This window comes from Nocardia sp. NPDC050630, from assembly GCF_044457245.1.
Classification (GTDB): Bacteria; Actinomycetota; Actinomycetes; order Mycobacteriales; family Mycobacteriaceae; genus Nocardia.
This window is the reverse complement of sequence record NZ_JBITGN010000035.1, coordinates 1-42,607: the sequence shown is the minus strand read 5'-3', so window position 1 is coordinate 42,607 and position 42,607 is coordinate 1. Positions and strand designations below refer to the sequence as shown.

At 64.8% G+C, this 42,607-nt stretch carries 43 protein-coding genes and 4 tRNA genes; 33 read left to right on the top strand and 14 right to left on the bottom strand.

Going from position 1 to position 42,607, the window contains the following annotated elements:
* Nucleotides 1-572 precede the first annotated feature (572 nt).
* Nucleotides 573-2,216 (top strand): 2-succinyl-5-enolpyruvyl-6-hydroxy-3-cyclohexene-1-carboxylic-acid synthase, encoded by a 1,644-nt coding sequence (gene menD, locus ACIBG0_RS39955; RefSeq protein WP_397040451.1) that lies wholly within the window; start codon nt 573-575, stop codon nt 2,214-2,216.
* 82 nt (nt 2,217-2,298) lie between these two features.
* On the opposite strand, the gene ACIBG0_RS39950 is transcribed toward menD, so the two are convergent.
* Together ACIBG0_RS39950 and ACIBG0_RS39945 are read right to left on the bottom strand one after the other, a co-directional pair.
* Entirely contained in the window at nt 2,299-2,532 is a 234-nt protein-coding gene (locus ACIBG0_RS39950; RefSeq protein ID WP_397040449.1) for a hypothetical protein, read from the bottom strand.
* A 148-nt stretch (nt 2,533-2,680) separates the two neighbouring features.
* Nucleotides 2,681-2,917, bottom strand: coding sequence for a hypothetical protein (locus ACIBG0_RS39945; protein WP_062983773.1), 237 nt, complete (start codon nt 2,915-2,917; stop codon nt 2,681-2,683).
* Nucleotides 2,918-3,503: 586 nt separating this feature from the next.
* Here ACIBG0_RS39945 and ACIBG0_RS39940 point away from each other — a divergent pair.
* Nucleotides 3,504-4,082, top strand: a complete 579-nt coding sequence (locus ACIBG0_RS39940; protein ID WP_397040447.1) for a TIGR03086 family metal-binding protein — start codon at nt 3,504-3,506, stop codon at nt 4,080-4,082.
* On the opposite strand, the gene ACIBG0_RS39935 is transcribed toward ACIBG0_RS39940, so the two are convergent.
* Entirely contained in the window at nt 4,083-4,580 is a 498-nt protein-coding gene (locus ACIBG0_RS39935; RefSeq protein ID WP_397040445.1) for an SgcJ/EcaC family oxidoreductase, read from the bottom strand.
* Between the two features lie 64 nt (nt 4,581-4,644).
* Here ACIBG0_RS39935 and ACIBG0_RS39930 point away from each other — a divergent pair, with 64 nt between their 5' ends.
* On the top strand, nt 4,645-5,088 hold the full coding sequence (locus ACIBG0_RS39930) for a MarR family winged helix-turn-helix transcriptional regulator (protein ID WP_397040443.1): 444 nt from the start codon (nt 4,645-4,647) through the stop codon (nt 5,086-5,088).
* 111 nt (nt 5,089-5,199) lie between these two features.
* Here ACIBG0_RS39930 and ACIBG0_RS39925 read toward each other — a convergent pair whose 3' ends face one another.
* Complete coding sequence (locus tag ACIBG0_RS39925) at nt 5,200-5,832, bottom strand: TetR/AcrR family transcriptional regulator C-terminal ligand-binding domain-containing protein (RefSeq protein WP_397040442.1); 633 nt, start codon at nt 5,830-5,832, stop codon at nt 5,200-5,202.
* Between the two features lie 82 nt (nt 5,833-5,914).
* Here ACIBG0_RS39925 and ACIBG0_RS39920 point away from each other — a divergent pair, with 82 nt between their 5' ends.
* The gene (locus ACIBG0_RS39920) at nt 5,915-6,949 is read left to right on the top strand and encodes an aldo/keto reductase (RefSeq protein WP_397040440.1); all 1,035 of its coding nucleotides are present in this window, start codon (nt 5,915-5,917) and stop codon (nt 6,947-6,949) included.
* Nucleotides 6,950-6,997: 48 nt separating this feature from the next.
* Here ACIBG0_RS39920 and ACIBG0_RS39915 read toward each other — a convergent pair whose 3' ends face one another.
* The 4 genes from ACIBG0_RS39915 to ACIBG0_RS39900 all read right to left on the bottom strand — a co-directional run bounded on the left by ACIBG0_RS39915 (nt 6,998) and on the right by ACIBG0_RS39900 (nt 13,897).
* Nucleotides 6,998-11,188, bottom strand: coding sequence for a molybdopterin-dependent oxidoreductase (locus tag ACIBG0_RS39915; protein WP_397040438.1), 4,191 nt, complete (start codon nt 11,186-11,188; stop codon nt 6,998-7,000).
* A 138-nt stretch (nt 11,189-11,326) separates the two neighbouring features.
* Nucleotides 11,327-12,040: a demethylmenaquinone methyltransferase gene (locus tag ACIBG0_RS39910; protein WP_397040436.1), complete on the bottom strand. Its 714-nt coding sequence runs from the start codon at nt 12,038-12,040 to the stop codon at nt 11,327-11,329.
* A 142-nt stretch (nt 12,041-12,182) separates the two neighbouring features.
* Complete coding sequence (locus tag ACIBG0_RS39905; protein WP_397040435.1) at nt 12,183-13,325, bottom strand: glycosyltransferase family 4 protein; 1,143 nt, start codon at nt 13,323-13,325, stop codon at nt 12,183-12,185.
* An 89-nt stretch (nt 13,326-13,414) separates the two neighbouring features.
* Complete coding sequence (locus ACIBG0_RS39900; RefSeq protein ID WP_397040434.1) at nt 13,415-13,897, bottom strand: DUF3592 domain-containing protein; 483 nt, start codon at nt 13,895-13,897, stop codon at nt 13,415-13,417.
* Between the two features lie 40 nt (nt 13,898-13,937).
* Here ACIBG0_RS39900 and ACIBG0_RS39895 point away from each other — a divergent pair, with 40 nt between their 5' ends.
* Nucleotides 13,938-14,444 carry a DUF2505 domain-containing protein gene (locus tag ACIBG0_RS39895; protein WP_397040433.1) on the top strand — a complete coding sequence of 169 codons (507 nt, stop codon included), beginning with the start codon at nt 13,938-13,940 and terminating at the stop codon, nt 14,442-14,444.
* Between the two features lie 48 nt (nt 14,445-14,492).
* Here ACIBG0_RS39895 and ACIBG0_RS39890 read toward each other — a convergent pair whose 3' ends face one another.
* From ACIBG0_RS39890 to ACIBG0_RS39880, 3 genes are all read right to left on the bottom strand, one after another.
* Nucleotides 14,493-14,930: a VOC family protein gene (locus tag ACIBG0_RS39890; RefSeq protein WP_397040431.1), complete on the bottom strand. Its 438-nt coding sequence runs from the start codon at nt 14,928-14,930 to the stop codon at nt 14,493-14,495.
* Between the two features lie 65 nt (nt 14,931-14,995).
* Entirely contained in the window at nt 14,996-15,409 is a 414-nt protein-coding gene (locus tag ACIBG0_RS39885) for a helix-turn-helix transcriptional regulator (RefSeq protein ID WP_397040430.1), read from the bottom strand.
* Complete coding sequence (locus ACIBG0_RS39880; RefSeq protein ID WP_397040428.1) at nt 15,409-16,689, bottom strand: geranylgeranyl reductase family protein; 1,281 nt, start codon at nt 16,687-16,689, stop codon at nt 15,409-15,411. Before ACIBG0_RS39880 ends, ACIBG0_RS39885 begins: the two co-directional genes overlap by 1 nt.
* Before the next feature lie 195 nt (nt 16,690-16,884).
* Here ACIBG0_RS39880 and ACIBG0_RS39875 point away from each other — a divergent pair, with 195 nt between their 5' ends.
* On the top strand, nt 16,885-17,907 hold the full coding sequence (locus ACIBG0_RS39875) for a polyprenyl synthetase family protein (protein ID WP_397040426.1): 1,023 nt from the start codon (nt 16,885-16,887) through the stop codon (nt 17,905-17,907).
* Nucleotides 17,908-18,006: 99 nt separating this feature from the next.
* Nucleotides 18,007-18,882, top strand: a complete 876-nt coding sequence (gene htpX / locus ACIBG0_RS39870; protein ID WP_397040424.1) for a zinc metalloprotease HtpX — start codon at nt 18,007-18,009, stop codon at nt 18,880-18,882.
* 24 nt (nt 18,883-18,906) lie between these two features.
* Here htpX and ACIBG0_RS39865 read toward each other — a convergent pair whose 3' ends face one another.
* Nucleotides 18,907-19,371, bottom strand: coding sequence for a MarR family transcriptional regulator (locus tag ACIBG0_RS39865; protein WP_397040422.1), 465 nt, complete (start codon nt 19,369-19,371; stop codon nt 18,907-18,909).
* A gap of 125 nt (nt 19,372-19,496) precedes the next feature.
* On the opposite strand from ACIBG0_RS39865, the gene ACIBG0_RS39860 reads away from it, so the two are divergent.
* The gene (locus ACIBG0_RS39860) at nt 19,497-20,495 is read left to right on the top strand and encodes a nitroreductase/quinone reductase family protein (protein ID WP_397040420.1); all 999 of its coding nucleotides are present in this window, start codon (nt 19,497-19,499) and stop codon (nt 20,493-20,495) included.
* 55 nt (nt 20,496-20,550) lie between these two features.
* On the opposite strand, the gene ACIBG0_RS39855 is transcribed toward ACIBG0_RS39860, so the two are convergent.
* Nucleotides 20,551-20,633 (bottom strand) — tRNA-Tyr (locus ACIBG0_RS39855).
* Between the two features lie 202 nt (nt 20,634-20,835).
* Here ACIBG0_RS39855 and ACIBG0_RS39850 point away from each other — a divergent pair.
* The 11 genes from ACIBG0_RS39850 (at nt 20,836) to ACIBG0_RS39800 (ending at nt 26,848) form a co-directional block, all read left to right on the top strand.
* Nucleotides 20,836-21,327: a YajQ family cyclic di-GMP-binding protein gene (locus ACIBG0_RS39850; RefSeq protein ID WP_062983802.1), complete on the top strand. Its 492-nt coding sequence runs from the start codon at nt 20,836-20,838 to the stop codon at nt 21,325-21,327.
* A gap of 142 nt (nt 21,328-21,469) precedes the next feature.
* Nucleotides 21,470-21,542, top strand: a tRNA-Thr gene (locus tag ACIBG0_RS39845).
* An 89-nt stretch (nt 21,543-21,631) separates the two neighbouring features.
* Nucleotides 21,632-21,707 (top strand) — tRNA-Met (locus ACIBG0_RS39840).
* Between the two features lie 43 nt (nt 21,708-21,750).
* Nucleotides 21,751-21,921, top strand: coding sequence for a 50S ribosomal protein L33 (gene rpmG / locus ACIBG0_RS39835; protein ID WP_011211653.1), 171 nt, complete (start codon nt 21,751-21,753; stop codon nt 21,919-21,921).
* 183 nt (nt 21,922-22,104) lie between these two features.
* The gene (locus ACIBG0_RS39830; RefSeq protein WP_397040461.1) at nt 22,105-23,163 is read left to right on the top strand and encodes a fused (3R)-hydroxyacyl-ACP dehydratase subunits HadA/HadB; all 1,059 of its coding nucleotides are present in this window, start codon (nt 22,105-22,107) and stop codon (nt 23,161-23,163) included.
* 231 nt (nt 23,164-23,394) lie between these two features.
* A tRNA-Trp gene (locus ACIBG0_RS39825) sits at nt 23,395-23,467 on the top strand.
* Between the two features lie 29 nt (nt 23,468-23,496).
* On the top strand, nt 23,497-23,880 hold the full coding sequence (secE, locus tag ACIBG0_RS39820) for a preprotein translocase subunit SecE (protein WP_397040417.1): 384 nt from the start codon (nt 23,497-23,499) through the stop codon (nt 23,878-23,880).
* A gap of 104 nt (nt 23,881-23,984) precedes the next feature.
* Nucleotides 23,985-24,764: a transcription termination/antitermination protein NusG gene (gene nusG / locus ACIBG0_RS39815; RefSeq protein WP_397040460.1), complete on the top strand. Its 780-nt coding sequence runs from the start codon at nt 23,985-23,987 to the stop codon at nt 24,762-24,764.
* 108 nt (nt 24,765-24,872) lie between these two features.
* Nucleotides 24,873-25,307 carry a 50S ribosomal protein L11 gene (gene rplK, locus ACIBG0_RS39810; protein WP_062983809.1) on the top strand — a complete coding sequence of 145 codons (435 nt, stop codon included), beginning with the start codon at nt 24,873-24,875 and terminating at the stop codon, nt 25,305-25,307.
* Between the two features lie 78 nt (nt 25,308-25,385).
* On the top strand, nt 25,386-26,099 hold the full coding sequence (gene rplA, locus ACIBG0_RS39805) for a 50S ribosomal protein L1 (RefSeq protein WP_354960268.1): 714 nt from the start codon (nt 25,386-25,388) through the stop codon (nt 26,097-26,099).
* Between the two features lie 215 nt (nt 26,100-26,314).
* Nucleotides 26,315-26,848 (top strand): NADPH-dependent FMN reductase, encoded by a 534-nt coding sequence (locus ACIBG0_RS39800; RefSeq protein WP_397040416.1) that lies wholly within the window; start codon nt 26,315-26,317, stop codon nt 26,846-26,848.
* Between the two features lie 70 nt (nt 26,849-26,918).
* Here ACIBG0_RS39800 and ACIBG0_RS39795 read toward each other — a convergent pair whose 3' ends face one another.
* Nucleotides 26,919-28,532 carry an MFS transporter gene (locus ACIBG0_RS39795; protein ID WP_397040414.1) on the bottom strand — a complete coding sequence of 538 codons (1,614 nt, stop codon included), beginning with the start codon at nt 28,530-28,532 and terminating at the stop codon, nt 26,919-26,921.
* 547 nt (nt 28,533-29,079) lie between these two features.
* On the opposite strand from ACIBG0_RS39795, the gene rplJ reads away from it, so the two are divergent.
* From rplJ to ACIBG0_RS39725, 14 genes are all read left to right on the top strand, one after another.
* A complete protein-coding gene (gene rplJ / locus ACIBG0_RS39790) occupies nt 29,080-29,619 on the top strand; it encodes a 50S ribosomal protein L10 (RefSeq protein WP_040696007.1) in 540 nt (179 codons plus the stop codon).
* A gap of 67 nt (nt 29,620-29,686) precedes the next feature.
* Entirely contained in the window at nt 29,687-30,067 is a 381-nt protein-coding gene (rplL, locus tag ACIBG0_RS39785; protein ID WP_397040412.1) for a 50S ribosomal protein L7/L12, read from the top strand.
* Between the two features lie 241 nt (nt 30,068-30,308).
* A complete protein-coding gene (locus ACIBG0_RS39780; protein WP_174555213.1) occupies nt 30,309-31,385 on the top strand; it encodes an ABC transporter ATP-binding protein in 1,077 nt (358 codons plus the stop codon).
* Nucleotides 31,386-31,483: 98 nt separating this feature from the next.
* Nucleotides 31,484-32,191 (top strand): MlaE family ABC transporter permease, encoded by a 708-nt coding sequence (locus ACIBG0_RS39775; protein WP_397040457.1) that lies wholly within the window; start codon nt 31,484-31,486, stop codon nt 32,189-32,191.
* A 105-nt stretch (nt 32,192-32,296) separates the two neighbouring features.
* Nucleotides 32,297-33,061 (top strand): ABC transporter permease, encoded by a 765-nt coding sequence (locus ACIBG0_RS39770; RefSeq protein WP_397040455.1) that lies wholly within the window; start codon nt 32,297-32,299, stop codon nt 33,059-33,061.
* 43 nt (nt 33,062-33,104) lie between these two features.
* Nucleotides 33,105-34,457 (top strand): MCE family protein, encoded by a 1,353-nt coding sequence (locus ACIBG0_RS39765; protein WP_397040409.1) that lies wholly within the window; start codon nt 33,105-33,107, stop codon nt 34,455-34,457.
* 8 nt (nt 34,458-34,465) lie between these two features.
* On the top strand, nt 34,466-35,533 hold the full coding sequence (locus tag ACIBG0_RS39760) for an MCE family protein (protein ID WP_397040454.1): 1,068 nt from the start codon (nt 34,466-34,468) through the stop codon (nt 35,531-35,533).
* A complete protein-coding gene (locus ACIBG0_RS39755; RefSeq protein ID WP_397040407.1) occupies nt 35,533-36,543 on the top strand; it encodes an MCE family protein in 1,011 nt (336 codons plus the stop codon). The genes ACIBG0_RS39760 and ACIBG0_RS39755 overlap by 1 nt, the downstream gene beginning before the upstream one ends.
* 1 nt (nt 36,544) lies before the next feature.
* On the top strand, nt 36,545-37,819 hold the full coding sequence (locus ACIBG0_RS39750; RefSeq protein ID WP_397040405.1) for an MCE family protein: 1,275 nt from the start codon (nt 36,545-36,547) through the stop codon (nt 37,817-37,819).
* A gap of 98 nt (nt 37,820-37,917) precedes the next feature.
* Nucleotides 37,918-39,132, top strand: coding sequence for an MCE family protein (locus tag ACIBG0_RS39745; protein ID WP_397040452.1), 1,215 nt, complete (start codon nt 37,918-37,920; stop codon nt 39,130-39,132).
* The gene (locus ACIBG0_RS39740) at nt 39,129-40,370 is read left to right on the top strand and encodes an MCE family protein (RefSeq protein WP_397040403.1); all 1,242 of its coding nucleotides are present in this window, start codon (nt 39,129-39,131) and stop codon (nt 40,368-40,370) included. The genes ACIBG0_RS39745 and ACIBG0_RS39740 overlap by 4 nt, the downstream gene beginning before the upstream one ends.
* Nucleotides 40,371-40,420: 50 nt before the next feature.
* Nucleotides 40,421-41,128, top strand: a complete 708-nt coding sequence (locus ACIBG0_RS39735; RefSeq protein ID WP_397040401.1) for a hypothetical protein — start codon at nt 40,421-40,423, stop codon at nt 41,126-41,128.
* Nucleotides 41,129-41,139: 11 nt separating this feature from the next.
* Nucleotides 41,140-41,850: a hypothetical protein gene (locus ACIBG0_RS39730; RefSeq protein WP_397040399.1), complete on the top strand. Its 711-nt coding sequence runs from the start codon at nt 41,140-41,142 to the stop codon at nt 41,848-41,850.
* A 422-nt stretch (nt 41,851-42,272) separates the two neighbouring features.
* Nucleotides 42,273-42,607: hypothetical protein (locus ACIBG0_RS39725; RefSeq protein WP_397040397.1), on the top strand; the 335-nt coding region annotated here is incomplete at its 3' end.

The window sequence follows — 42,607 nt, the reverse complement described above, 5'->3', positions numbered from 1 at the left end:
GGGCCGCGAACGGTCGCTCGTAAGACTCGCTCCGTGGTGGTTGCTGGTGGCGGGGTGTTCGGCATCTGGTGCACGCGTGCTGGATGGTCGAGACTCGCGACTTCGTCGCATGCGCTTCGACGGCTCGGACGCGAGACGGGCCGCGAACGGTCGCTCGTAAGACTCGCTCCGTGGTGGTTGCTGGTGGCGGGGTGTTCGGCATCTGGTGCACGCGTGCTGGATGGTCGAGACTTCGAGTTCGTCGCATGCGTTTCGACGGCTCGAATGCGAGGCGGGCCGCGAAGGTCGCTCGTACGACTCGCTCCGCGGGGAGTGATCGGGCGGTAGCGTTGCACCGCAAATCGATTCGCTGTGCTGATGCGGATCATCGATATGCGGCGCATGCCAGCCGCCCGCGTCCGGTGGTGGACGCGGGCGGCAAAATCCCAATCGAAGACATCTGTCGTGCGGGAGCGCAGCGAGTGAACCACTGGCACAGCGCCCACTGGGCACAATGGTGCCGAGCGCTAGCGAGGTGCCGATGTGAGCAGGGTGACGAAGACGTCGAAGGAACTGTCTGAGAGGCTGGAGGCGTGAATCCGTCTACAGCGCAGGCGCAAGTGGTCGTTGACGAACTCGCGCGTGGGGGTGTGCGGGATGTCGTGCTGTGCCCAGGGTCGAGAAACGCGCCCCTGGCATTCGCACTGCAGGCGGCCGATGCGGCGGGCCGACTCCGCCTGCATATGCGCATCGATGAGCGAACCGCGGGCTTCCTAGCCATCGGTCTCGCCATCGCCAGTCGGCTGCCGGTACCGGTGGTGATGACTTCCGGGACCGCGGTAGCCAATCTGGGCCCGGCGGTGCTGGAGGCGAACTACGCCCGGGTTCCGCTGGTGGTGCTCAGCGCCAACCGGCCCTACGAAATGCTCGGTTCCGGCGCCAATCAGACCGTTGAACAGCTCGGGCTATTCGGTAGCCAGGTCCGTGCCTCGATCAGCCTCGGACTCGCTGAGGAGGAATCCGCTACCGACGGCGGCGTGCCCTACGGCCAGCAGAACAGCCAGTGGCGTTCGGCGGTCTGCCGGGTACTCGCCGCCGCCCGCGGCACCCGTTCCGGCAATGCGGGGCCGGTGCATTTCGACATCCCACTGCGCGAACCGCTGGTGCCGGATCACACGCCGGACGAATGGGCACCCCAGGGCCGCCCCGGCGGCGAGGCATGGACGAGCACCCGGTACGCGACCCTCGATGTGCCGCTCGAACTCGACCTGACGCCCGACACCGTCGTCATCTCCGGCCACGGCGCCGGCTTGCGGCCGGAACTGGCCGAACTGCCGACGGTGGCCGAACCAACCGCCCCGATGCACGGTCCGTCCCTGCATCCGCTGGCCTTGCCGCTGCTGAAGCCGCGCCAGGCGATCATTACCGGGCGGCCGACGCTACATCGTCAAGTCGCCAAGGTGCTGGCCGATCCGGCTGTCACCGTCTACGCGCTCACCACAGGTCCGCGCTGGCCCGATGTCTCCGGCAATGTGGTCGGCACCGGAACCAGAGCGGTGACCACGGGCGCACCGAGTGCGGACTGGCTCGCGCAATGCCGCGAACTCGATGCGAAGGCCGGTCAGGTCGTGCGCGCGGAACTGGCGAACCACCCCAAGCCGACCGGGCTGCATGTGGCCGCGGTGGTGATGGACGCACTGCGCGAGGGAGATCAGCTGCTGCTCGGCGCGTCCAATCCGGTGCGCGACGCCGCCCTGGTCGCACAGCCGCGGCCCGGTGTTCAGGTGCTGTCGAATCGCGGTGTCGCCGGAATCGACGGCACGGTTTCCACGGCCGTCGGTGCGGCACTGCACCACACCGGCCGCACCATCGCGCTGATCGGTGACCTCACCTTCTTGCACGACGCCTCTGGCCTGCTCATCGGCCGCGGTGAACCCCGCCCCGCCGATCTGACCATCGTGGTAGCCAATGACGACGGCGGCGGCATCTTCGAACTCCTGGAGCAGGGCGATCCGCAGTACGCCGGTGTTTTCGAGCGGGTGTTCGGTACGCCGCACGGGATGGATCTGGCCGCACTGTGCGCCGCCTACCGTATTCCGCACAAGCAGGTCGATACCGAGCAGTTGGCGGTCGAGTTGGCCGGGCATGCGCACGGATTGCGGGTGCTAGAGGTCGCGACCGAGCGTTCCAGTCTCCGAGAGTTGCACGCGACGGTGCGGGCCAAGATCGCGCCGTGAGTGAGTACTAGCGAGTGAGCCAGCGTGCGATCGCTTCTGCCGTACTTTTAGGTGCCGGCGAGCCTCTCCAGATCGAGCCCGATCAATACTCCGGCTCGGAATCGCGATCGTCATCCAGCGGCACCGGGATCGACTGTTCGACGACATCGGCCGGATTGGCTTCGAAGGCATCTCGGTCGACCGCCGCCGCGAGATCGCGTTCGGTGCTGTCGTCGGCCGTGTCATCGGCGATCTCGTCGTAGGCGGGGACGTTCTGCTCGACGTAGTCGGCTTCCGGAACCGCGTCGACGGTGCGGGAAGTGCTTGGATCGGTCATCGTTCATTCCTCTCCGCGCGTGCTTTTCGGCTGGGTACCCCGTGCGCTGCCGAACGAACTCTAGGTGCTGCGTGAATCACAGCGCAGGCGGACAGCAGTCCAACACTGTTGAGAATGCACCTAGTCGGCCCGTGCGGCAACCCATCCGCTACTCGCCATCGACCGGACCCGAACCGTTCGCCGGGAATTCGACGAGCGCCAATGTGCGCCCCGCCATGAACCGTGCCGTCCGCACGGCGACGCCCGTTCGCGTGACTTCGCTGACCTCGACCACCCCACGCGCGATGCGCACCTCGACCTTGCGCCCGGCCCGCGTCGCGGCCACTTCATAACTGCGAGACCCGTCGCCGAAATCGACGACGATCTCCACTCGATCGCCCTTCATCTACCAATTCTCCGCTTTTCCAGCACCTTTCGCCGCTACGACTTGGTTGCGATGGGCGGTGACCGGAAGATTGCGCGCAGTGCTGCAGCGATCTGGAAGCGGTCGGTAGTGGCGGGAACGCTCCGTGCGGTGGCGGCGCGACCAGTGGTTGTCGGCGGGAAGGTGTGAGGTGGCGGAGCGGCCAGTGGTCGTCGGGCGGGAAACCACATGAGGTGGCGGGGAGGCCGGGTGTGGTCGGTGGCGGTGGGAAGGCCTCGCGCGGTGTCGGAGTGGCCGGGTGTGGTCGGTGGTGGGAATGCTCCGTGCGGTGGCGGGCGACCAGTGTGGTCGTCGACGGGAAGCTCTGAGGTGGCGGAGCGACCAGTGGTCGTCGGGAGGGAAGCCTCGGCGGTGGTGGCGACCGGATGTGGTCGGTGGGCGCGGGAATGCTCCGTGCGGTGGCGGGGCAGCCAGTGGTCGTCGGGAGGGAAGCCACGTGCGGTGGTGACGACCGGATGTGATCGGCGGTGGACGGGAGCCTGGCACCGATGAATTCCGTTGGCGCGCGCCGTCTCAATCGACGACGTCCGTTGCCGAGGAGGACCCGATGCACCCGAATTTCGATCTCGAACCGGCCGCCACCGCCTTGGAGGCGGTGGTCGGCGCCACTACCGATGATCAGCTCACCGCGCCCACGCCCTGCACCGACACCAGCGTGCGTGACCTGCTCGCCCATGTCATCGGACTGACCGAGGCCTTCCGGCAGGCCGCGACCAAGGAGGCGGTCGGCCGCTCGGTCCCGCCCGCCGTCGGCCCGGACAGCGACCTGCCTGCCGACTGGCGCTCCCGCATTCCGGCTCAGCTGAAGGCACTAGTCGCGGCCTGGCGCGAGCCGTCGGCTTGGGACGGCCAAACCGAAGCGGGCGGTGTGACCGCCCCGGCGGCTGTCATGGCCACGATCGCCTTGGACGAAATCGTGGTCCACACTTGGGATCTCGCCCGCGCAATCGGTCGGCAACCGGCCGTCGACCCCACCCATCTGACTATCCTGCTCGAATTCCTCAGGGACACACCACCCGAGGGCACCGCGGGCATGTTCGGCCCGGTCGTTCGAGTTCCGGACACCGCCCCATTGCTGGACCGCATCGTCGGACTCACCGGCCGCGACCCCTCTTGGGTCAACTGATCACCTGCCGAGGCCGAGCTTGCGCGCGATACGCGCCATCAGCTGAGACATCATGGCGGGGAACGAATCCGGGTTCGGAACCGTGACCGGTCGTACGCGGCCGTTGTGAATCGCGGTGATCCGCCACCCGGCGTGGGTCCGCACCAGCACCACGGTCTGCCGCGACAGGCGGCGTTCGGGCAGCTTCGACCGCCACGGCATCAGCACCGACGCGGTGCCGTGCAGGATCGCGACATCCGGCGTCACATACCGGATCGACTCCAATTCCCCGACCAGGGCCGAACCGGCGAGCACACCGCGAAAGAGTTTGTCGTGGTTGGCCTGGTGTTCTGTGCGGCCGATCGCCCGGGTGCCGTCATAGGACACGTAGTCGGAGTCCTCGGTGAACAGCGCGCCGAATGCCGCGGCATCGTTGTCGGTCCAGGTCTGCATGAGCTGCTGGAAAACCGCGCTGAGTTGTGCGTCGTCGGTGCTGGCGCGATCGAGGGTCTCGTTCATGGTGCTGATCTCTTTCCGTGCTATCATTTCGAGGAACGAAATATACGATAACAGAAAGCTTCGAATGTCGAAAGATGAAATCATCGCCGAGATCGGGATGCAACTGCGCCTGCTCCAGGAGAGCTTCGATGCCTTCGATGAGGCCGTCGCCGCCCGCCTCGGCCTCAACCGCACCGACACCCGCTGCCTCGACATCGTGCTCGGTCGCGGCCCACTCGCCGCTGGCGAGCTGAGTGTCCAGCTGAAGCTGAGCCCTGCCGCGACCACCACCGTCATCGATCGACTCGTCCGCGCCGGATTCGTCACCCGCAACCAGGACCCAGCCAACCGTCGCCGCGTCCTGATCGAAGCCACCGAAACCGCCCAGTCAACCGCAGCCGAAATCTTCACCCCCGTCAGCCAAGCCGGCGCAAAAGCCCTGGCCCGCTACAACCCCACCCAACTGCACACCATCCTCGACTTCCTACGCACCGCCCTCGAAGTCCACCAATCCCACACCAACATGTGATGAAGATCAGGTGGCATCCATGGCGGCGTCGCCCGAAAAGCCACCCCGAACCAGTGCCACCTGATCTTGATCGACGGCCGGGTTAGGCCTCGCGATGCTCTCGGCTGGCCCTCAGGCGCTGTGTGGCGCTTTAGGTCGGGCTGTGAAGATTCCCGCTGAGGCTGCCGTTGCGGCTGCTGCGGCGGCGGTGCGGGCGGCTGTGTCGTCGATGGGGTCGCCGCTAGCCAGGAGGCGGTAGTAGAGGGGGGCGGAGACGGCGGTGAGGACGGCGCGGGCGTCGGTGTTGCTGGGGATTTCGCCGCGGGTGATGGCGGCTTCGATGCAGGGGGTCCATTCGGTGAGGCGGATGTCGTAGAAGCGACGCAGGGCGGCTGCGGCGGTCTCGTCGCAGGTGGCTGCGGCGATGACGGCCTGGAAGAGCTTGCCTTGGCGGGGGTCGGTCAGGGTTTTGGCGACCAGGCGGGCGTTGGCGGTGAGGTCGCCGAGTAGGGAGCCGGTATCGGCGTGTGGCAGCGATTGTTCGGCCATATCGACGAGCAAATCGGTGACGAGTCCGGTGGCATTGCGCCAGCGGCGGTAGGCCGTCGTCTTGCCGACCTCCGCGCGCGCCGCGACCTCGGTCAGGTCCAGGTGTGCGAATCCGCGCTCGGCGAGCAGATCGCCCGCCGCCTGTAGCACCGCCTCGCGGACGCGGGCAGTACGCCCGCCTGGGCGAATCGAGCCAGGAACGGCGTCAGACTCCATAACGGAACTCCAGTTTCATTTACGGTGCGATGGGTGTATGGTTCGAACCATTAACGGAACTATAGACCCTTTAGGAGTCATCATGGAGTACCGTCGGCTCGGTGCATCAGGTCTGACCGTCCCGGCGCTGAGCTTCGGCGCGGGCACCTTCGGTGGGCGTGGGGAACTGTTCAGCGCATGGGGTGATACCGATGCGGAGCAGGCGCGTCGACTGGTCGATATCAGTTTGGATGCGGGCGTCACGATGTTCGATACGGCCGATGTCTATTCCGACGGCGCCTCCGAAGAGGTGCTCGGTGCGGCCATCAAGGGCCGGCGCGACCAACTGCTGCTGTCCACCAAGGCGAGTCTGCCGACCGGTCCAGGTCCGCTCGACGCCGGTTCCGGCCGTTCGCGCTTGATCAACGCGGTCGAGGGTTCACTGCGCAGGCTCGGCACCGACTACATCGACCTGTTCCAACTGCACGCCTTCGACGCGCACACCCCGGTAGAGGAAGTCCTTGCGGCACTGGACGATCTGGTGCACGCGGGCAAGATCCGCTATCTCGGCGCCTCCAACTTCGCGGGCTGGCAGCTGATGAAATCCCTTGCCGCGGCGGACCGGCACGGCCTGACTCGCTACGTCGCGCACCAGGTCTACTACTCACTCGTCGGCCGCGACTACGAATGGGAGCTCATGCCGCTCGGCCAGGATCAGGGCGTCGGTGCGGTGGTCTGGAGTCCGCTCGGTTGGGGCAGGCTGACCGGGAAAATCCGTCGCGGCCAACGGCTTCCGGAGGGCAGCCGCCTGCATCGGACCGCCGAGGCGGGTCCGCCGGTCGATGACGAAAAGCTCTATGACGTGGTCGACACCCTCGACGAACTCGCCGCCGAGACCGGCAGAACCGTTCCGCAGATCGCGCTCAACTGGCTGCTGCGGCGTCCGACGGTATCGACTGTCATCGTCGGCGCACGCAATGCGGACCAACTGCGCCAGAACCTCGGCGCGATCGGCTGGGAACTCGATGCCGAGCAGGTCGCGCGCCTCGACAAGGCCAGCGCGACTACCCCGGCGTATCCCTACTATCCGTATTACCGGCTGCCGGATTTCGCTCGGTTGAGTGCTCCCGCGGTGTGATGCGATCGGCCGCTCGCGCAGGATCGAGACGGGAATTCAGGCCAACCCTCAGTACACGTCGCGAACGTACCGCTTCTCGGCGACCAACTGCTTCCGGAATGCCAGCGCCCCGTCCTCGTCGAGCTTGCCGTGGATCCTGGCAATGGCCAGTAGGGTGTCGTCGACATCCTTGGCCATGCGCGCGGCATCACCGCACACATAGAAGTGCGCGCCGTCGCGCAGCCAGGACCACAGCTCGGCCCCGTGCTCGATCATCCGGTGCTGCACGTAGATCCGCTCGCGCTGGTCGCGGGAGAAGGCCAGATCGAGGCGGGTGAGGAAGCCCGAGCGGAACATATCCTCCAATTCCGCTCGATAGTAGAAATTCTGGGCGGCATGCTGATCGCCGAAAAACAGCCAGTTGCGGCCGCTGCAGCCGAGGGCACGGCGTTCCTGCAGGAAGCCGCGGAACGGCGCGATGCCGGTGCCGGGGCCGACCATGATCATCGGGGTCGTCGGATCCAGCGGCGGCCGGAAATGCGGTGCACGCTGCAGGAAGATCGGCACTGCGGATTCGGTGGTGTCGGCACGGTCGGCGAGGAAGGTCGAGCACACCCCACCGCGGCGCACGGCCGATCCGGTCGCGGCCGGATCGCCGTATCGGACGACACCCACGGTGAGCTGCACCTCGTCGGGACTGACCAGCGGACTCGACGAAATCGAATACTGGCGCGGCTGTAGCTTTTTCAGCGTGCCGAGCCATTCGACCAGATCGGCGCGCACTGGAAAATCGCGCAGCACATCCACGGCCTGCCGGTCCCACAGGTAGTTGGCGAGCTCATTGCGATTATCGCGGCGCAGTAGTTTCGCCAGCCGATTATTGGGATTGCGTTCGGCGATGAAGGTGAGCAGATCGTGGCTGACCTTCGTAATGTCGTAGCGGGTCCGCAGCGCCTGCGCCAGCGGCAATTCCTGGTTGTCGACTTCGACCATCCGGCGACCGTCCAACCCGGTCGCGCCGAGCCATTCGGCGACCATCGAATCGGCATTCGTCGGCCAGACCCCGAGTGAATCGCCGACTTCGTAGCCCGCTTTCAGCCCACGCAGGTCGAAGCCGAACTGACGCACTTCCTTCTGCGATCCGACATTCGACAGCGGCTCATTGCGCACCAGCGGTGCGGTCACCGGGGCGTTGCGGGTGAACGGCGCTGGTCCGGCGGTCTGGGTTCCGACGGACGGTGCCGTACGGGTCAGCACCATCGTCGCGCCGGTGGACCGTTCGGGCGGCCGAGGTCCGCGGTGACCGGATGAATTCGGTTCGGCTGCACCGTCGTCGAGTGCGGTGAGCACCTCGTCGAGCCAGCGCGCCGCCGCCTCCTCGTAATCGGGTTCGCTGTCGACGCGCGCGAGGAGTCGGGTGGCCCCGCGCTCGGTCAGTTTTGCGTCCAGTTTGCGTCCGTGACCGCAGAAGTCGTCATAGGAGGAATCGCCGAGTGCGAATACCGCGTACCGCATGCCGGTCAAGCGGATCACGCTATCGTCCAGGCGTTCCCAGAAGTCGGTGCCGTTATCCGGCGGACCACCGTCGCCGAAGGTACTGCTGATCACCAGCACATCACCGGTGAGTTCGTGGAGTTCGCACGAGTCCATATCGAGCAGCCGCGGCGCGAAGCCGGATTCGGTCAGGCGCGCGGCCGTCGTCGCCGCGAACTCTTCGGCCGTGCCGGTCTGTGAGGCCCACAACACGGTGATCGGACGGGCGGGCTGGTTGGGGGCCATATCGGCGGGCGCGGATTCTATTGCCGCACTTCGCGAATACATACCGGCCAAAAGCCCATCGATCCACAACCGACTGTTCTTGGCCAGCGGTGCGGATTCGGGCAGCACCGGCTGACCTGTTACCGGAATGGATTGCAGCGCTGAAAGATATCCGGCGAGATAGATCCGCTCGGTCTCACTGAGCGTAGGGGCAGTGCCCACATCGAGCCCCAGCATGACCGCCAACGGGTGCGAGCCGTGATTTGTGACGGTTTCCGGTACCGAAGGAGTTTCGGTCGCTTTCGGCATCACCGCGACCCGCCGCAACGAAACCGCGCACGCCTTGAATTCGGGCTGCAACGAGTCCGGATCGACCGCATCATTGGTCACGGCATTGATCGTCAGATATTCGCCCTGCTCGTCATTCCAATGAAACGGCGCGAAGCAATCCCCGGGCCGCACCCGGTCGCTGATCTGCACCGGCAGCACCGCTCGCCCACGCCGGGAAGCTATTTCGAGCTGGTCACCCGGTTGGACCCCGAGCCGCTCGGCATCATCGGGATGCACCTCGACGAACGGCTGCCCGGTCAACTTGGTCAGCTTGTCGATCTTGCCGGTCTTGGTCATGGTGTGCCACTGATGCTGCAAGCGGCCGGTATTCAGCACGAACGGGTAGTCGTCGTCGGGCATTTCCGCCGGCGACATGTGCGGGCGCGGCCAGAACACCGCGCGACGGCTCGGTGTCGCGAACGCCAACCGGGGCTGGCGCCCGGCGTCGTCGACGAAAAGCTCCTGGCTGACACCGTCATTGAGGTAGCGGATCGGGTTGCGCGTGCGGTCGGGCTCGGCGCACGGCCACTGCATCGGCCCCTCGCGCAACCGCTCGTAGCTCATTCCCCGCAGGTCGTATCCGGTGCTCGGATTGGCGAACTGCTTGATCTCGTCGAAAACGTCGGCACTGGAGCGGTATTCGAAACCTTCGAAACCCATCGCGGTGGCGACCTGCGCGATCAACAGCCAGTCCGGCCGGGCATCGCCGATCGGATCCATCGAGCGCTGCAGCAGCGTGACATTGCGCTCCGAATTCACCATCACCGCATCGGCTTCGGCCCACAGCGTGGCGGGCAGCAGTATGTCGGCGTAGGAATTGGTGGCGGTATCGGTGTAGGCGTCCTGCACAATGACCAGCTCGGCCGCCTCCAGCCCACCGATGACCGTCTTGCGGTTGGCGACGGTGGCAACGGGATTGGTGCAGATGATCCAGGCCGCCTTGATCTGCCCCTCGGACAACTCGCGGAACATCTCGATCGTGCCCGGTCCGGCCTCGGTGCGCAGCGTGCCGGGTTCGACACCCCACGCCGTCTCCACGAAGCTGCGGTCGGCGGGGGAGAGCAGGCTGCGCTGGCCGGGCAAACCCGGTCCCATATAACCCATTTCGCGCCCGCCCATGGCATTCGGCTGGCCGGTCAGCGAGAACGGCCCGCTGCCGGGACGACAAATGGCCCCGGTAGCGAGGTGCAGGTTGCAGAGTGCGTTGGTGTTCCAGGTGCCGTGGGTGGACTGGTTGAGTCCCATGGTCCACAGCGACATCCATGCACCGGATTCGCCGATCCAGCGCGCGGCCCTGCGGATATCGGCCTCGGCGAGCCCGGTGATCGCGGCGACCTTGTCCGGTGGGTAATCGGCGAGGAATTCCGGCATCGCGGCCCATCCCTCGGTGTGCTCGGCGATGAAGTCCGCATCGATATCACCGTTGTCGACGAGCAGGTGCAGCAGCCCGTTCAGCAGCGCTAGGTCGGTACCCGGTGCGATCTGTAGGAACAGATCGGCTCGCGCCGCGGTATCGGTGCGCCGCGGATCAACCACGATCAGCTTCGCCCCGGCCTTGACCCGGTCGATCATGCGCAGATAGAGGATCGGATGGCAGTCCGCCATATTCGCGCCGATAACGAAGAACAGATCGGCGTGTTCGAAGTCGTCATAGGAGCCGGGCGGCCCGTCCGCGCCGAGTGACTGCTTGTAGCCGGTCCCGGCGCTGGCCATGCACAGCCGGGAATTGGCCTCGATGTGCTTGGTTCGCAGATATCCCTTGGCCAACTTGGTCGCGAGATACTGCGCCTCCAGGGACATCTGCCCGGAGACATACAGCGCAATGGCGTCCGGTCCATGTTCGTCCAGAATCGTCCGCAGCCGGGTGGCGACCTCGTGCACCGCCTCGTCGACAGGCACGGGCACCGGCACCTGACCGCGCTCGGGCCGTCGGTACGCGGTCTCCATCCGCCCCGGCGCCGCCATCAACTCTTGGTGGGTAGCACCCTTGGTGCACAGCCGGCCAGCATTCGTCGGGTGCAGTTTGTCACCGCGCACCTTGGCAATGACCGGCGCGCCGTCGGCACCCACGCGGGTCTCGACCACGATGCCGCAGCCGACGCCGCAGTACGAACACGCTGTGGTGGCGGTGCTCGCGCGGTCGATGCCTGCATCGGTCATGCCACCGATCATGCGCACCGCCGGTTGCGGCCGATTTACCCAACGTTATCGGCAGGTGACAATTAACCTCACCGCACCAGATTTCCCTCGTGAGGTGTGGCGTGCGACACGAAAATATGCCGCGACCAGGTGCGCGGTCCGGTTCGGCGGTCAGCCCAATTTGTAAGCGCGGTGCAGTGCGACGATGCCGCCGGTCAGATTGCGCCATTTCACCGACGACCAGCCCGCATCGGCGATCCGCAGCGCCAACTGCCGCTGATTCGGCCAGGCCCGGATGGATTCGGCGAGGTAGACGTAGGCATCCGGATTACTGCTCACCGCCACCGCGACCTTCGGCAGCGCCTTCATCAGGTACTCCAGGTAAATGGTGCTGAACACCGGCACGATCGGCGTGGAGAATTCGCAGATCACCATCCGCCCGCCCGGCTTGGTGACCCGCAGCATTTCGCGCAGCGCGGTATCGGTTTCGGAGATATTGCGCAGACCGTAGGAGATGGTCACCGCGTCGAACGAATCGTCGGCGAAGGGCAGCGCGGTCGCATCGGCGGCCACCTTCGGCACATCGCGGGATTTGCCCGCGGCGAGCATGCCCTGGGAAAAGTCGGCCGCCAGACACCAGGCACCAGATTTCGCCAGGTCCAGCGTGGAAATGCCGGTGCCCGCGGCGAGGTCGAGCACCCGCTCACCCGGCCGCGGCGCGACGGCCTTGCGCACCGCCCAGCGCCAATATCGGTCCTGCCCCAAGGAGATGACGGTGTTGGTCAGGTCGTACCGCTTCGCGACCCCGTCGAACATCGACGCGACCTCGTGCGGCTGCTTGTCCAGCGAAGCCCGAACCGGTTCCCGCTGCTCTGTTTTCGCCACACCCCGAACCTACCGCGCCTAACACATGAGGGGCGAGACTCCCGCGCCGAGCTGGCCCAGACAATCTGTCCTGCCGTCGGACCTGCCTGCCTTTTTCGTCGTCACACCCTTTCAGAGGTCGCGAAACTCACATGTGAACGCCTCACGCGCTGTGCGGCAATCGGGTCCGAATCCCCGTGACGTCGGTGTAGTGGCCCATCAACTCGGTGCAGATGGCGGGCCAGGTCCGGCGCAGCACGGACTTGCGGGCGGCCGCGGCGAATCGCGCACGCAAGACCGGATCACGAAGCGACGCAACCGCACTGGGCAGTAGTTCGGCGAAGCGATCCACGGGCAGCAGATAGCCGTTGCGGCAGTGCGCGATCAGATCGCGCGGTCCGCCCGCATCCGGCCCGATCACCGGCACCCCGGCGGCGAGTGCCTCCTGCACGCCCTGACAGAACGTCTCGTGCTCACCCGCGTGCACCATCACATCCAGGCTCGCGTACGCCTGCGCGAGGTCGTCACCGCCGAGCTCACCGGTGAAGATGGCGGTAGGCATCATCCGTGCCAACCGGGTCCGCTCGGGCCCGTCCCCGACGATCACCAGCTGGATCGCCGGATCGCCGCCCAGCACTGCGAGCCGCTCCACATGCTTCTCCGGGGCCAGTCGCCCGACAAACCCGACCAGCAACGTGTCCTGACCACCCGACCAGGAGCCCCGCAGCTCCGGCCGCTTCGCCGACGGCGTGAACCGACCGATATCGACACCGCGGCCCCAGCGGTGCACCCGCGGAATCCCGTGCCGCCGCAAATCCTCGGCCGCCGCGCGTGACGGTGCCAATGTCCGTGTCGCGCCCTCGTGAATCCGGCGTGTCCAGGCCCAGGCCGCCCGACTGGCCAGCCCGAGCCCGTAACTTTTCGCGAATCCGGCCACATCGGTCTGATAAATCGCGACCGTCGGCAGATCCAGCCGCATCGCCGCACCGAGACCACCCGCGCCCAGCAGGAAGGGCGAGGCCAGATGCACCACATCCGCGTCGAATTCGTCGATCGCGGCGGTGATGCCGGGTTGTGGCAGGCCCACCGGAAGTGAGCTGACTTTCGGTACCCTCACCGCTGGTACCAGATGCACCGGGAACCTTTTGTAGACCCGTGGAGCGGCGGGCAGCCCGTGCGGGGTGTCCGGCGCGATCACCAGCGCCTCGTGCCCGTGCTGGTCCAGGTGGTCCAGCACCCGGAGCACGGAATTGACGACGCCGTTCTTATTCGGCAGGAACGACTCCGAAACGATGGCTACGCGCACCATCCCAGGTTGACCCGCGCAACGCGCCACGCCGTCACGTCGACATGACCGATACGCAAAGATCCGGCGAACTGTCGGGGCTGCTCGCCTCAGGCGGCGCCGGCCGCCGCGTGCGGTCCGTTCACCGGGCCCGGCGTGCGGCGCTGTGCCCGCAGCAGCAGCCACATCGCGGGCACCGCGACCGCCCACACCACCAGAATCACTGACAGCGCGGGCTGAATCGCGACCCGCGCGTCGCGCCCGGCCACCCGGACCAGATCCGGATCCTTGCGGCTGTATTCCACATTGATCCGCTCACCGGCGGTGAGGTTGGTCGGATAGAGCACCCCGACCTTCGGGTTGTGCGTCTTCCCGTCCGGTGTGACATAGATGACCGCCGAACGCAGCCGCCCGGCCGAGAGCACCTCGGCGGAGGTCACACCCTTGTCGGAGCTGATCAGATAGTCGTTTCGCCAGGCGGCGAGCACCAGCAGCACGACGAGGGCGCTGAGGAAGACCGCCGCCGTCAGTACCCCGATCCTGGCCCGCCGCAGGCGGTTCGAACGCCTTTCAGACTGGCTGGTTTCCGACACCACAACAGGCTACTTGCCGCCTCCGATACCGTGGGCGGCCATGTCCCGAAAATTCAGCTTCACCGTGCCCTACGCCGTCCCGGTCGAAGATCTTCACCGGGCACTCACCACCGATGACCTCTGGCAGTCCCGCTTCGCCCGTGCGGAGACCGCCACGCTCGACTTATCGCATCCGGACGGGGCGGGCACCATCCGCATTCACATGACCGAAAAGGCAAGCGGTGACAAGGTTCCCGGCATCGTGAGCAAGGTGCTCAAGAGCGAATTGGTGCTCTCGCGCACCGATAATTGGCAGGCATTGGACGGCGAAATCGCCAAGGGCACCTTCGAGGGCGCCACCGGCGGCATCAGCTCCGAAATGTCGGGCACCTACGAACTGCGACCGACCGCCGAGGGGGCCGAGATCGAGGTGGTCGGCACCGTGCAGGTGAAGGTTCGGCTGGTCGGCGGTGCCATCGAAGCGCTCGCCGAGCAGTTGCATCACCGGGTGCTCGAGAGCGAGCGCAAACATATCGAGAAGTGGGTCGCCGCGCAGGTGAGCGCCTGACTTGTTCCGCACGCCCCGGCGAAAGCCGGGGCGAATCGGGCTCGGCGGCTATCCGGCGAAATCCTGCGGGCTGAATTCCTTGGGCTCCACCAGCACCAGCCAGTTGCCGGAGTTGTCCCGGATGATCGCCTCGGTCCCATAGGGGCGTTCGGCGGGCGGCTGGACGAACTCCACACCCTTGGCGGTCAATTCCTCGAACGTCTTCTGGCAGTCGTCGGTCTTCAGGCCGAGCGCGCCGTTGGTGCCATTGGCAAGGGCACGGCGGATGGCCTCTGCGAGATTCTCGTCCAGCGGCGGTCCCGGAATCATCAGGGTGATCTCGAGTTCCGGATGATCGGGATGTGCGACGCTGACCCAGCGGAATCCGTTGTCGCCCATCGTCACATCGCTGGACTCGACGAACCCCAGCTTTTCGGTGTACCACTGCTTGGCCGCATCCTGGTCGGTGACGTACACGGTGACCAGCGAGACATTCGTAATAGTCATGCCCAAAGGCTAGGAAAAGCATCGACCCGGACGCTTCTCCGAAATTGCTGAGCTCTGCGAACCGCTCAACTGCGCGGCTTGCGGTCCGATAGCCCATGCATGAACACATAACAGCCTGGAATCCGCGGCGCGCCGTCCGCGAATTTTGCCTGATACTCCGATGGCGTCACCCCGACCAACTGCCGGAACTTACTGCTGAACGATCCGAGGCTGCTGTAGCCGACCAGCATGCAGACCTCGGTCACGGTCAGGTTGGTGGCCCGCAGATAGTCTTGCGCCCGCTCGATCCGTCGCTCCGCCAGATACGCCGCGGGCGTCACGCCGTACACGGCCGCGAACGCGCGCAGGAAGTGATACTTCGAAACCCCCGCGGCAGCGGCCAATTCGTCCAGATTCAACGGCTCGGCATAGCTGCGATCGGCAAGGTCCCGCGCCCGCCGCAGATGCGGAAGTAGATAGAGCGCGGGTAATCCGGTCATCAGGTGAAGGGGGCGAGTTCGTCGAACCGGTAGGACGCGCGGCCCGCGGCCCGCCAGGCCCTCGCCGTCAGATCCAGATCCTCATCGGTGACCAGATTGCCCATTACCCGAACCGCGGTGCGCTGCAGATACTTCGACCGCATCACCGGCGGCCCGCCCATCGGCACCATCCGCGGGTGGGTCGCCAAACCGGCGATGCGCCGCGCGACCGAGAACGTCCGCCCGTAGCGGGCACGCAATAGCTCCGGCCACACCGTCGTGAGATCCGGTTCGTCCAGCAGTCCGGCGAGCATGTGCCCGCCCTCGAGTCCGTAGTCGATGCCCTCGCCGTTCAACGGATTCACGCAGCCCGCCGCATCGCCGATGAGCACCCAATTGCGTCCCGCGATATTCGATACCGCCCCGCCCATCGGCAGCAGCGCGGAGGCGACCGCCCGCAGCGAACCCTCGAGCTGCCACTCCTCGCGGCGCGCCGAGGTGTAGTGCTCCAGCAGCGGTTTCAGTGCGATATGCGAGGGCCGACGCTCGGTGGCCAGCGAGCCGACGCCGATATTCACCTCGCCATTGCCCAGCGGGAATACCCAGCCGTAGCCCGGCACCAACTCACCGTCGGCATTGCGCAGCTCCAGATGCGAAGTGATCCACTGGTCGTCGCTGCGCGCGGATTTGATGTAGGCGCGGGCCGCGGTGCCATAGGCATACCGCCTATGCCAGGTGCGCCCGAGCAGTTTGCCGATCGGGGAGCGGACACCGTCGGCGACGACGAGCGTCTTGCAGCCGATCGAATGGGAGCCCTGCGCTGTCTGCACCGTCACACCGGTGACGCGATCACCCTCCCGGATGACATCGATCACTTTCGTGCCATCCAGCATCCTGGCCCCCGACTTCACGGCTGTCTCACGCAGTTTGTCGTCGAGTTCGGTTCGGGGAACGGCACTTCCGTACGTAGGAAAGGAACCGCCCGGCCACGGCAGCAGCGCCTCGCGACCGAAACCCGTCATCCGCAGGCCGTGGTTCACCGTGTGCGCGCGCAGCCAAGGCCCGAGCCCGAGGTGCTCCAATTCGGCGGTCGCACGAGGGGTGAGTCCATCGCCGCAGGTCTTATCACGTGGGAAAACGGCGGAATCGGTGAGTAGAACATCGCGACCGGCCCGCGCGGTCCATGCGGCGGCGGCCGATCCGGCCGGTCCGGCACCGACCACGAGCACTTCGGTCTGTGTGGGAATCGCGCTCTGCGTCTCCCCGTCCCCGCCCGCGGGGGTGACATCCGGTGAACCCATGCGCTCAATACTCGCAGGAGCATTCCGTTCATGTCGATGGAGCCTGCCCGTGGCACAGACGATGCGATCGATGTGGTCGGGAAACACTATGGAAAGGTGTCTGATACACCCGCATAGTGACGGTGTTCATGGGCCGCGCGGCGGGGACACGCTAGGTTCTCTACCGTGGGGTCGGACGCATCGCTGGGAGAAGAGATGAGCACATCGGCTGTGAGTGATGAGAGCACGGTGGTGGCCGGAGTCGATCTCGGTGATACCGAGCTCGCACAGACCGTGCGCAACGGCCTCATCGATGTCGAAAAGCTCCTGATCGACGAGCTGTCCGACGGCGAGCTGTTCCTACAGGAGGCGGCGCTGCATCTGGCCAAGGCCGGAGGTAAGCGATTCCGGCCGCTGTTCACCATCCTCACCGGCCAGCTCGGTCCGCGCCCCACCGATCCGGCGCTGATCACGGCGGGCACCGTGGTGGAGCTGGTGCACCTGGCGACCCTCTACCACGACGACGTCATGGACGAGGCCCCCATGCGTCGCGGCGCGGCGAGCGTGAATTCACGCTGGGGCAACAGCATCGCCATCCTCGCCGGTGACTACCTGTTCGCGCACGCGTCACGGCTCACCTCGACTTTGGGTCCCGATGCGGTCCGGATCATCGCCGAAACCTTCGCCGAGCTGGTCACCGGTCAGATGCGGGAAACCATGGGCGCGCGCGAATCCCAGGATCCGGTCGAGCATTACCTGCGCGTGGTCTGGGAGAAGACCGGTTCGCTCATCGCCGCCGCCGGGCGTTTCGGCGGCACATTCTCCGGCGCGGATGCCGAACACGTCGAGCGGCTGGCCCGCCTCGGCGATGCGGTCGGCACCGCCTTCCAGATCTCCGACGACATCATCGATATTTCCTCGGCCGCCGAACAATCCGGTAAGACGCCGGGCACCGACCTGCGTGAGGGCGTGCACACCCTGCCGGTGCTGTACGCGCTGCGCGATGAGGGCGCCGAAGGCGACCGCCTGCGCAAATTGCTCGCCCATCCGCTGCAGACCGACGACGAGGTCGAGGAGGCGCTGTCGCTGCTCGCCCACTCCCGTGGCATGGTGCTGGCCAAGGACAAGCTGCAGAGCTACGCCGATATCGCGCACGCCGAACTCTCCGCGTTGCCATCGGGCCCGGCCAATGACGCGCTGGAGCGCCTGGTCCGCTACACCATCGAACGCGTCGGCTAGTTGGCGCGGAGCTCACATTTCGATCAGGAACCTTCGCTCGGCTCTCTGCGTTGACCTGGTGTAATGCCTTGTATGGCCTGAATACGCGGAGAGGCGGACATGCACGGGTATGCGAATGGGCTGAAGACGTTCGGGCTCATGGTCGGCCTCTCGGCCTTGATCGTGTTCGCGGGGGCGATGTTCCGCAGCCCGATGATTCTCTTCTTCGCGATCCTGATCGCGGTCGGTATGAATGCCTACGCCTATTTCTACAGCGACAGGATCGCGCTGAAGGCCATGCACGCGCAGCCGGTCAGCGAGCTGGAGGCGCCGGTCATCTACCGCATCGTGCGCGAACTCGCGACCACCGCGCGTCAGCCGATGCCTCAGCTCTATATCAGTCCGACCAACGCCCCCAACGCCTTCGCGACCGGACGCAATCCGCGACACGCCGCGGTCTGTTGCACCAGCGGCATCCTGCAGATCCTCGACGAGCGCGAACTACGCGCCGTACTCGGCCACGAGCTATCGCACGTCTACAACCGCGACATTCTGATCTCCTCGATCGCGGGCGCACTGGCCGCGGTCATCTCCGGTCTGGCCAACCTGGCCTTTTTCGCCTCGATGTTCGGTGGCAACCGCAATGGCGATGGCCCCAATATCGTCGGCATGATCCTGGTGACGCTGCTCGGCCCGATCGCCGCGACCCTGGTCAAATTGGCTGTCTCCCGCTCTCGCGAATATCAAGCCGACCAATCAGGGGCCGAGCTGACCGGTGACCCGCTCGCCCTTGCCTCGGCGCTACGCAAGCTGGAACGCGGGGTACAGGCTGCCCCGCTGCCCCCTGAGCCGCAGCTGACGGCCCAGTCGCATCTGATGATCGCCAACCCGTTCCGGGCCGGTGAGCGTGCGGCACGGCTGTTCTCCACCCATCCGCCGATGGCCGATCGCATCGCCCGCCTCGAAGAGATGGCGGGCGGGCCCCGCAACTACTGATCGCTGGCCCGACTCCCAGCGCGCTCAGTCATGTTCGACCGCGAGTTGCTGTTCGTAGGCCCGTAGCGTCTCCACGAACATCTGTCGTTGCTCGGCATTCAACGGCTCGAGCACTTTCCGCCACGCCCGCGCACTGCCCCCGAGCCACGCGTTGACCGACTTCTCGTGCGCCGCCGCGATCGCGACGATGGTGCGACGGCGATCCGCGGCATCCGAGCGCCGCTCCAGCACTCCCTGACGGCTCAGATCGCCAACCATCAGACTCACTGTCGTCGGCGCGACTTCCAGTCGCGCGGCCAGCTCATTCACCGTCATCGGCCCATCGAACACCAGATTCGCCAGCAGTGACAGATGGCGTGGCGCGAGCGAAAACGATTGCAGCTCTTCGGGAACGCGCATCTTCTTGGCCCTTCCCACTACCCGAGGCATGAGCAGCAGCAGACTCCGAATGCCCTCGTCCACCCCGATGCCACGCGCACCCGTTGACATCCCGCACACCTCCAAATAGCCTTTGGTTACAAAATGATTTTGCTTACAAAGCAAAATCAAACCGCTCTCGCAAGGCTAGTACCAGCGGTCGCCGGTCCGCCCGGCGATCCGGAAGGGCGCAGGACATGACAGATGCACAGCCGACTCCGGCGGCGGATTTCAATGCGGCGATCATCGAGGAGTTCCGCGCCAACGCGGGGGCGGTCGGCGCGATGTTCGAGGGTGTGCCGCTCATTCTGCTGACCACGGTCGGCGCGAAAAGTGGACGCGTGCACACGACGCCGCTCGTCTATTACCGAGACGGCGATCGTCTACTGGTCTTCGGCTCGAACGGCGGCGCCGACACCCATCCGGCGTGGTTCTACAACGTGCAGCGGAATTCGGCCGTCACCGTGGAAGTCGGCGAAGCCGCCGGCGTCGAGACTTTTCGGGCGACCGCAACCGTGCTGGCGGGTGCCGAGCGCGATCAGCGCTACGCCGCGCAGGCCGAGCGTGATCCGGCGTTTGCCGCATATCAAGCGGGAACCTCGAGAGTCATACCGGTGATCGCGCTGTCCCGGGAACAGCGGTCCGCGATCGGCCGCCGCGGCGTGATCGCCGGTGCGGCCGTCGCCGCGGCCGCTGTGGCGGGCGTTTCCGCCGCGATCGTGGGCTCAGGGGATGTGGCCCCGCAGCAGGCCGTTCCACGCGCAGCCGCCATCGGTGACCATCTGCGGACCGTGCATGAGCAATTGCGGCGCGATCTCGCGACGGTTCGCACGCAATTCGAACGGCTGGATGACTCGAGTGAAACGCTGGGCCTGCCTACGGATCTGCGCAGCCACTGTGTCGCATTCTGTGGTGCGCTGCATGAGCATCACACCAATGAGGACGGTGTCTTTCCGGCGCTTGTTCGCCAGCATCCCGAATTGGCTCCGGTGATCGAGCGCCTGCAGCGTGAGCACGGTGTGGTCGCCACGGCACTCACCGAACTTCAACTGTTGCTGAACAGTGCCGACCCAGTTCGTTTGCGTACCGAATTCGACCGTCTCGCGAACGAATTGGAAACCCATTTCAGCTACGAAGAGGACGAACTCGTCGCGACCCTGAATGCGACCGACCCGGCCACACTTCGGCAGCGGTAAATGCGCGCACAAAGAGAAACCCCCGCCGATCGAGATGATCGGCGGGGGTTTTCGGTGGCAGGTGTAGGATTCGAACCTACGTAGGCTTTCACCGACAGATTTACAGTCTGCTCCCATTGGCCGCTCGGGCAACCTGCCGTCGCGCTTCTCGGCGCGCAGTGCAGCTTACAACGAACCCGCACCCAGAATGCAAACCGGCTGGCCATCGGCCCTGCGACGGGACTACGGTCAGGCTCCGGGGTAGAACTGACGGTGACCGGAAACCGGTCGCCAGCGACTGCTTGCAGGTCGCTCGAAAGGGTCAGCAGACCCCGTTGGACCGTCAGGACAGGAGCGAAGTGTGGCCGATTCGTCTTTCGATGTTGTCAGCAAGGTCGACCGTCAGGAGGTCGACAACGCGCTGCATCAGGCGGAGAAGGAGCTGAACACCCGCTACGACTTCCGTGGCACGGGCGCGAGTATCGAATGGTCCGGTGAGGACAAGATCGTGCTCAGCGCCGAGGCGGAGGAGCGGGTCAAGGCGGCGCTCGAGGTATTCAAAGAAAAGCTGATCCGCCGCGATATCTCGCTCAAGGCCTTCGATGCCGGTGAACCCGCGGCCTCCGGCAAGACCTACAAAATCACCGGCACGCTGGTACAGGGCATCGACACCGAGCACGCCAAGAAAATTTCCAAGAAGATCCGCGACGAGGGCCCCAAGGGGGTAAAGGCGCAGATCCAGGGCGATGAACTGCGCGTTTCCAGTAAGAAGCGCGACGATCTGCAGGCGGTGATCGCACTGCTCAAAGGTGAGGACTTCGGTATCGCGCTGCAGTTCGTCAATTACCGGTAGGCGTTGTGGTGGCCCGCCGTGTGTGGCCGCAAAAACCGCTCTGACCACCCGGTTTGGAGGTGCGACCGATGAGTGTGTAACCTCGTTCAAGACTTCGCCGCGCCGGAGTCCTGAGCGTAGGTCACGGTGCGGAGCTAGTCATGCCCCCTTAGCTCAGTCGGCAGAGCGTTTCCATGGTAAGGAAAAGGTCAACGGTTCGATTCCGTTAGGGGGCTCGCCGGATTGCCGGTGGTGACCGACTCGGCATCGCTACAACCCCCACTCTGTGGGGCCGGGCGCGGCATCACCAGCAATGCGACCCCGTGGCGGTGTAGCTCAGTCGGTAGAGCAAACGACTCATAATCGTTGTGTCGCCGGTTCAAGTCCGGCCATCGCTACCAAAGACCGATCAGACCATCTGGTTGACCCGAAAGAAGGAATATCGTGGCCGCGAAGTCCACCGATGTCCGGCCAAAGATCACCTTGGCCTGCGAGCAGTGCAAGCACCGCAACTACATCACCAAGAAGAACCGGCGCAACGACCCGGACCGGCTGGAGCTGAAGAAGTTCTGCCCGAACTGCGGTACCCACCGGGCGCACCGCGAATCCCGCTAGTCCACACGCGTGCCGCTGCCGCGTTGATTGGCTTCCGGGTTCTTCCCGGATTATCGGGTCGTGACACTTGCGAGGGCCGGACATATGTCCGGCCCTGACGTGTTTCACGACTCGAGTGCGGTGGTTGAACGCTCCGTCGACTCCGGGGCCTCGGGGTCAGATAGGTACAGTCCTCCCGTGACAATCAACACCGGTACAGACGAAGCGGTCGCAATGGACGAAGAACTCGATCCCGCGGCGCATGCCGCGGCGATGGTCGGTCATCACTACCGCGTCGACGACTACTACGAGGTCGGCCGTGAGAAGGTGCGTGAATATGCCCGTGCCGTGCAGGATTATCACCCCGTGCACTGGGACAAGGACGCGGCGCAGGAGTACGGCTACGACGACCTGCTCGCCCCGCCCACCTTCATCTCCCTGGTCGGAATTCTGGCTCAGAGCAAACTCTTCGAGCAGATCGTCACGGGCTACGACCTGAGCCAGATCATGCAGACCGATCAGATCCTGGAATTCCACCGGCCCATCAAGGTCGGCGACCAGCTGGTCTGCGATGTCTACCTACACTCGTTCCGGCAGGCCTTCGGCGGTGACATCATCGTCACCAAGAACATCGTCACCGCGCAGAACGACGAGGTGGTACTCACCACCTACACCACGCTGATCGGGCGCAGCGGCGGCGATATCGATCCGAACCTGCAGGGCGCGGTCCGCAATGTGCTCATGCACGGCATCGGCGATGAGGCCCCCAGTTACCCTCCGCGCACCCCGGCCGCGCCCGTGGCAACCGTGCCCACGGTGCCAGCGATCGCGCCGAGCAAGCATGCGATCAAGTTCGAGGACGTTGCCGTCGGCGACGAGCTGCCCCCGCGCATCGTCCCGCTCACCCGCGGTGATCTGGTGAACTACGCCGGTGTCTCCGGCGATGCGAATCCGATCCACTGGAGTGACGAGGTCGTCAAACTGGTCGGGCTGGACAATGTGGTCGCGCACGGCATGCTCACCATGGGCCTCGGCGGGGGATTCGTCACTTCCTGGCTCGGCGATCCCGGTGCGGTCAAGGAGTACAACGTCCGCTTCACCAGTCCGGTTTACGTCGGCTCCGAGGAGCCTGCGGAGGTCGAGTTCACGGGTAAGGTGAAGTCGGTGGATCCGGAGACCCGGGCCGCGGTCGTCGCCATCGTGGCGAAGTCGGCGGGCAAGAAGATCTTCGGACGCGCCACCGCGACGGTCCAACTGGCCTGACCTGGTCGAGCGACCCTGATTGGCATATGCCGCAGGCGGTAACGTACACTCAGATTTCTGGGGTCACCAGCCGCTGCGCGCTGCTCTGCAAGGGCTGGTTCCAGGTGAGTCCGCGAGGATTCACCGACGGGGCCGGCAACTGCCGGAGTGGCGCGCGTGTTGTGTGACACCGGATAGAAGAACGACAACTGAATACCGAACAGTGGTTGGACAGCTGGATCGTTCAACCGAAGGGGCGTAGCTCAATTGGCAGAGCAGCGGTCTCCAAAACCGCAGGTTGCAGGTTCAAGTCCTGTCGCCCCTGCCCTGGATGCCAGCGACGAAAGGATCGACGTGGTCGACGAGCGGGATACTCGCCACGGCGCGCATGCCGAGGACGACGACACCGCCGCCGTGGCTCGGCCGAGCGGTAAGCGGTCCGCGCGGCGCAGTCGCAATGCCGATTCAGGCTCGGTCGCCACGATCGATCGGCCCACATCGGCCAAGGCAGCCAAGAAGACCGATCGGGCCGAACGCAAGAAGACGGGTAACCCGTTCAAGCGTTTGATCAAGTTCCTGCGCGAAGTAGTCGCGGAACTGCGCAAGGTGATCTGGCCCAACCGGAAGCAGATGGTCACCTATACGAGCGTTGTTCTGGTGTTCGTGATCTTCATGGTCGCTTTCATCAGCGGGTTGGATCTGGCGTTCATCAAGGGTGTCAACTGGCTGTTCGGCTAGCTGATCGCCGCCGACGCCGGTAGCCATCCCGGGGCGGCGCGTTACAGCGCGCCAGGCCCGGTACGCAAAGGATGTACGTGACGACACAGGAAGCGAGTGCCCCAGTGAGCACCCCGGAGAACGACACAACCGACGAGTTCCCGGTCGACGACGCGGTGCAGACCGTCGAGGAGTCCGCTGCCGTCGAGGAAGCTGCTGTCGACGAATCCGACGCCGCTGACGCCGAAGTTGTCGAGGCCGCTCCTGTCGATGCCGAGCCCGCCGATCCGGTCGCCGAAATGAAGGCAGCGCTGCGACGCGCCCCCGGCGATTGGTACGTGATTCACTCGTACGCCGGTTACGAGAACAAGGTGAAGGCCAACCTCGAAACCCGCGTGCAGAACCTGGACCTCGAGGATTACATCTTCCAGGTCGAGGTGCCGACCGAAGAGGTCACCGAGATCAAGAACGGCCAGCGCAAGCACGTCAACCGCAAGGTGCTGCCCGGTTACATCCTGGTCCGGATGGAGCTCAACGACGAGTCGTGGGGCGCGGTGCGCAATACCCCCGGTGTCACCGGTTTCGTCGGTGCCACCTCGCGGCCGTCGCCGCTTTCCATCGACGATGTGGTGAAGTTCCTGGTTCCCGCCGCGCAGCAGCAGAAGAAGCCCGCTGCCGAGGCCGCCGCCGCGACTGCCGCCGCCACCGATATCGCGCCGAAGCCGGTCATCGAGGTCGACTTCGAGGTCGGCGAGTCGGTGACCGTGATGGACGGACCGTTCGCGACGCTGCCCGCCAGCATTTCCGAGGTCAATGCCGAGCAGCAGAAGCTCAAGGTGCTCGTGTCGATCTTCGGTCGCGAGACTCCGGTCGAGCTGGCGTTCACCCAGGTCGCGAAGATCTAGTTCCGTGGTTTCGGCTCCGGCTGGGATCACGGGATGAATCGGCCCGGCGGACGGGTTGATTCACCAGGCTTGCAAAGAGCAAGGACACCAAAACCCTAGGAAAGAAAGATGCCCCCCAAGAAGAAGAAGCTCGCCGGGATCATCAAGCTTCAGATCCAGGCCGGCCAGGCGAACCCGGCCCCTCCGGTCGGCCCCGCCCTCGGTCAGCACGGCGTCAACATCATGGAGTTCTGCAAGGCGTACAACGCCGCGACCGAGTCGCAGCGTGGCAACGTCATTCCGGTCGAGATCTCGGTGTACGAGGACCGGTCCTTCGACTTCAAGCTGAAGACCCCGCCCGCCGCCAAGCTGCTGCTCAAGGCCGCCGGTGTGCAGAAGGGCTCGGCCGAGCCGCACAAGACCAAGGTCGCGAAGGTCACCATGGACCAGGTCCGGGAGATCGCCAAGACCAAGCAGGAAGATCTGAACGCCAAGGACATCGACCAGGCGGCCAAGATCATCGCGGGTACCGCGCGTTCGATGGGCATCACCGTCGAGGCGTGAGTTTCGCACTCGCAATCCCGGTGGGAGGGTCGGCCAGACCCGATAACCACTTCTGAACCACATTAAGGACAGACAATCATGGCAAAACGAAGCAAGGCGTATCTCGCCGCGGCCGAGAAGGTCGATCGCACTCAGCTCTACTCCCCGCTGGCCGCCGCGCGTCTGGCGAAGGAGACCGCTACCACCAAGACCGACGCGACCGTCGAGGTCGCCGTTCGTCTCGGTGTGGATCCCCGTAAGGCCGACCAGATGGTCCGCGGCACGGTCAACCTGCCGCACGGCACCGGTAAGACCGCCCGCGTCATCGTGTTCGCGGCCGGTGAGAAGGCCGCCGAGGCCGAGGCCGCCGGTGCGGACGCCGTCGGTGCCGAGGATCTGATCGAGCGGATCCAGGGCGGCTGGCTGGACTTCGACGCCGCGATCGCCACCCCGGACCAGATGGCCAAGGTCGGTCGGATCGCGCGCGTCCTCGGCCCGCGCGGCCTGATGCCGAACCCGAAGACGGGCACGGTCACCAATGATGTGACCAAGGCCGTCAACGACATCAAGGGCGGCAAGATCAACTTCCGCGTCGACAAGCAGGCCAACCTGCACTTCGTCATCGGCAAGGCGTCCTTCGACGATGCCAAGCTGGTGGAGAACTACGGTGCCGCGCTGGACGAGATCCTGCGTGCCAAGCCGTCGACCGCCAAGGGCCGCTACGTCAAGAAGGTGACGGTCTCGACGAACACCGGACCGGGCATCCCGGTGGACCCGAACCGCACCCGCAACCTCCTCGACGAGGATGCGTAAGTAGCACCCCGGCTCTTCGGTAGCCCAGCTCTTCGGAAGCTGAGCGTTATCCGCAGGAAGCTGAGTTTTACCGCAAGGGCGGGAACGCGAATCGCGTTCCCGCCCTTTGCACATTTCGGCAGGTTTCCTGGGGCGGCATATGGGCGCTCGCGGTGCGGTGCTGCGGACGTATCGCGCACCGGACTAATTCCCGCGCGGCGACGGTTGGCCAAGAGGTGACCGCCGTACTGCTCATCTCCGGAAGCACACGTAGTGCTTCGACCAATACCGCCGCACTGCGCACAGTCGCGGCGATCGCGCCGGAGGGTGTCGAGACCTTCTGGTACGAAGGTCTCGCCGAACTTCCCGCCTTCAGTCCGGATGACGACGGTACCGGTCATCCGTCGGTTGTCGCACTGCACGAACATATTTCGCGCGCCGATGCGGTCCTGCTCTGCACTCCCGAATACGCGGGCACCCTCCCCGGCAGCTTCAAGAACCTGCTCGACTGGACCGTCGGCACCGCCGATCTCTACGAAAAGCCGACTGCCTTCCTCAATGTCGCTGCCCAAGGCCGCGGCGAAGGCGCGGCTACCACCTTGACCACGGTGCTCGGCTACGTCGGTGCCATCGTCGATCCGGGCACCTGTGCCCGACTCCCGGTAGCCCGCGATGCCGTCGACACCAACGGCCTGGTCACCACCCCCGAATTCCGCACCGGGGCACTGAAAGCCCTCGCCCGCCTGGTCCACCAGACCACCCTCGCCTGACCACCCGTCCAAGGGAGTCGAATGGTGGCGTTCGGTCCGGGACCGAGCCACCATTCGTCTCGCCTCGTGGTCAGTCTTCCTTGGGCTCTGCGGATTTGCGCCAACCGAGTAGCACCGATTCGCCTTCCTGCACATCCCACGGTAGGAAGACGGCGACGATCAGCGCACACACCACGACCGCGCCCGCGGCGACCAGCGATGCGGCATGGGAACCCTGCAGTGCTGCCGTCTTCATTGCGGTGATCAGGTTTTCGCGCTGGACCTCGAAGAATGGTGCGATTTCTCGTTTGCGGACCTCCAGCACGCTGAGCGGACTGGCCTTCACCAGACTGCGCTGGTCGGAGTTCATCATCCCGGCGGGCACCCGGTCGATCAGCGACGAGACGCGAGTTGTGTAGTAGGAGGCCACGATCGAGCCGAGGACCGCGACGCCGAGGGTGCCGCCGATCTCGCGGGTGGTGTCGTTGACCGCGGATCCCGCGCCAGCTTCGTTCAGCGGTAGCGAACCCATGATCGATTCGGTCGCCGGGCCCTGCACGATGGCCAGGCCCAACGCCATCGAAACCATGGACGGCAGCACACCGATGACATAGCTGCTGTCCACCGTCACCTGCCCACCGAGATACAGCCCGACCCCGGTGAGCAACAGCCCGAATACGATCACCGGCGTGGTGCCGATGCGGGTCGCCATGAGCGTCGCGATCGGTGCACCGATCGCCACCGAGAACGCGAACGGCAGTGAGGCGATGCCGAATTCGAGCGGCGTGTACTCGCGCACCCCTTGGAAGTACTGAGTAATGAGGAACAGGAATCCGAACATCGAGAAGTAGCCGACCGCAATCGCCAAGGCTGGCATGGAGAATCGGCGATTGCGGAACAGCCGCATATCGAGAATCGGTGCACTGGTACGCAATTCCCACGCAATGAAGACCGCGAGCAGTGCCATCCCGAGTGCACCGACACCGAGCGTGGTGGTGGACAGCCAGCCGTAGCGCGGCGCTTCGATAATGGCCCACACCAGCGCCGTGATGCCGATGACCGACAATCCGATGCCAGTCGGATCGAGCCGCCCCACCTGGGCGGATCGCGATTCGGGCACCCAGATCAGGGTGGCGGCCATGGTGAGCAGCGCCACTGGCACATTGATCCAGAAGACCGAATGCCAGGAAAAATGTTCCAGCAGCCAGCCGCCCGAAATCGGGCCGATCGCAATGGCGAAGCCGGCCATGGCAGTCCAGGCGGCGATGGCCAGTGCGCGCTCGCGTTTATCGGTGAAGATATTGATGATCAGCGCCAGCGTCGCCGGGAAGACGGCCGCGGCGAAGATACCCATGGCAGCGCGGGCGAGGATGACACTGCTCATGGATTCCGATAGCGCCCCGCCGATCGACATGAGGGCCACACCGACCAGGCCGATCATCATGACGCGGCGGCGTCCGTAGCGGTCGCCGAGATTGCCGAAGGACAGCAACAATCCGGCGAATGTCAGGGTGTACGCATCGACGACCCATTGCAGGCCACTGACGCTAGTGGCCAACTCCACTCCGATGGAGGGTAGGGCCACATTCACGATGGTGTTGTCGAGGACGACCAGCAGCTCTGCCAGACAAATGACGGCGAGAGCGAGGAAGCGCCTGGTGCGTCGTTCCAACAGCACCGGTGGATCGACTATGGAGGTTGCCATAGTTCAGTAGTCAAACAGTAACTGTCACTCTCGGTAACACTTTATTGCGGCGATATCCGCCACAACTGTCATCGATTGTGATTGGCGACACGTCGCCGAAGTTATGGAGGCACTGGCGGATTCCGCGATGCATGGGTACCTCGCCGGCCGCACCAAAACCCGACGCCTGCATTGTCGCAGGTCCGCGACGTTCGTCCGGCCGGCACGCGCGACCGGCGAAAGCTCCGGGGAGCCTGGGAAGCGCCGTTTTGGCAGATGAGGGTGGGTTCGGCTACGCTGGACCGAAGTAATCGACGAGTTCGATGACTACCCAATCCGTTCTACCGAAGACCGTTGGTCGCTGCGCCCATTCGGGTGTGGTCGAAGGTCCGGCATCGAGCCGGCGGCCCACGCAGGGAGGACCGAGGCTGGGAATTGACCTGGGTCAGGCCTGGGTCGATCACCTATCGCGCCCCGGAACGCTCTGCGTTCGGGGCGTTTGCTTTATCGCCGGCCCCTGGTACTCGGCAGTTCGAATACGAACCGACATCCAGAGAGGAGGCGAAGTATGGCAAAACCCGAGAAGGTCACCGCGGTCGAGGAGATCACGGAGCAGTTCAAGAGCTCGTCGGCCACCGTCATCACGGAATACCGTGGTCTGTCGGTCGGTAAGCTCACCGATCTGCGTCGCGCGCTCGGCGAAGGCGCTACCTACTCCGTCGCCAAGAACACCCTGGTCAAGCGGGCGGCCGCGGAAGCGGGCGTCGTTGGCTTGGACGACTTGTTCGTCGGACCGACCGCCATCGCCTTCATCAAGGGCGAGCCGGTCGACGCGGCGAAGGCCATCAAGACCTTCGCCAAGGAGAACAAGGCGCTCATCATCAAGGGCGGGTACATGGACGGCGCTGCGCTGTCCGTTGCCGAGGTCGAGAAGATCGCCGACCTGGAGTCCCGCGAGGTGCTGCTGGCCAAGCTGGCCGGCGCGATGAAGGGCAACCTGGCGAAGGCCGCCGGTCTGTTCAACGCTCCCGCTTCGCAGGTGGCCCGCCTGGCTGCCGCGCTGCAGGAGAAGAAGCAGGCCGAAGAAGGCGGAGCTGCCGCCGAGTAACACCCCGTGCGGGTGGATCGCGTGCGGCTCGCCCACATAGACAATCAACTACCGAAAGGAAACAACAATGGCCAACGTTGACGAACTGCTCGAGACCTTCGGCAACATGACCCTGCTCGAGCTGTCGGACTTCGTCAAGAAGTTCGAGGAGAAGTTCGAGGTCACCGCGGCTGCTCCGGTCGCCGTCGCCGCCGTCGGTGGCGCTGCCGCTCCGGCCGAGGCCGTCGAGGAGCAGGACGAGTTCGACGTCATCCTCGAGGGTGCCGGCGACAAGAAGATCCAGGTCATCAAGGTGGTCCGCGAGATCGTCTCGGGCCTGGGCCTGAAGGAAGCCAAGGACCTCGTCGAGAGCGCCCCGAAGCCGATCCTGGAGAAGGTCGCCAAGGAGGCCGCCGAGGCTGCCAAGGCGAAGCTGGAAGAGGCCGGCGCCAAGGTCTCGGTCAAGTAATTCGCGAGTTACTCGCTGAACGGGCGGTCCCCATTGGGGGCCGCCCGTTTGCATTACCGCGACGCGTGCGACGGTAATGCGAATATTGCGAGTGATCCGGGGTTACTCTTCGGTCAGGTTAGGGTGTGCCGCGTCATGCTCATGGGATACAGTGACCGCACCCACTGTGACGCGACACACCGTGATACCGAATAGCGCGGTTCGCCGGTGGGTGGCTCGCTGAGAATTTGTGGAGGTTGGCGTGGGCGTCGAGGTCAGGACCGAGGGTGTTACCAAGTCCTTCGGTTCACAGCGAATTTGGCAGGATGTCTCACTGACGCTGCCTTCGGGTGAGGTCAGCGCGCTGCTCGGCCCCTCGGGTACCGGTAAATCCGTCTTTCTGAAGTCGCTGATCGGTTTGCTGCGTCCGGAGCGCGGTTCGATCTTCATCGACGGCACCGATATCACTACCTGCTCCAATAAGGAGCTCTACGAAATCCGCAAGCTGTTCGGTGTGCTGTTCCAGGACGGTGCGCTGTTCGGGTCGATGAATCTGTTCGACAATGTCGCGTTCCCGTTGCGTGAGCACACCAAGAAGTCCGAGTCCGATATCAAGAAGATCGTGATGGAGAAGCTCGAGCTGACCGGTCTGCTCGGTGCGGAGGGCAAGCTTCCCGGTGAGATCTCCGGTGGTATGCGCAAGCGTGCCGGTCTGGCGCGGGCGCTGGTGTTGGACCCGCAGATCATCCTGGTCGACGAGCCCGACTCCGGTCTGGACCCGGTCCGTACCTCGTACCTGTCGCAGTTGCTGATCGACATCAACGCTCAGATCGACGCGACGATCCTGATCGTGACCCACAACATCAACCTGGCCCGTACGGTGCCCGACAACATCGGCATGTTGTTCCGTCGCTCGCTGGTGATGTTCGGTCCGCGCGAGGTCTTGTTGACTTCGGAGGAGCCGGTGGTCAAGCAGTTCCTCAACGGTCGGATGATCGGTCCGATCGGTATGTCGGAGGAGAAGGACGAGGCGCAGATGGCGCGCGAGCAGGCCCTCGTCGACGCCGGACACCACCACGGTGGCGCCGAGGAGGTCGAGGGCATCATCCCGCAGATGCGGGCGACTCCCGGTATGCCGGTGCGCCAGGCCGTGATTCGCCGTCAGGCGCGCGTCCGCGAAATCATGCACACCCTGCCGCACGCGGCTCAGGTGGCTATCCGTGAGTCACTTGCGGAGAGCGACGACACGCAGGTGATGGCGTACCAGAATGGGGACCTGGGCGGATACCAGGGCGGGTCGTTCGACACTACCGTGCGCCACAACACAACTAACGGGTAACATCTGCGATCGTGAATTCCACCCTGGCGCGATTGCGGACTCCAGTAGAGTCGGGGTTTGGCCAGGCCGGCAACATCTTTGCGCTGCTCATCGACGTTATGCGCAAGACGTTCAAACGGCCTTTCCAGTTGCGCGAATTCGTCGAGCAGTCGTGGTTCATCGCGAGTGTCTCGATCTTGCCCAGCGCACTGGTCGCCATCCCGTTCGGTGCGGTTGTCGCGCTGCAGACCGGCTCTTTGATCAAACAACTAGGTGCCGAGTCTTTTACCGGCGCAACCAGCGTGCTGGCTACCGTCCAGCAGGCCGCTCCCGTTGTCACCGCGTTGATCATCGCGGGCGCGGCCGGCTCGGCGGTAGCCGCCGACCTCGGCGCGCGCAGCATCCGTGAGGAGATCGACGCGATGGAGGTGCTCGGCATCGACCCGGTGCAGCGGCTGGTCGTGCCGCGCGTGCTCGGCATGATGCTGGTCGCGCTGCTGCTCAACGGTCTGGTGTCGGTGGTCGGCATCGCCGGCGGCTATTTCTTCAATGTCGGGCTGCAGGGCGGTACGCCCGGCGCCTACCTCGCTTCGTTCTCCGCACTGGCCCAGCTGCCGGACCTGTGGATCGGCGAGATAAAGGCCTTGGTATTCGGTCTGCTCGCAGGCGTGATCGCCGCGTACAAGGGGTTGCATCCCAAAGGGGGCCCGAAAGGAGTCGGAGACGCGGTGAACCAATCCGTGGTTATCACCTTCATGGTTCTGTTCTTTGTGAACTTGATCCTGACCTTGGTGTATTTGCAGGTCGTCCCCGCCAAGGGCGCCTGACCCGTGGCCACCTCGTACCGTCCCCCGGTGTTGGCGAAATCCGCCCGCCGGGCCCGTGAGATCGCACGTGTGCCCGTTAATGTCATCGATCGCGCGGGCGATCAGATGGCGTTCTATTCCAAGGCCATCGCCTGGATTCCGCGCACCGCGTTGCATTACCGCAAGGAGGTCATGCGGCTGCTTGCCGAGGTGACCTTCGGCAGTGGTGCGCTCGCCGTCATCGGCGGCACCATCGGCGTCATCGTGTTCATGTCCGGCTCGGTCGGCGTCGTCGTCGGCCTGCAGGGCTTCAAGGCCCTGGATGCGCTCGGCAGTTCGGTGCTGACCGGCTTCCTCACCGCCTATATCAATACCCGTGAGATTGCGCCGCTGGTCGCCGCGCTCGCGCTATCGGCAACGGTGGGCTGTGGTTTCACCGCCCAGCTCGGCGCGATGCGGATCTCCGAGGAGATCGACGCGCTCGAGGTGATGGCGGTGCCGGGTGTTCCGTTCCTGGTCACCACCCGCGTGATCGCGGGCTTCCTCGCGGTCATCCCGCTCTACATCGTCGGGCTGCTCGGCACATTCCTGGCGTCGCGAATGATCAGCATCTGGTTCAACGGACAATCCAGTGGTTCCTATGACCACTATTTCAGTCTCTTCCTGCCACCAGAAGACGTCTTGTATTCATTCGTCAAAGTGTTGGTGTTCGCATTCGTAATCATCATGGTGCATTGCTATTACGGCTTCAATGCCACCGGCGGACCGGCCGGTGTCGGCGTCGCGGTGGGTCGCGCGGTGCGCGCGGCGATCGTGCTCGTGAATGTGCTCGATTTCTTCTTGAGCCTCGCAATCTGGGGCACCACGACGACAGTTCGGGTTGCCGGATGAGCGCCCGCGTCATCGAAATGCCTAGCGGCAGTGAGGTGCCGTCATGAGTAATAGCGTGCAGATGTGGCGCGCGACCGAGAAATTGCGTGTCCGGCTGCTCGGTGTCGCATTCTTCGTGGTCTGCGCACTATTCCTGGTCACAACGGTCGCGATCTACAACAAGGCGTTCGTCGACACCGTAAAGGTCCAATTGATCACCGACAGTGTGGGAAATGCGTTGACCCGCAATGCCGATGTCAAAGTGCGCGGCGTCAATGTCGGCGAGGTCAGATCCAGCCGGTCCGAGGGCGGCAAGGTGACCCTCGACCTCGCGATCGATCCCGGTAAGGCCGACCAGATTCCGGTCAATGCGACGGCCCGGCTGCTGCCGAAAACGCTGTTCGGCGAGCGGTATGTGGATCTGGTCATCCCGGACGAGCCGAGTAAGCAGCATCTGACCGAGGGTGTAACCCTGCATCAGGACATCAGCGGTAATGCCATCGAGATCAGCAAGCTGCTCGACGATGTACTGCCGCTGCTGCAGGCGATTCCGCCGCAGGATCTCGCCTCGACGCTCGGCGCACTGTCCCAAGCGCTGTCGGGGCAAGGCGTGGCGCTCGGTGAGTCGGTGGAGAAGTTGGATCACATCTTCCGCGGGGTCAACGGAGTCATGCCGGATCTGAAGCAGGATCTGGTGAGCTTCGCCGATGTGGCCGCCACCTATTCCGACGCGCTGCCGCAGCTGGTCGACGCGTTCAACAACCTGCGCACCACCAACGCGACCATCGTGCAGCGCCGCCCGCAGATCGACACCCTGCTGGCCACGCTGAACCCGACCGCGGCCACCACCGCGGACTTCCTGATCGCCAATCGCGACAACATCATCGATGTGGCCGCCGATTCGCGGCCCGCGCTGGAACAACTGGCGACCTACTCGCCGAACTACGCCTGTGCGCTGGCGAACTTCGCCAAGATGAAGCCGCGCATCGACCAGATCATGGGCATGGGCACCCCGCGTCCCGGTTCGCGAGTCACCATCGAGCTGACCAACACCCGCGGCAAGTACCTGCCCAACCAGGACGAGCCGCGGTGGCTGGACACCCGCGGACCTTGGTGTGTGCCGGAATACCCGGTCTTCACCGATCCCGGTCAGTACACCGGCGGACCGAACAACGACGGTTCCTACGCCGTGCCGAGCCGCAATCCGGGTGACCAGGACAGCGGAAAGCTGTCGGCGCCGCAGTTCGGCATGTACCCGGCCGCGAATGTGCCGACCACCGTCGGTTCGCCGACCGAACAGCAGACCCTCGGCGCGATCTACGGTGCGGCGAATGGTGTTTCGCCCGATCAGGTGCCCAGCTGGGTCACCCGGATCGGTGCACCCGCATTCCGTGGCAGCGAGGTGAGCGTGCGATGAAGGACACGATGCGCGGCCTCGGCGGGCCGCTGACCAAGCTCATCATCTTCGTCGTCGTCACGCTGTTGGCGACGACGATCCTCGGGCTCTCGATCGCCAACTACACCGGCGGCGGCACCGCGTTCAAGGCGCGCTTCTCCGATGTCACCTCGCTCAATAAAGGTGACGAGGTGCGCATCGCCGGTGTCCGGGTCGGCAAGGTCACCAGCGTCAAGATCGTGGACAAGCGCCAGGCCGAGGTCGGATTCGAACTGACCGACCGCGATTGGCTGCCCGCCTCCACGACGGCGACCATCAAGTACCGCAACCTGGTCGGGCAGCGCTATATCGCGCTCGAACAGGGCACGGGGGAGCAGGGCCGCAAACTCAACAAGGGCGCGACCATCGGGCTCGAGCACACCAGGCCCGCGCTGAACCTGACCACCCTGTTCAACGGTTTCCGGCCGCTGTTCCAGACGCTGACCGCCGATGACGTGAACAAGCTGTCCTACGAGATCATCCAGGTCTTCCAGGGTGAGCAGGGCACCATCCATGATCTGGTGGCGACCACCGCGAACCTGACGAACAAGATCGCCGACAAGGACGCGGTCATCGGTGATCTGGTGCGGAATCTGACGGCCGTACTCAATGCGGTCAATGAGCGTGAAGGTCAGTTCGATCAGCTGATCGTCAATACCGAGGCGTTGGTCAGCGGACTGGCCGCCGAACGCGACACCATCGGCAGCTCGGTCACCTCGCTCGGCAATCTGGCCTCGGCCACCGCGGATCTGCTGGTGCCGACCCGCCCGACGCTGCAGGGCTCGATCGCCGGGCTCAGCCAGCTCACCGGCACCATCGACGAGCGCAAGGACGAAGTGAATACGTCGCTGACGAATTTGCCGATCAAGATGGAAAAGCTCGGCCGAGCCGGCAGTTACGGCTCCTGGTTCCAGTTCTATCTGTGCGGTATCGACATCGTGGTCGGACCGGGCGCGGTCGATGCGCCGCAGCTCAATCTCCCGGCCGGGCTGCCGACGGTCAACCAGCCGCTGTACACCAATGCCGCGCCGCGCTGCCAGGGGAAGGGTGGTCACTGATGGACGACCGGATCCTGCTCGGCAAGCGCAGCCCCGCGTTCATGGGTGTGCTCGGCATCGCGATGGTGCTGCTCGTGACAGTCTCGGCGTTCTTCCTGGACAGGTTGCCGATTATCGGCGCGGGCACCAAGTACACCGCGCAGTTCTCCGAGGCGGCGGGCCTCAAGAAGGGCAATGAGGTTCGCATCGCGGGTGTGAAGGTCGGTTCGGTATCCGATGTTCGGCTCGACGGCAATAAAGTGCTCGTCGACTTCCGCACCCAGGACGCCTGGATCGGCAACGAGACCACCGCCTCCATTCAGATCAAGACCGTACTCGGACAGAAGTATCTGGCCCTGGATCCGAAGGGTTCCGACCCCGCCGATCCGAGCACGGTGATTCCGTTGTCGCGCACGGTATCCCCGTACGACGTGGTGGACGCGTTCAGCGATGCGGCCAAGCAAGTCGATCGGATCGACACCGCGCAGCTGGCCACCAGCATGCGGGTGCTCTCGGAGGCGTTCGAAACCACACCGCCGGAGATCCGCAACTCCATCGACGGTGTCGCCCGGCTCTCGGAAACCCTGGGCAAGCGCGATGAGGAACTGAAGAAGCTGTTCGCGGCGACCAGGCAGACCACCGGTGTGCTCGCCGACCGCAATCAGCAGCTCGAGCGCCTGTTGGCCAACGGCGGACAATTGTTGGCCGAGTTGAACATTCGTCAGCAGTCCATCGCGCAGCTGCTCACCGGTGCCAAGACGGTGTCGGCCGAGCTGAGCGCGCTGGTCGCCGATAACGAAAAGCAGATGGGTACGGCATTGACCAACCTCGACGCCGCCATCGATCTGTTGAACGAGAACCAGCAGAACATTTCCAAGACGCTGGAACTCGCGGCGCCGTTCTACGGCCTCTACGCCAATGTGCTCGGCACCGGTCGCTGGTTCGACGCGGTGATCGTGAACCTGCTCCCGCCCGGTCTGCCGGAGATTCCGGGTGACCGTCCGCCGGTGCGCACCATGGGAGGTAACTGACATGGGGGTGAACTGGCCTCGTAAGGAGCCGCTCACCGCGCTGCGCACCTCGCGTCGCGGCACCAAGGCGACCATCGTGATCGGCGTAATCGCGGCGCTGGTCCTGGCCGGTGCCCTCTGGTGGCTTTTCGACCGGATGACCACGACCAAGATCACCGCGTACTTCGACCGCTCCGTTGGCATATACGAGGGTTCGGATGTGCGCATCCTCGGTGTGCCGGTGGGCAAGGTTGATTCGGTTGAACCGCAAGGCGAGCAGGTCAAGGTGGTGATGAGCGTCGATCGCAGCTTCGACGTGCCCGCCGAGGCCAAGGCCGCGCAGATCACGCCATCGATCGTCTCCGACCGCTACATTCAGCTGACCCCGGCCTACACCAGCGGACCGAAAATGGCACGCAACGCGACCATCCCGCGCGATCGCACGGTCACTCCGGTCGAGGTCGATCAGCTGTACAAGAGCATCACCGAACTCTCGGATGCGTTGGGCCCCAACGGCGCCAACGCCCAAGGTGCGGTGAATCAACTGGTCCGCACCTCGGCCGCGAATCTGACGGGCAACGGAGAGGCGTTGGCCAACAGCATCACTCAGCTCTCGCGCGCGGCGCGGTACCTGGGTGATGCCCGCGGCGATATCTTCGACACCGTCAAGAATCTGCAGACCTTCGTCACCATGCTGGCCCAGAACGACCAGCAGGTGCGGCAATTCAATGCCCAGCTGGCGGATCTGTCGACCTTCCTCGCGGGGGAGCGCCAGGATCTCGGTGCGGCGTTGAACCTGCTTTCGGTCGCGCTCGGTGATGTCGCTCGATTCGTCGACGAGAACCGGGATCTGGTCCAGCAGAATGCCCAGGACCTGACCACGCTCACCGCGACGCTGGCCAAGCAGCGCGACGATCTGGCCGCGGCATTGCCGGTGCTGCCGCTGGCGCTGAGCAACCTGATCAATATCCACAATGCCGAATCCGGCACCCTCGATATGCGCGCCAACCTCACCGATCTGCAGGATCCGTTCGGCGCGGTGTGCAAGATGCTGGATCTGAGCAAGTTGATGCCGGGCGATCCGAAGTTCGAGGCCCTCGGCAAGCAGATGCGCCCAATTCTGGAGCACTGCAAGGAGATCACCGACCAGATCACCGCCGGTGTGAAGACGCCGACGCTGAACCTGCCCTTCGGCATCCTCAGCAATGACAACCAGCAGCGTGACCCGGTGCCGGGCACGGTTCCCGGCACCCCGTCCGATCAACTTCCGCCCTCGCAGGGAGGTGGCCAGCGATGAACACGCGAATTCGTTCCGCGGCACGTACTCTCGCCGTAGCGACCGCACGGAGGTCGCTCGAAAGGGTCAGCGCGGCGACTGCTCGCAGGTCGCTCGAAATGGTCAGCGCCGTGCTGGTGGTCGGCATGAGCACGGTCCTGGTGGCGTCGTGCTCATCCGAGGGTATCTACGCGGTGCCGCTGCCCGGTGGCGCCGATGTCGGCGACCATCCATTGACCATCGACATCCGGTTCGATGATGTGCTCGATCTGGTGCCGCAGTCCGCGATCAAGGTCGAGGGCGTGCCGGTCGGGCGCGTCGAGAAGATCGCCCTGGCACCGGACGGCTGGACCGCCAGCGTGCGCGCGCTGGTGAATTCCTCGGTCGATCTGCCCGCCAATGCGCGGGCCGAGGTGCGGCAGTCGAATCTGCTCGGTGAGAAGTTCATCGAGCTTTCCAAGCCCGCCGAGGAACCCGATAGCAAAAAGCTCGCCGATGGTGCGGTCATCCCGGCTGATCACACCCGGCACGCGACCGAGGTCGAGCAGGTGCTCGGTGCGCTGTCGTTGCTGCTCAACGGTGGTGGCGTCGCACAGTTGCAGCCGATCGTCACGGAGTTGAACAAGACCCTGGGCGGGCGCGAGGAGCGAGTGCGTTCGCTGCTGGATCAGGCCAATATCCTGATCGGCGGGCTGAACGAGCAGGTCGACGACATCACCAAGGCCATCGACGGACTCGCCACGCTGAGCAATCGGGTGAGTACCCAGACCGATCAGATCAGCCACATCATCGATGAGCTGCCGCGAGGCATCAAGATCCTGGATGAGCAACGGCCGCAACTGATTTCGCTGCTGCAGCAGTTGGATCGGGTGGGGCAGGCCGGTTTCGATGTGTTGAACCACTCGAAGGACGATCTGATCAAGGATCTGACCTCGCTGCGTCCGACCCTGCAGGAACTCGGTAAGGCCGCACCGGATCTGATCACCGCGCTGCCGCTGGTGCCGACCTATCCGTTCCCGGACTCGACACTGGAGGGCACCTTCGGCGGCCAGGTGAACACCTGGCTCTCGGTGGATCAGCAGATCGGTGTCACCCTGAGCAATCTCGGTGTCGGCAAGGGGGATCCGGTCTACATCCCGCCGCCCTACGGTCCCGAGGTGCCGGTGAATCCGACCAACCCCTACTACGGCGGCAATGGTCCGCGCCCGGGTTGGCCGACGGTATCGCTGCTGCCGCTGCCGCCCAATATTCCTCGCTTCCCGGCCGGCCTGCCGCAGCTGCCGACCGATCCGCTCGGGGCGATTCTCGACCAGATCGGAGGTGGTCAGCGATGAGCCGTCTGGTGCGCTACCAGCTGATCGCGTTCGCCTTGATCGCGGTGCTCGGCGTGGTTTATGTCGGCGCCAAATATGTTCGGCTCGAGCACATGGTCGGCATCGGCGAATACAAGGTGAGGGTCGACGCCAAGCAGACCGGCGGCATCTACAAGGGTGCCGAGGTCACCTACCGCGGCGTTCCGGTCGGCCGGGTCGGCAGTCTCGAACTGACCGATTCGGGTGTGGCGATAGACCTGGTGCTCGATTCGAGCGCGCCGAAGGTTCCGGACTCGGCCAAGGCGGTGATCGCCAATCGCTCGGCCATCGGTGAGCAGTACGTCGATCTCCAGCCCGATGCCGACCACGGCCCGTATCTGCGTGACGGTTCGGTGATCCCAACGGCGACGACACCGATTTCGGTTGAGCAGCTGGTGACGAGCGTAGACACCTTCACCCGCTCGGTCGATCTCACCGCGCTCCACACCACTGTTACCGAACTCGGCAAGGCATTCGACGGCAAGGGCGACGACCTCAAGGTCTTCATCGATTCGTTGAACAAGTTCACCGCGACGTTCAACGAAACCCTGCCGCAGACGATCCAGCTGATCCGCGACGGCCGCATCGCACTGGGCACTCAGGCCGAGCAGTCGGGTTACATCCGGCAGTTCAGCCAGGGTCTCGACGAACTCACCGCCCAGCTGCGCTCCAGCGATCCGGATATCCGGCGTCTCATCGGCACCGGCACCGATGCGGGCGAGCAGATCACCGCGCTGCTGAACGAGAGCGGCGGCGCCCTCACCGAGGATCTGACCAACCTGCGTCAGCTGCTGCTGTCCATCTCGCCGAAGTTCTACGCGCTGCGCCCGCTGCTGCAGATGCTGCCGCAGTTGTCGATCGGCGCATCGTCCACCGCGCCCGGCGACGGCACCAGCCACTTCGGTCTGGTGCTCGAGACGAACAATCCGCCCGCCTGCACCCAGGGCTACGAGGGCACCAAGGCCATCCTCGACCAGATGAAGCGGGAGAATCCGGACTTCGACGACACCCGCGACGAATTCCCGTTCAACAAGGACGCGAAATGCACTGTGCCCTTCGGTAATCCAACCGCGGTGCGCGGCGGACTGCGCGCCGATCTGGCGGATCCGAGCATTGTGCAGCCGTGGGATTCCAACCCCAAGACCGATCCCGAGAAGCTGAATCTGAACCCGATCGCCGTGCAGATGGCCACCCTGTTGGGGGTCACGCCCAAGCGGTGAGCAGGACCTATGCGGCTACCCCGCAGTAATAGAAGTTAGGGTGTCTCGCTGTGAGCATCGACATGTCCAAGGAAACGCCGGCGGTGACCGGCTCCGATTCCACGGAAGCTGATGCCGCAGCGCATGACGCGACGGCATCGGATCCCGTGCGCCCGACGGTGGCGGCCGCGGACGCGCCCCGCGGACGGCTCGCGGTCACCATGGTCGCGGCGGCCGCGCTGGTCGTCGCGTTGATCGCCGCGCTCTGGTTCGGCACCGGCTGGGTGCGCGCGGCGTTCTTCACCGACGGTCCACGCGTCGAGGCCCGCGATACCGCGCTCGCCGATGCCAGGCAGGCCGCGATCAATCTGATGTCGCTGGATCCCAATGATGTCGACGGTTCGATCAAGCTGATTCAGTCGTCGATGACCGGATCGCTGCTCGACGATGCCACCAAGACCCAGGATCAGTTCCGCGAGCAGGCCAAACAGGCCAAGACCAGGTTGGAATCCAAGGTCATCGGCTCCTCGCTGACCGCGCTGAACTCCGAGCGCGACCACGCCTCCGCGCTCATCGTGCTGCAGACCACCCGGACCGCCCCGGATGTCGCGCCGTACTCCTACCGTCAGACCTGGGCCCTTGACCTGGTCGAGCAGGGTGAGGTGTGGAAGGCGGAGAAGGCGAGTCCATTGAGTCAGCCCGTCCCCCTGAATCAGCCGACTGCCGGGCAGCCCGGTGCGACGCCGTCCGAGGGCGCTACGCCCAAGCCCGGATCGTAGGAGAACCCGTCATGGCATCTCGTCGACCAGTCAATCGGGTCACTCCCCGTAACCGTCCCACCGTCGGCCGTACCGCGACGAATACCGGGTCCGCTACCGCACGTCGCGGCACCCGCTCGGCCGAGGAAGCGACCACCAAGCGCCGTGCGAAGGTCGCCGGTACCGCGGAATCGGTCCGGCCGGCTCCGCGGTCTGCCGAACCGTCGCGGCCGTGGTCGCAGCGGCTGCGTCCGCGCGCGGGGTGGGGCGTGGTCGCGGGGCTGCTCGTCGTGGCCGTGCTACTCGGCGCGTTCGCAACCGTCGCGGCCTTCCGTCCTGGCATCGACGATTCCAACGAGGCCTATGTGGACAGCAAGGCCACCGAAGAGGTGACCGCGGCCGCCTCCCACGCGTTGAAGACCATCTACGCCTACGACGTGAACAAGCTCGACGGCTACAAGGACGCGGTGCACGGGGTCGTCACCGGGCAGATGCTGGCGGACTTCGACAAGTACGCCGATACCAATCTCGCCGCCCTGAAACAGGCGCAGACCAGCGCCGATGCCCTTCCCGACCCGATCGGGGTGACGTTGCTCACCAAGGATCGGGCTGAGTTGCTCGTGAACTTCGTGGTCAGCGCGAACAAGAACGGTGTCGCCCAGCAGAGTGCGTCCGGCCCGATCGTGCTGAAAATGCAGAAGGTCGACGGCAAGTGGCTGGCCGCGGCCATCGTCGATCAGTGATTTCACCTGGCATAAGCCCAGTGGGGCAGGGGATCTGGTCGATCACCGGGTCGCTCCCGCCACTTGACGAGTTTCGCCGGACACGTCACGCTATTCACAACAGCGGCAGCTGTCACAGTGGCTTCATAGGCCCCGTGGCTACCCGGCGCAGCCAGCGATTCGGGTATGGCACACGGTCATAACGGTCACGGCGTGCCGCCACGCGGCGGCTGGTTCGGGTGGTACTTTGACACCACCTTGCGTATGGGTGTACGGTTGGACGTTGCGCTGGCTGCCTCCTGTCCATACCTCAATTTGCACACGTAAGTTCCACCTTCCGGTGTTACTTCTGTTGTTGCCTGTTCGGGTTTCGTGCGGGTTGTATCCAGCGGAATTCGTAGCAGACAAGCGACGGTCGCGGACCACCACGCGACGCGCGTGAGGTGCTGGAAGGACGCATCTTGGCAGTCTCCACCCAGACCAAGGCAGTTGCCGGAATCCCCGGAGCCCCGTTGCGGGTGTCTTTCGCGAAGATCCGTGAACCCTTGGAGGTGCCCGGACTTCTCGATCTACAGACCGACTCATTTGCATGGTTGATCGGCTCGCCCTCGTGGCGTGAAAAAGCCGCGGCTCGCGGCGACGGCGGACTAACGGGCGGTCTGGAGGAGGTACTCGAGGAGCTCTCGCCGATCGAGGACTTCTCCGGGTCGATGTCTCTTTCTTTCTCCGATCCTCGTTTCGAGGAGGTCAAGGCCTCCATCGACGAGTGCAAAGACAA

Coding starts and splice junctions, on each gene's coding strand:
- ACIBG0_RS39950 (WP_397040449.1), bottom strand. CDS start 2,532: ATGACCGATCCAAGCACTTCCCGCACCGTCGACGCGGTTCCGGAAGCC.
- ACIBG0_RS39945 (WP_062983773.1), bottom strand. CDS start 2,917: ATGAAGGGCGATCGAGTGGAGATCGTCGTCGATTTCGGCGACGGGTCT.
- ACIBG0_RS39940 (WP_397040447.1), top strand. CDS start 3,504: ATGCACCCGAATTTCGATCTCGAACCGGCCGCCACCGCCTTGGAGGCG.
- ACIBG0_RS39935 (WP_397040445.1), bottom strand. CDS start 4,580: ATGAACGAGACCCTCGATCGCGCCAGCACCGACGACGCACAACTCAGC.
- ACIBG0_RS39930 (WP_397040443.1), top strand. CDS start 4,645: ATGTCGAAAGATGAAATCATCGCCGAGATCGGGATGCAACTGCGCCTG.
- ACIBG0_RS39925 (WP_397040442.1), bottom strand. CDS start 5,832: ATGGAGTCTGACGCCGTTCCTGGCTCGATTCGCCCAGGCGGGCGTACT.
- ACIBG0_RS39920 (WP_397040440.1), top strand. CDS start 5,915: ATGGAGTACCGTCGGCTCGGTGCATCAGGTCTGACCGTCCCGGCGCTG.
- ACIBG0_RS39915 (WP_397040438.1), bottom strand. CDS start 11,188: ATGATCGGTGGCATGACCGATGCAGGCATCGACCGCGCGAGCACCGCC.
- ACIBG0_RS39895 (WP_397040433.1), top strand. CDS start 13,938: ATGTCCCGAAAATTCAGCTTCACCGTGCCCTACGCCGTCCCGGTCGAA.
- ACIBG0_RS39890 (WP_397040431.1), bottom strand. CDS start 14,930: ATGACTATTACGAATGTCTCGCTGGTCACCGTGTACGTCACCGACCAG.
- ACIBG0_RS39885 (WP_397040430.1), bottom strand. CDS start 15,409: ATGACCGGATTACCCGCGCTCTATCTACTTCCGCATCTGCGGCGGGCG.
- ACIBG0_RS39880 (WP_397040428.1), bottom strand. CDS start 16,689: ATGGGTTCACCGGATGTCACCCCCGCGGGCGGGGACGGGGAGACGCAG.
- ACIBG0_RS39875 (WP_397040426.1), top strand. CDS start 16,885: ATGAGCACATCGGCTGTGAGTGATGAGAGCACGGTGGTGGCCGGAGTC.
- htpX (WP_397040424.1), top strand. CDS start 18,007: ATGCACGGGTATGCGAATGGGCTGAAGACGTTCGGGCTCATGGTCGGC.
- ACIBG0_RS39865 (WP_397040422.1), bottom strand. CDS start 19,371: ATGTCAACGGGTGCGCGTGGCATCGGGGTGGACGAGGGCATTCGGAGT.
- ACIBG0_RS39860 (WP_397040420.1), top strand. CDS start 19,497: ATGACAGATGCACAGCCGACTCCGGCGGCGGATTTCAATGCGGCGATC.
- rplK (WP_062983809.1), top strand. CDS start 24,873: ATGCCCCCCAAGAAGAAGAAGCTCGCCGGGATCATCAAGCTTCAGATC.
- rplA (WP_354960268.1), top strand. CDS start 25,386: ATGGCAAAACGAAGCAAGGCGTATCTCGCCGCGGCCGAGAAGGTCGAT.
- ACIBG0_RS39795 (WP_397040414.1), bottom strand. CDS start 28,532: ATGGCAACCTCCATAGTCGATCCACCGGTGCTGTTGGAACGACGCACC.
- rplJ (WP_040696007.1), top strand. CDS start 29,080: ATGGCAAAACCCGAGAAGGTCACCGCGGTCGAGGAGATCACGGAGCAG.
- rplL (WP_397040412.1), top strand. CDS start 29,687: ATGGCCAACGTTGACGAACTGCTCGAGACCTTCGGCAACATGACCCTG.
- ACIBG0_RS39775 (WP_397040457.1), top strand. CDS start 31,484: ATGCGCAAGACGTTCAAACGGCCTTTCCAGTTGCGCGAATTCGTCGAG.
- ACIBG0_RS39770 (WP_397040455.1), top strand. CDS start 32,297: ATGGCGTTCTATTCCAAGGCCATCGCCTGGATTCCGCGCACCGCGTTG.
- ACIBG0_RS39765 (WP_397040409.1), top strand. CDS start 33,105: ATGAGTAATAGCGTGCAGATGTGGCGCGCGACCGAGAAATTGCGTGTC.
- ACIBG0_RS39760 (WP_397040454.1), top strand. CDS start 34,466: ATGCGCGGCCTCGGCGGGCCGCTGACCAAGCTCATCATCTTCGTCGTC.
- ACIBG0_RS39755 (WP_397040407.1), top strand. CDS start 35,533: ATGGACGACCGGATCCTGCTCGGCAAGCGCAGCCCCGCGTTCATGGGT.
- ACIBG0_RS39750 (WP_397040405.1), top strand. CDS start 36,545: ATGGGGGTGAACTGGCCTCGTAAGGAGCCGCTCACCGCGCTGCGCACC.
- ACIBG0_RS39745 (WP_397040452.1), top strand. CDS start 37,918: ATGGTCAGCGCCGTGCTGGTGGTCGGCATGAGCACGGTCCTGGTGGCG.
- ACIBG0_RS39740 (WP_397040403.1), top strand. CDS start 39,129: ATGAGCCGTCTGGTGCGCTACCAGCTGATCGCGTTCGCCTTGATCGCG.
- ACIBG0_RS39730 (WP_397040399.1), top strand. CDS start 41,140: ATGGCATCTCGTCGACCAGTCAATCGGGTCACTCCCCGTAACCGTCCC.